Genomic DNA, 56,488 nt, shown 5'->3' with positions numbered 1-56,488 from the left:
TCGTGCAACGAACGTTTCATTTCATTTCCTTCTAGATATTGATCCACTTTTTGAGAAGAATTATCTTCAACAACCATAAATTTCAATCGATTTCCCTCTGGATCCATAATATAAAAATTAGTTGTATAACCATCGAATCCTGAACCTATAATCGTTTGTTCTTCCATAATAAAATGGTTCATCAATTCACCAATTTGAGAAGATTTTGCCAAACGAAAACCTATAGAATAGGTTGTTAAAAATGAATCAGCGTCCCCATTTCCTTGGACTAGTTTAAAAAGTGGGATACTCCCTCTTCCATGACCAATCAAAACTTCATTATCAAATTCCTGCAAAACAGAAAGACCCAATATTTGTGTATAAAATTTTTTCATTACGGTTAAATTTCGAACTGTAATCGAAATTAAAGAAATCGTCCACTCTTTTTTTGACTGTGGAACAACAAAATCTTTCATAAATTGTATCAAATTACGCATGATTTATTTCCTTTACAAAAAAATGGGGAGGAATAAAATTGTTCCTCACCCACTCAAAATTTTATCCTTCAAAAGCAACAGTTAATGGTGGTACTACTTGTTTTTTACGAGAAACAACTCCTGGTAATGTAAGTAATCCATCTGTATAGCTTGAGTTGAACGCTTGGGCAACTTTGTCTTTATAATCTCCTACAACTAAAACTGTTGAGACGCTTGTTAAGATATTTGTAATTACAAAAACAAAAGTATCATATCCATTTTCTGAATTTGCTGCTCTCATGCTTTCTTCTAAGGCTTCTCTACGAGCTAATAATTCTTCAGGATCAACAACGTTTACTTGAGCAATACGTAAATTTGCCCCACCCATTGGAAATGATTTAGCATCTAAGTCAATTAACTCCGCTTCAGATTTGTCACCAAGATTTGTTCCGGCTTTTAACATTTCTAGACCATAGACATTAACATCAATCTCAGCAATGTTGGCTAAATCGGTTGCTGCTTCAATATCTTGTTGTGTGCATGTTGGAGATTTGAATAATAAAGTATCCGAAACAATGGCAGATACCATTAATCCAGCAATATCTTTAGGAACTTCAACTCCATATTCCTTATACATTTTGTACAAAATGGTATTCGTACATCCAACAGGTTCTGCACGATAGAATAAAGGATTTGCTGTTTGGAAATTTGCAATACGGTGATGATCCACTACAAATTCAACTTCTACTTTTTCTACGCCAGTTGCGCTTTGTTGTACTTCGTTATGATCCACTAAAGCAACACGGTTTGTCTCTTGTGAAACATCCCCAATAACTCGAGGAGCTTCTTTCTTGAAATAATTTAATGCATATTGTGTTTCTTCATTAGGAGTCCCTAAGGCAACTGCTTCTGCATCCTCACCTAATTGACGTAATAAGAAAGCATATGAAATTGCTGATGTAATTGCATCAGTATCTGGATTTTGATGTCCGAAAACTAATAATTTACTCATTTTATGGCCTCTCTCTATTTAAATTTACATTGACAATTTTAACATAATTACCAATTAAAACCAACAAAAAATGCACTTATACATAAAAATTGAACATAAAAAAACTGTTATAGCTTTTACACTATAACAGTTATTTCGTTAGGCATTTAAAAATCCTTTATAATCATCAGTTCTTAAAATTCGTCGAGCGTTATCCACACGTTCTTGAGTTGGTGGTTCAATATGATCCAATTTATATGGAATCCCTAAATTTTTCCATTTATATACACCCAATTTATGATACGGTAAAATCTCAAACTTCAATACATTTTTCAGTTTACTTACAAATTCACTTAATCGGATGAGATATTCATCATAGTCTGAACGTTCTGGAACTAACACATGGCGAATCCATACGGGTTGCCCTTTGTCTGATAAATATTCTGCTAGTTGAAGAATATTTTTATTCGTCCATCCTGTTAATTTCTTATGTTGTTCATCATCAATATGTTTAATATCCAATAAAATAAGATCTGTATATTCTAATAACTCTTCGAATTTTGAAAAGAATGGTTCGTCATACGTAAATGGCATTCCACAACTATCTAATGTAGTGTGCACTCCAGCTTTCTTACAACGTTTAAAGAAATCGATTAAGAAATCAATTTGCAATAAAGGCTCTCCTCCGCTGACAGTTACGCCACCTTTACGTCCCCAGAATGCACGATATTGCAATGCTTGATCGAGTAATTCTTGAGAAGTAATCGGATGACCGCCCCCAATATTCCAAGTATCTGGGTTATGACAAAACTCACAACGCATACGACAACCTTGCATGAAGGTTACAAAACGGATACCTGGTCCGTCTACAGAACCAAAACTCTCTGTAGAATGAATATATCCAGTTACTGGTTCACTCATCATTATTCCTCCTATCTTTTCTCTTCTAGTATATCACAATTCGTGTCCTTTAGGGCATTTCGATTAAAAAACGGATGGACGATTTTGCCCATCCGTTTTCTTAATTTCAGCAATTTTGCGAGTCGACCTCACACCATTCGTAATCTAGTTCGGTCTCCTTAGTACAGTTGACCTCACACTTTGTGTAATTCGGTTCGGTCTCCTTGAAATACCTCCACTTCGAAAAATTCCGTCGGATGCTTTGCATCCTCTTGAATTTTCCTCCAGTGGTCTATTTCAGAACAGTCGACCTCACACCTTAAGATTACATGCTTTCGTGCATTGTACGGTTGATTACGTCTAATTGTTGTTCACGAGTTAATTTAATGAAGTTAACTGCGTAACCAGATACACGAATTGTTAATTGTGGGTATTCTTCTGGGTGTTCCATAGCATCTAATAATGTATCACGGTTGAATACGTTGATGTTTAAGTGGTGACCACCTTTTGAAGCGTAACCATCTAACATAGAAACTAAGTTTTCTTCTTGTACATCTAATTCACGTCCTAAAGCTTTAGGAATGATTGAGAATGTATTTGAGATACCATCTAATGCATATTTGTAAGGTACTTTAGCAACTGATGACAATGAAGCTAATGCTCCGTGTGTGTCACGACCATGCATTGGGTTAGCACCTGGTGCAAATGGTTCGCCGGCACGACGTCCATCAGGAGTGTTACCTGTCTTCTTACCATAAACTACGTTAGAAGTAATTGTAAGGATAGAAGTTGTATGTTTAGCATTACGGTAAGTTTTATGTTTTTTAACTTTAGTCATGAATTCTTTCAATAACCAAATTGCGATTTCGTCAGCGCGGTCATCGTTGTTACCATATTTAGGGAAGTCGCCTTCTACTTCATAGTCTACAACAACGCCATCTTCATCACGAATAGTTTTAACTTTCGCATATTTAATAGCTGATAATGAGTCAACTGCTACTGAGAATCCAGCGATACCAGTTGCCATTGTACGTAGAATTTCAGTGTCATGTAATGCCATTTCAAGTCTTTCGTAACTGTATTTATCATGCATATAGTGGATGATGTTTAATGTGTTTAAGTATAAACCACAAATCCATTCCATCATATCGTTGTATTTAGCCATTACTTCTTCGTAATCTAAGTATTCTGAAGTGATTGGTTGATATTTAGGACCAACTTGCGCTTTAGATTTTTCATCGATACCACCGTTGATTGCATATAATAATGTTTTCGCTAAGTTAGCACGAGCTCCGAAGAATTGCATTTGTTTACCGATACGCATAGCAGATACACAGCAAGCAATTCCATAGTCGTCACCCCACTCAGGACGCATTACATCATCGTTTTCATATTGGATTGCAGAAGTTTGAATAGAAGTTTTAGCTGCAAACAATTTGAAGTTTTCTGGTAAACGAGTTGACCAAAGAACTGTTAAGTTTGGTTCTGGAGCTGGTCCTAAGTTTACTAATGTGTGTAAGAAACGGAAACTGTTCTTAGTTACTAATGGACGTCCATCTTCACCAACACCGGCGATTGATTCAGTTACCCAAGTTGGGTCTCCTGAGAATAAAGCGTTGTATTCAGGTGTACGAGCGAATTTAACTAAACGTAATTTCATAACGAAGTGGTCAACAAGCTCTTGTGCTTGTTCTTCAGTTAATGTTCCGTTTTCTAAGTCACGTTGTACATAGATATCTAAGAATGTTGAAGTACGTCCAAGAGACATAGCCGCACCATTTTGTTCTTTAATAGCTGCTAAGTATCCTAAGTATAACCATTGGAAAGCTTCGCGAGCGTTTGAAGCTGGTTTAGAAATATCGAATCCGTAGATGTTACCTAATTCTTTTAATTCTAATAATGCACGGTATTGTTCTGAAACTTCTTCACGTAAACGAATAACATCGTCTGACATAGTGCCATCGCCAATATTAGCGAAGTCTTTTTGTTTTTCAGCGATTAAACGATCAACCCCGTATAAAGCTACACGACGGTAGTCACCGATGATACGTCCACGTCCATAAGCATCTGGTAAACCTGTGATAACACCTGATTTACGAGCTGCACGCATTTCTGGAGTGTAAGCATCGAATACACCTTGGTTGTGAGTTTTACGCCAGTCACGGAAGATACGAGAAATTTCTTCATCAATCTTGAATCCGTAAGCTTCAGCTGATTGCTCACTCATACGAATACCACCAAATGGTTGTAAGCTACGTTTGAATGGTTTTTCAGTTTGGAAACCAACAACTGTTTCTAAATCTTTGTTTAAGTAACCAGGACCATGTGAAGTGATTGTTGATACAACTTTAGTGTCCATATCTAAGACACCACCAGCTTCACGTTCTTGTTTGTTCAAGTCCATTACTTGTGCCCATAAAGCTTTAGTAGCTTCTGTAGGACCAGCTAAGAAACTGTCGTCTCCTTCATAAAGTGTGTAGTTTTCTTGGATAAAGTCACGGACATTAACTTCTTCTTTCCATACTTTACCTTTGAAACCGTTCCATTGTTCCATAAATTTTTCCTCCTTAGATAATTGGTTGTGAAACTTATAACAGCTATCTACACAAATATTATAACACAATTAAATCTAAGTGCAATACATAAGTGTAAAAAAATACAAAGATTTTGTTAAGTATTGTTATAATCGCTATTTTAAGGCAATGTAAGTTGTGAAAGATGTGTTATAACAGTTATATCTGCTGTACTAAAATTTTGAAACAGAATGAAATATTTCACAATATAACCTTAATTATTCACAATCTAACCTTTTTTTACCTTCATTTCACTAATTTAAAAACAAAAAAGAGCATTATCAAATTAAATTTGATAATGCTCTTTCAATTTAGCGTTTCAGGAGGGCGTTTTTTATATTTTCGCCCGTCTTCCTATGTTTGTATTTCACTTTATAAACAGCGTTTCTAACTGTCCGTGTTTTCCGTCGTTTGTACGTTTCACGGAACAGTTACGGAACGTTGTTTTTTATATAAAAATAAACCTACCCCGAAAGGTAGGTTAAAGAATTATTTTTCAAAGTGCATAGCACCGTTTTCGTCCACATATACAGCCGAACGCTCTAGCATTTCGCCGTTTTCATTAAAATAGTACCATTCGCCGTTAACGTTGCGAACCTCTTTAGAAACCATGTCGCCGTTATTTTCAGTACAATAGTAGTATTTACCGTAATAATGGATCCAACCGGTTTTCATTTCTCCTTTTTCGTTAAAGAAATACCATTTATTATTAATCTTATTCCAACCTAAGGCCATGTACCCGCCGTCTTTCAACCAATACCAAAAACCTTCCTCGTCTTGATACCATTGATTTTCTAAGATATACCCCTCTTTATTAAAGCGGAAATAGCTACCGTTTATTTTTTTCCACGTATTCATAGGATAGCTACCGTCAGCGTTACGATAATACCAACCCGTACTATCTTGTAACCAACCGTCTTTAACGGCCGGTGTTTCCGTTCCATAAGGGAAACGAATATAACCAACCATACCAGCGTATGAACGTGTCATATAGCGAGCAGGCCCGCCTACCTCGAGATAGTTCCAATTCCCGTCAACGTTTTGCTCGATTGTTTTCAATGTAATTCCGTCGCTATCTTCAATTACTAGGCCAGTATGTCCGTATGGTGAACCCGGAACGCTCATAACGAACACGTCGCCAGCCTTAGCAATAACCCCGGCGCCCTCGTAGATAACCTCTAAACCTTGCGCCTTTGCACTATCTAATAAATTAATAGCATTGCCCCATAATTGCTTACCGAAATAATGGTATGAAATATAAGCCGGAACGTCGGCGCATTGCGTACCATACATTCCGTCGTTATCAACGCCCGTACCGTTGTTTGCATGAAATTTAAAAAAGTCTACAACTTCTCTTGCTGTAACCATTAAATATCCTCCTTTATAAATAAAAAAGGAAACCCTAATTAAAGAGTTTCCTTTGTTGTTTAATTTTTTTCGTTCTATTGGTTGTTAGGTTGTTCGTATGTCATAGCGCGAGTGCTGTCGCTAATTCCGCTAGTTGTTGGATCATTAACAATTCCGACAATCATCAATACAGCAAAGAGCGCATTAATGAATACTAATAATTTGTCGATTGTTTCGCCTAGTTCTAATTTAACCCCGAATACAGCTAGAAACGTTTGTAATAAAAGCGCTAAAGCTGGTACTAGCGTTAACCAAAATGTTTTATTTAATACTCGTACTTTCCAATTAATCATAATAATTTTTACCTCTTTCTTTTAGTTGTTTTCCGGTCTTACCGGTAGTTTTTTATAAATTTCGTATAAGTCGTGAATTTCGCCATTTCCGCCTAGAACCTCGTAACTATGATACAGTTTACTAATTTCATTTGAACGGCTTAAAGTCGTTTGTTCCGCCTTAATATCTCGCGTCATTTCTTTGTAAAGACGGTATCGTTGAGTCTGTCTGATACCGTCCCTATTCTTACCGCCGATTTCCTTAACGTCCGATACGTCTTTTTTTAATTCTGAAATATCCGCGGAAACGTCTTTTTTAAATTCTGTAATATCCTTGTTTAAGTCTGATATTTTGTTAGCGATAATTTCCGCGTTTCTTTTTGATTGTGCTGTAATTTGTGCCGTAATAATGCTTACAATACCGCCTAAAAAAGCAATTACCACGGCGTCCGAGATAATAGGGCTCAACGCTCCATAACCTCGATAGCAATTTCTAACTTTCGTAAGTCCTCGCGTCGGTCGAAAATAACTTGCTCGGCGGTTGAAATATTTTCTTTTTTTACGTTTAAGTCCGCTTCTAATGAACCTCTCTCTTTTTTTAAGGCGTTTAAGTCCTCGATTTTTTTAGCTAATTCTTCCTCGAGTTGTTGCTTTTTTTGCTTTGCTTGCTCTAATTCCATTTTGTAGCCCTCTCTTTCTTAAATTTTAAACGAGATATTGTCAAAGTTTACCCATTCTTTTGTACATGCGGAACGTACTTTCACATTGCCTCTAGTATCAATTAACATTACAGCGTCTTTATAATTGTTGTTCAAACCGCGAACAAAGATATTAGCTGTAGGTGCGCAATCAGCGGGCAATGTAAACATGATGGTATCGTATGTTTCAGCACCGTTCCATGCGTTACCCCTTAAATATACAGTATTGTCATCTCTCGCAAAGAACACGTCGCCGTATCCCGAATGGTGTTCCCACTTGTTTGAAAGAGTAGGCTTTTTCCATTTTAAGGCGTTCCCGTATAGCGCCGTCCATTCTGTCCATGTATTTACTACTAATTCCCTATAGTACATTTTTCCGTTCGAGTGTAGCGTTTGAGTTGTTAGTTTGTCTGACCCATCCGTTACCGTGTTAACTTCGACTATTCCGGTTGATGTTATCCCTTTAGGACTGTTTAAAATCGTCCCGTAAATCAACGAATAAACGCCCGTTCTAACTACTTTGTTTAAATCGACGCTCGGCAACGTTAACGGGCTTCCGTCTTTATTAGTAAGTTGGTGTAATTGTAACTCGCGCCCCTTGTATACAACGTCGTTTGTAAAGTTAACTGAATTTTTGAACTTAGCCGGCATTGCGCAATTAAATAAGTCTTTGTCCGCGTCTTCCGGTATCTCCCCTAAAGAGAAACCGTTTTTCGAGAACACGGCTAAAGTTTTAGCCGTTCCAATTCCCCACTCGGAACGTACACTACTACCGAATTTATCCGTAACAGTTAACCTAAAATCGTAAGCATTCGCAAGTTCGTATAAGTTTCCTAGATCGATTGTTTTAACGTAATTTGTTTGAGTAGAACTCTCCCTAAAAGCTATAGTCCATTGCTTATTTGTACGGCTAGAGTCAATTAACGAATACTCAACTTTTAACGTATACTCATTTAATTCTCGTCCGTTTATCCGGACGTTATGAGTATTTACGCTTGTTTGTGCCCTTACGTTCTTATTTGTACGATTTCCGGCCCTTAAAGGTAGAAACACATTAATTCTAGGGCTTGAATAATCATGTATAGTTACTTGTTGAGATCGTCTAAATGTACGTCCTCTACTATCTGTAACTTCCGCTATAATTTCATGGTTTCCTGGTATTAAATAGTTGAATATCCCTTGTTTCCAATGCGAAACAGAACTATTAAACCTAACCGTATGTTTAGTTATGGTTGCGCCATATAACCCGGACGCGTTTACGATAGTTGCGCTAATTTTCGAGTTGTTAGTTAAAAAATTTAATTCCGGTAAAATTTTACTTACATTTTTGTTCATATCCTCAATTTCGATACGTTCAAACGTTGGAACTATATTTTCCGGAACTTTAATCTTATTTCCTAAACTATATACATCATTACCAATTTGCACGTCTTTATTATATGTTCGTACACATATATCAATTACACCCGTGTCGCTGTTTGGAATGTACGTTGCTAAGTCTATTGTTGGTACAAACATTTTTGCGTACGCTATTTTGTCGCCTAAATCGAACCAGCTTGAACCGTTGATACGATACCATGCTTGATGTCGAAAATCTGGTATTTTTCTATCTATTTGAATTTCAACGGGTTGGCCTAACTCGGTAGCAACTACTTTTTTAATTTGACTTTCGCGCTCAATGTCTGTTAACGATACAGTCCCGCTAAACCAATCAATGTCCGCTAAACCTCCGACGTCTGTTATCCGCGCTTGTACAGTGAAAGCTTTACGACCGTCCTCGTCATGCGCTATCTCTTTTTGACCTTTTCCGAACGTAACTGTAGAAACATTCCTAAGATCATAGAGTACGTTTTTATTTAAAATAACCTCGTCGTCAAATTTAACGCTCGCAACACTTGTTCCGTCTAGGTTGTATACATAGGTGGTTACACGTTCTAACCATAACTCCCACTCGACCGTACTTTTATTGTTTATTTTATCAATAGATACCTCGTTTACTTCTAATACAAGTTGGACGTACCCGTTGTATAATTTTTTAGAAATTCTCATTATTAACTGATACCTCCCGCGAATGACACTATTGTAAATTCGTCTCCGAATTTCTCGAAAACATGATTACCGATATTAACGCTTTGCCAGAAAGCACCGGAAACAATAAACATTTTTTGTCCCGTCATGTAAGCCGTCAATTTTCCGCCGTCTAAAAATTCTAAGCGATCATTTCGTAAAACCATTTTCATATTTGAGTTGTTTTTTCCAATAATAACCCCGTCGTCTGAAATGTCGAAATAACCGTTAAACGTTCGTATAATAGCGCTCGATTGCTCGAGAGTTAGTTCAAACGCTTTATACCTTTCACCTAAACCATCAATTTTTTTCTCGTTGTCTAGTATTTTTTGATACGCTTTTTCTAAATCTCCGAAACGTCCGGTAAGGTCGCGTGTATACTTTTCACTCTCTTTTACCGTTTCTAGTTCTTTAATAATGTTTGTCAGTTTGTCCGCGTATTCTCTATTATTTATTTCCCATTCTTGTTTTATTTTCTCTATATCTTGCGTATTGTCCGATATTGCGTTTATCCATTGCCCGTTTACATAGACTTTTAATACTTCTTTAGCTTTTGAGGTGTCAGTCCAAAAGTCGCCCGATTGTGGATTTTCCGGCGGTATTGCGCCTCTATATCTTCCTAACGTCAAGTCTTTAAGTACGATACTTTGTACAAGCTCTACAGCGCCGTTTTTTGAAAATTCACATATAAACTCCGCTTGTGTATTAATATCTTCTTTATTCAAGTCAATTCTTTGAGTTGTTAGATTTCTAGCGTTCCATTCGTCATCATTGTTAGGTGTTTTTGCGCTTTTTCGTTTCCATTTAAATGTATATTGTTCTGTAACATCAATATCAAAACGAGTTACTTTAGCAACTAATGTAGTATTAGCTTCACTACTAAACACCGTTCCTTTTTCAGAAAGGATATGCGCTACAGCCGGAACAGTTGAAAAATCAAACGATTTCTTATTTAAAAGATTTTCTAATACTTTAATTCTCTCATCTACATTAGGTTGTTTTCGTTCAATATTAGAAATAACAACGCTTCCGTCACCGTAAAATTGTTTCGATAATGATCCTTTAATTTCTTCTACACGTCCACGAATAATTAAAGCGGGTTTAAATGTATAATCTACAATTACTACCGTGTCGCCCTTTTCTACTTCTTCCGGCAATTCGTTAAATTCTACTTCATACTCTATCTCGGGATATGCTCTTTTCTTTAATTGCGCTAACGTTTCTTGGAATAGCGTTTCTTGCGTCTTGGCCTCGCTCTCGTAGGTGTCCACAATATACCCGCCGTCCTTTGCAACGTCAGCATGTCGCGACCACCGAGCGCCCTCTTTTAAATCGTGGATAGTATCCCCGCCGACCCAATAGCGACCGTCACTATATGAATATCCTTGTAACGTGATACCGTCCGCGCCGTGTCCGCGCAAGGCTGTAGCTAAGTTTTGAATACTTGAACGTCGTTTAATGTTTGAAACCTCTCGACCGTATTCTAACCTTACGTCCTTATCTCTCCCGATACGTTCTTTAAGGTTTATAATCTTTCTAAACGGTTTACCGTCTTTTTCTTCTATTTCGTATTCAAGTTCCATTCCGAAATGTTTAGCAACTTGTCTAATTCGTTTGCTAGCGGACTCGAACCCCTCAAACTTCAACTTTAAACTTCTTAACGTCTTCATTGAAAAGGTGCCTATAGTCCAACCACTATCCAATAGGAACATTTTTAAATAGTGTGTAATTAAATATCCTTGGTCGGCTTCATACGGCCATACGCTCTCACCGATTAAGTCAAGGCCGGCGTCGACGGCTGTAAAATCTATTCGTTCGTTGGTTTCTTCCATGTCTAAGACTTCAAACCACAATTTACGACCGTCAAAAGTAAGAACGCGAATATAGCAACCGAGTTCTATATTTGCTATTGTGTCGTCTGTTTTATCGATAGAGAACGTATAAGTAGCTATCCCGGTTTTAAGATCATCATGAAATTCATCATCATAAGCAATTAAGCCCTCGTTTCCGTCGAAACTAGCTTGCGCGAGTACTTCATATTTTCTACTATAGAATGTAATCATAAATACTCACTCCTCATATATCCATGGACAACTTGATTAACCGCGTCCGGTAAAATAAGCCCTATTTCAACCGTTTCACCGGGACGTACACTAAAACCACGGCCCTCGTTGATATAAATAATTTTTCCGTCTACATAAGCCCTTTTTGTTTTAGTATCGAATATGAACGTTTGACCGGTCAGCATTACCGGTCTTTCGTTATTCTCATAACCGAATTGCGCTATTTCGCCGTTAGCGTGTCTAAAACCAATCATTTTATATGCACGTTCCGCTGTAAATTTAAACAACGGGAAAGCTTCCGCCGTCCCGTCGTTCTTGAAAATTAACTTATTTGCCTCTCTTGTTGCTTCTTTTTGTTCTATGCTTAAAGCAAAAGGATAATGTGCAACTAGACTAATAACCCCGCTTGCGTATTTTCCGGTATGCTTTTCGAAAGTTGTTTCTCCCTCGGTAGTTGCTAAAAAATACCGGTCGGGATAATCACCAAAAACAATTTTAAACACATCATTTTTAGTTAAAATCTTCTTGATTAATTCCCATTTTTCGTCCACTTCTTCATAAATACTATACTCAATCGTAATAGGTCGTTGATTGTACTTTTTTCCTAAAAGACGTGAACCGCTAACTCTCCCGTAAGTTCTAACAGTATTTTCTACCGGTGCTAACCCTCCGCGGTCAACGTTCGTAATTTTAAGGAAATTTCCAATTTCCACATCATCAATTTTTATACTAAACATTAATTAACGTTCACCCCTTTTATACTTTTCTAATCTTTCTACTCGTTTATTTTCATTTCGAACAATAGGTGCTATCAATCGAGCAACCTCTCGATCTGTAATATTAACGGGAACCTCAACTGTAAACCCGCCGTGTGCCATTTCAAGGGCAAAAATGTTATTACTTGAAAATGCGTTTAATCCATAATCTAGGGCACGTTTACCGCCTCTTAATAGATTGTCCGCGCTAAAATCATAACCCGCGATACGTTCCTTAATACGTCGTAACGGGTTGTCTACTACTCCCGCGTTACGTTCCATACCGACGGCAATCCCTGCCGGGATCCAACGCCCCACGTCGTCTCTCATTACTCGGGACGGCGAATGAATGTCTAATGCGTTTTTAATTTTAGAACGAATGTTACTAGCTATTGTTTCCGCCATTGAATAAGCTTGTCCGGCCCCGTTTGAAAGCCCTACAGCTAGCCCGCTCATAGCGTATTCACCACTAGAAACCATTGAACCGCGTACAGCGTCAAACGCTCGAGGTAGCTCATTCGCTTTGCTTCTAACGTCATTTATAATGTTGTCCATTTTCTTCGTAATGATGTCGCCCACGGCTTGCATAATAGTATCGACGCTACTTTTTGATTGTTCGATACCTTGCACGATACCCTCGACGACGTATTTGCCTTTTTCCGCCATTACAGTAGACGGCGATTGTATTCCCATGGTATTACCGAAACCGTCGGAAATTTGAGTACCTACTTCTTTAATTGCTTCTACTGGTGCCGTTGCGTTTTCTTCTACACCTCGTTTAATGTCGTCGGTAACGTTCTTTCCTATTTCGTCAAAACCAGCGCCAGCGATAGCGTCCGTTAACGTCCCTTTACTTCCCATTACTAAATTGCGTAAAGGCTCGGTAAATTCGTCCGTAGGGATATTGTATGAACGTCTTAATGCTTCTACAGCTTCTAAACCGCCTTCCTCAAACGCTTTACTTAAAGCTTGTAATTCTGTATCACTAGAATTAACTAAGGATTGTACTTGTTCCGCTGACTTTGGCCCCGCTTGTCTTAAAATGTCAATAAAGCCCTCGTTTACGCCTCGTTGCATTAATTGTTCAATATTTTGACCGAACTGTTTAACCGTTTCCGTGTTTGCTTGGATATTAGCCGTCATTTCGCTAGTTGCTAGTACAGTATCTTGCTTAATTCTTTCAAACGCGTTCGTAGCACTCGCTTGTAACTCGTCGTACTTCTTCCTCATTTCGTCTATTACTTTTTGTTGGTTGGCGTTTAAGCTTTCGTAAGTAACTACTTGACGATTAGCCCCTTCCTCTACAGCACTTGCGACTTGAACCGCAGCTTCTTTTTGCGCTAGTGATAGGCTATTAATAGTAGTTTCAGTTTCTTTATGAGTAGCTTGTAATTGCTTATACTGTTCATCTAGCTGTTTAACTTTTTGTTTTTTCTCCCAATCCGTTATGCCGGACGCTTCCATTATTTTCTGTTTTTCAGCTTCGACGGCTTTCATTTGTTCGATAACTCTTGTTTGATCTTTATAAGCACTTGTTAACTCGTTTTCAATAGCAACTAATTTATTATTACCCTCTCCGGCTTTAATACGAGCCTCTATTTGTTGCCTATTCATAGACAATCTACCGGTGTTTTTATCGTATTTTAGGTTTAACCCGTCTATACTTTGGTTTAATTTTTCGATTTTTGTTCTTAGTAAGATTTTTTGTGCGCCCGAAAGCTTTTCAGCACTTGTTAAGCCCATAATTTCGTTTAATAAATCTTGGCTCGCTTTTCCGGACTCTTTAATATCTTTTAAATTGCTCCTATGCTGGTCGTTGTTATCTGATACGCTCTTAGTTAACTCGTCCGTAGCTGTTTTTAAGTTCTTAATATCCGCCTCGGCCTTTTTCAATTCGTCCGTTTTAAGATATTCAGTTAAACCAAAAAAGGCGGTACCTAAAGCTGTAACAGCTACCGCTACCCAACCAACCGGCCCCATTAAACCTAATACAGCCGTCTTCATTGCTACTAAAGCCGTTGTAATTGCAACAAACCCCGACGCTATACCCGCTAATATTGCTTGTAAAGCCGTCCAACCTAACATAGCAACAAAAGCCGTTATGATAGCGTCAAGCGCTATTTTTAAAGGTGGGCACGCTTCTAATAGTTTTGCAAAACCTTGTACAATAAATGCTATTGGAACAGACGCGCCACGTATTGCGCCATTCATAAAAGTAAAAGCACCGTTAACAGCGTGTTTTAATCTGTCAATATGCTGGTCGATATTTTTCCCGGTTACTTTCTTTGTAAAATCGTCAAAGGCTTGTATCATGTTCCCTAACCCTTTAACTGTAGTATTAGAAAGGTTATGTAATGATGTTCCTAGCCCTCGAGTACTTTCTTTTGCAAGTTCCGCAAAACCACCAGTACCTTTATTTAATTCGATAAGCTTCTTACCGAACTCATGGAATGTAATTTTACCCTCACGTAGTGCGTCGTAAAATTGGACTTTAGCACTCGCGCCAGTAAACCCGAAAGCTTCCGCGGTCTTAGCTAATGCGATTGGCATTGTTTCTTGTAAGGTCTTCCAACTTTGCATATCGACTTTTCCACTTGATAGCATTTGTTGATATTGAACCAATCCACGGCTTGCGTCCTCGGCGTTAGATCCACTCGCTAAGAAAGCATTATTAAGCGCTAGTGTTAGCTTAGTAGAATAGTCAATGTCTTTAGTTATCGTAGTTAACTGTTTGCTCGTCGAAACAACTTCATCAAGCGAGGTAGGTAAACCGTCGATACCTTCGGACAGTTGCTTGGTACTTCTTGCTACTTGTTGCGTGTTAAAGCCCATTAATTTAAGAACCCGAGGATAACTATTTAACGTGTCAAAACGTCTAATAGCACCGTCTAATGCGCCGGTTAACGTACTTAAAGCCTTTTCAGCGATACGTACAGCCCCAAACGCTAGAAAGAATTGCTTGATTTTTTCTTTCCCTTTGTCGGCCTCGTCCGCTGGTTTTTTAAATTTAGGTGGCAAACCGTCTAAACCGCCGTCGCCTACTGGTTTTTTAACTTCGTCCGTAAAGCCTTTTACTTTAGCTTTTGACTTGTCCGCCTCTTTCCCGGCGTTATTTAATTCCTCTTTAACCCCGTTTAATGCACCCGTCTTAGCTTCTTTACTGGCCTCGTCCTTGAACTCTTTTACCTTAGTCTTAGCTTTCTCGGCTTTCTTACCGGTTTCCTCTAGGCCTTTTTTAACGTCTTCTAAGCCGTCGCCTTTAGCTTGTTTAGTTGCCTCGGCTTTTAGTTCCTTGATTTTCTTTTTAACCTTGTCGACGTCCACGCCGTCAACGACTACCTTTATCTCTAGTTTTCCGTCTGCCATTACTCGTCCCCCTTTCCTCTTAATTTGTATTGTTCTTTAAGTTTTCTCATATTCTTTTTGTATTCCGCGCTGTCGCCTTTTTGCGGTTTCCACGCTCGAATATTTCGAACTTGATATAACAACGTGTCTTCCGGCACGCCTTCTAACAACGCTATGAACTCATACCAATGCAAGCGACCGTATTCGTTAAATAGGTTTATTCCGTACGTTTGACGAAAAGCGCTATATATTAAACTAGCGTCTTGAATAAAATCTATTGTCCGTTCGCTGTCGTCTTTGACTTTCTTCATAAGATTTCCTAGCAAGTCGTATTCTTGCTCGCTGTCGTCTTCCGGCGTGATAATGTTGTATAACACGTACTCTAACAACTCGGCTCTTACATCTTTCTCACATTCAATATTTAAGGCTTGTAACATCAAGTCTATTTTGTCGTCGTCTAGTAACACTTTGTCTTGGTGTATATCTTGCATATCTAACACGCGATCAAACGCTAGGTTTATTGAATATGTCTTGTTTTTAAACTTAAAATCATTTATGAGGCGTTCATTTAATTTCATACGCCACGCCTCATTTACTCTTTGTTAGCTAACTTTTGTCGGTATTCTTCGACTTTATCTTTACTAGCTTGTTCGCTTTCCTCTTTAAGTTGTTCTAACTTAACCTCGATATACGCTTGTACTTCAATCCATGCGTTGATTAAGGCTTGAACGTCCGGAAAATCTTTGTAAAGAATGTCAAAAGTACCCTCACCAAACGTTAAATCATAGTTTAGTTTGCAAGTTTCTTTTGTTAACTCAACGGCGCCGTCGATATTATCAATATTTACTTTAGTTCCGTTTAATACAGCTTTATCAATGATCTCTTTTTGAATTTCTTGTAAACGTTTATTAACTCGTTCTTCGATTTCCGCGTACTCTTTCACTTTTTCCGCTCTTAAATCGAACCAAAATTCATGTCCGCCGATACTGACCGCAAAACCGGAACGTTTTACTTGAATATCTACCATTTATTTACCCTCTTTCATGTTTTAGTTATAAAAAAAGAGGGGCTATATAAGCCCCTCATGCGTGTTAGCCTTTAACGTGAGGTGTTTCTTTAGCAATTTTGTTATATGTGATTGTACAACCAAATCCCTCGTCGTCCCCCGCGTCGCCTCCTCCGCTCTTAATGTCTGATAATGTCGCAACCTCGTTTACCTCGATTTTCTCTACTGGGTCCACGATTTTATGCCATACTTTACGGTCGTCGCCAGTTTTACGTTTTTTAGACGCGATAAGGTTTTGTGCAGGGTCGTCGTAATCTCGTAACCCCTCAACTTTCCACGCCTCCGAAATGCCGACTACTTTTTTTTCCTTTGTGCCGTCGCCGTCATAAAAGGCCTTGTCGTCCGTTTCCTCGTCTGTATCGTCTGTAATACTTGAAATATTTTTAGCTACACGTAAATACTCCGTCTTATCTGGTGCTTGCGTATGTTCTTTTTTCCAGTCCGCAATGTAATGCTTACGTAACGCGTTTTTCATTGTTGCCATTTATTAAATTTCCTCCTTTGGTGCTATATTCACGCTCACAATAAACGTGAACCTAAAATAAATGTTGTTGTCGTTTGTAACGTCCATTAAATACGGGTCGCTACTTACTTTAATTTTCTTAAATTTAAAGGAACCGTCCACGCTCTCTAGAGTTTCTAGTTCCTCTAAACCTTTACTAATCTTATTAAGGGCTTCTAACCCTTTGTTTCTGTCGTTTAAATTAACTTTGACTTGCAACTCATAGTTAAGCTCTTTATCCTTTGCCCCGTCCATGTACTCAACGACTGTACGGCCTCCCGCGATTGTGTAAATCGAAACGGAATTACCTTTGTCGTTAAATTCGTTAAATAACGGAATACCAGTGTTTAAACTTACGATAAAGTCGCCTAATCTTTCTTGTAGATCCATACTAAACCCCGATACCTTTCTTCAATACTCGTAACCAACTGTCCATATTTACAGCCTTTGCCCGATTGTCCCAACGTGCCCCGGTGCCCGGTGTGGTAAATTGTACGTTTTCCTCATAGAAACGACGGCGTGCATAAGGTGTATTCCAACTTAAAGACTTACCGTCATTGCTTACGTGTCCCGTACCTCTTAGCGTTCCTTTCCGGAACGGAACATGCGGGGTCATATCCATTAGCATTTGTCCCGCTAGCGCTCTATTAGCTTTATTCATGTTTGCCGTTGATAGTTTTTTGTCAAGCGTGCTTGTATTAACCTTTACATCAAGCCTCATTAATTAATTCAACCTCATAAGAAAATAGGGTATTAGTGAACGGCTCGTAATTATCAACAATTTTATATATTCTGTATGTTTTTCCGTTATGAATGACCCTCGATTTTTCTTTTAATGGTACAAAAGGCTTAGTAAGCCCGTTAAACATGAATAGAACAGCGCTTATACTCTCACTTTCTGTATTTGAGTTTTGAGTATATGTACGTTGAACATCAACGCGACAATGTTCAATACTTACGGCGTCTTTATAGCTTGCTGTATGGTTTCTATCTTGGTCGGTATATTCTTGGTATTCGACGGTGTGTATTAACGTTGGTTTGATTAATCTTAATAGCTGTTTAACATTTTTCATTAATCAACACCACGCCATAAACGCCCCGTAGCGCTTAGATTATCCATAAAACCTAAACACGCTACTGGTCGAGTGTTTCCGCTATTCCCCGAACCGCTATACTTAGACGAGTTACTAATTGTTGTACGTCCTATAGTTAGTGTTTGAGGTGCGTCGTTGATTTCCTCGAGCGTGCTTGTATTCGTGCTATGGAAATATCTTACTTGCTCACGGATAGCGTCTTTTATGCACTCTTTAATAAATTTGTTTTCAGTATCAAAGTCATTATGAAAATAAAAACGACGGGTATAAATGTTAACTAGCTTTTCCGCTTGCGCCACTAATCTCGAAACTTCCTCGAAATTAACGGGCAACTCGTTTGCTAGCTCTTGCATTTCATTATTTGTTAAATATTTCAAGCTTTCGCCTCCTTTAAATCAATAAAGGGGGTTACTCGCCCCCTTTAGAAATTATTCAACGTCCGTTACTTCTTCCGGTTGTTCTGTTTCTTCTTCCGTCGTTTCTTCCGCTGTTTCTTCTTGCGGTTGTTCTTGCGCTAATTCTTCTTCCGTTTTAAAGCCCTCGTTTCTTAGCGCTCTAATAAACGTTTCGTCTGTAACTGTATGAGTTACACCGTCTTTAACTAATTTAATTGGTTTAATTTCTTCCATTGTTTAGCCTCCTTAGATTACGCTTTTTTGTGTACGTAGATACCTTTTTTCTTGTTCTTCAATACGAAAGCGTCGAAACGAACGCGTCCCTCAACTAAGAAACCACTGATCCCCGGTGCGTCTTCATGCACTTTATAAGTTTCCAATTTAACCGGTGATGTTGTATTGCTTGCGTGAGTGATAAAGAACTCTACATTTTCCGGCATTTCAGAATCAGCAACCGGAATAACGGCTAAACCGTCAATGGTACCAACTTGGCCAGTAAGCAACATTTTTTGCCCTAAATCAGACGCTTTAATAAAGCTTTCGTCTTGTTTGATAGCTTTATAGAAATTGTTTGAAACGTATAATACACGTCCTACACGCGGTGCTTTTGCGTTGTTTAATTTTAGTTGTCCTTCTAATACAGAGTCATAAGCGTTTTTCTTTGTAATAGCTTCCGTAGCAACGTTACCAGCGTCCGCGCCGGCTACAATCTTAGCAAAACGGTATTTATCTACTTCCGGAATTACACGTTCACTAATTTGACGCGCGAGGGCTTTACCTACTTCCATTTGTCCGGCTGTATCGTCGATACTCTTACGATCAATAACGAAAGTGAAAGACTTATCTTGCGTTACAGTCATTTCTTGTACTTCATTTTCTAAGTCTGCAGGCGTTCCGTAACGTGATGTCCCTTGTGTTGTATAGTCGTTTAATGCTACTGTATTAACGCTCAATACTTTAACTGTTGATACACCAACAAACTCGTAGTCTTGGTTAACCGCCGGTGTTGATAACGCCTCATTGGTAAAGCGCTCGTCTACTTTTGTTGCGAATTTATCCGCGTAATTAATTGCCATATTTATATATCCTCTTTTCTTTGTTTAGATTTTTATTGATTGTCAAAGCCGTTAAATAATGCTTGTTCTAATTCCGATAACTTAGGCTCGTTGTTAGGGTTTCCTCCGGCGAAACGCGGTGAATTTGATTGCTCGGCCTCGCTAGCGTTAAATAAATAACCATCGCTCTCTTTCAACGCGTCTAACTGTTCCGTTAACCCTGTAAACTCTCCTTTGTCGTCGGCCTTAATACCGTCCATATTTAACAGCGCCTTAACCGCTTTTAAGTTGCGAACATTAGCACTTGTTAGACTTAAATCAATGTAGTTATTAAGCTTGTCGGCTTGTCGTTGATTGTTTAGATCTTCAATTTGTTTCTCGTAGTCCGTTAACTTAGCTTTCATATCTTCCGTGCTTACGTTGTTTTGCTTTAATTGCTCAATTAACGTATTGGCGTTTTTTAAGTCTTCTTCGTACTGTTTGTTCTTTTCTTTTGCCTTGCTTAGTCGCGTTCCGGCGTTTTCTTCATTAGTGATATATAGCTTGTGTTCCGCCATTCCATTAATGATTGTTTCCGCTGTCACCACGTCGAGACCTTTCGACTGTAAATATTCTTTAAAGTCCATGTTTTCTTATCTCCTTTACGCTTTTGTACGAGGTTGCCTCTCGTAAGTAGTTTTGTTGGTATTCTTTAACGTCTACCCCTCCCGAAAAGACGGTATTTTTATGGTTGAATTGGTGCACGCTCTAGGCTGTAGTCGCGTTTTAAGTCATGTTCTTTCACGTATTCCCTCATGCGTGCTTGTTGCTTCCGTAGCAATTTCTTGTAATGGTCGACGCTATCACTCTTTAACGTCTTGGCTAGCTCTAACTTCCCTTTAGTCTTTCGAATGCGCCTTGCTAGCGTGTTACGTTGTTGGTAAATAGCCTCATTCTTTTGTGCTTCTTCTGGTGTAAATTGAGGTTGGTTATTCTCGTTTATGTCCGGGTCAAACGGGAACCATTGATGACGGCAATTAATCCCCCGGTGTCCCGCTGGTGTTCCATATCCAAACTCATAAGCGCTTGGATAACCGCTTGTATTCTGTCCGATTGGCCGAATATCAATTACTTTTCCTTGGCAATACGAACAAGCCTCACGCGCTCGAGGGTGTGAGGATACTAGAACGGTAAATAATTCTTCTTCTTCCATTCGTGCCGTCCGGACTTTGTTATACGTGTTTTGCATTGCTGAACGGGTTACGGTTTCCGCGTATCGTTCAATATTCCAATTACGACCCGCTTTATCCCAAAAATTGGACGGCAAACCTTTTTCGTATACTTCCATTACCGCCTTTTCGATAGCTTGCTCTAGGGTCATATTCCCGTTAACTACCCCACGGCTAGCCCTTGTTAAAACGTCGTCGTAAGCCTTTCGTACAGCGTTGTTACTTATATTTCTGTCGAGTAGTGTTTTCTGTACGTTTTGATGAAAATCGTTGAACGCTGTTTCTTTCACACTCTCAACGCTCTTTAAAGCTAGTTCGTAATTTGGCGTACTAAAAAAGCGGGCGTTTTCGTTTTCCACGTCAACGCTCGCCTCATTTATTTCTTGTTCTAAATTCTTATTAGCTGTTACTATTTCATCTTTTAAATTTCGTCGTACTCGATCTACAAACGCGAATTTTTTTAATTCTGAATTAACGCGCCACTCGATATAATTTTCTTCATTCGTGTTTAATTCGTTTGCTATCTCTTTCATTACGCCGAGTGTTAAGTCGCCGTAAGCTTCCGATATAGCCTTGGTGCGCTTTTCTAATTTGTCGAGTGTAATCATTCAACCGCCCCGTATTCTTCCTCTAAGGCTTGTTTTTCGCGAAATTCAACGCTTGTATAATATTCTTCATCATTGATACGCTTTAACCATTCCTTAGCTTGCTCGTCCGTAAGGTTGAATAATCGTTTAATAGCGTCTTGTTTGCTGATAAACTTGTTTAACGACGCTTTACCTAAAAAGTTAAGTTCCGCGTTCTTGTCGCTAAATACGCCGTCGTCAAAATCAACACCAATCTGTTCGTATGTCGGAATGTTCCCGGTATATAGACCGCTTGCTTTTCCTAGCTCGAAAATTGAGATAATCAACTCTTTTAGAAATTCTTCAATTTCTGTAACGTGTGAGTTTCGCGTGCGGTAAGTATCAGACTTTTCACTTACAACCTCGGTCGCTGTCTTCATGCTCTTTCCGTCAAACGTAAACGTGCCACTTGCTAGCCCCGTTTGCATTTCTAACGTTGCTAAAAACTTATTAATAGCTTCGATATATTGGCCCGTTCTTAGGTCGCTTGTAATATCCTTTTTGCTCATATCGTCGATACCAGCCGGCAAACCAACGAATACGTCCGTTTCATCATCAAAGTAAGTACGAACGTTACCTAATGCGTCTTTCTCACCTCGTAAGAAATGATCACTGACAATAAAACGACGTTTCCCTTGTTTAATCTCCCAACGGAACGCGTCGTATGTTTCGTCTATTTGTTGTAATGTTGGTTTTGCATTATCAACTACCGACAACCCGAGCGGGCTTCTTGGATTGATGTTGTTAAAACCGTAAGGCTTAACGTATGCGAACAGCGGACGAGATAAACCTTTAAGCGTGATAACCTCTTGTAAGTCCGAGTAAGGCTCATAGTCAGTAAGCGCAATTCGTTTACCGATTACGTCTTTGCTGTCCGAGTAGTAAAGCTCATGCGTAATTGTGTAGTCGCCGTTTTTTTGCCACTCATGAAATTCTAGCAAGGTGTAATATAGAGTCTTCTTTCCACTAGCCTCGGTTGATACTGTCGATATAACACATTCGCTAATGTTATTTGTGTTTGACTGTAGCGGAATGAACGTGTCGGCTAAACACCAGCTAAACTCAATCTTGTTGCCGTCAACATAAGGCCGTACAGCTAAACCGCCAGTAGCAAACATAACCTCTAAATACTTAGAGAAATTCTTTTTAAACTTGTTATCATTCAATACTGTTTGAATAAACTTGTTGGCCTTACTGTCCGTTTGCTCTTTCTTGTCCCCGTTTAAGTCGTCTACATAAATTGAACATTGTTCATTAAACACCACTCCGGCAATATATCCCGCCACTACTTTCGCCATATTAAGCGAAATAAAAGGACGCTTCACACGGCGTCCGTTACTGTTCATGTATTCAATAGGTTTATGCTTTCCGGTGTATACTCGAAAATTGTCATTAATACGGTCAATCTCTCGCGGGTCGATAGCAACACGCGGGTGATCTGTAATTTTATTAATGCTTTGTCCTAAAATAATGTCCCTCAACTGTCCGCCCCCTTTCTTAAATAAATAAATTAATCTGTTTAACCAATGCACTCGCTCACCTCCTTTAATGCTCTAGCCCTAGGTCGCGTAGGTTATCCATAACGAAATATTGAAACGCGTCGCAAGTATGATCATTCTCTTTAATAACTTGCGGGTCATCATTCAATAGGCTTCTTTCGTCCCATGCGTATGTTTTATGCTCGTTGATAAAATACTCTAGATTGTTAGGTGTTTTGAGATAATAAAAACGCCCCTCCGCTAACAGCGATTGGACGTATTCAGTCATTACAACCTTTTTCTTTTTATTAACAGCGTGCCAGCGTATATTATAGTCTTCGAAATATTGATTACGAACGGCACCCTCGGCACTATCCATTGTTCTGTTACGTATTGATGTACGTTTAAGTTTGTTACTCATTAACGTTTCAAACTCATATAAATCTTTTGACAACTGACTAGGTGCCTTTTTGTGTACTTTCCCTTTAGGGCTGTAATAGTACGTATCTAATAAATATATTCTCGGCTTTTGTTCGCCGAGTTTATGCGTCAACAAGAAACATAATGATGTAGTCGCACTTTGTTGGTGCCCCGTATCGCTTGCGAAATATAAATATATTGGTCGCTCATCTTTCGGTACAGCGTCTACACCTTTCATTAAATCAATGTTATAAACGTTATTCCCTAAACCGACGGCATGACCTAGATATAAATATCTGTAATAGTCATAGTCGTTCCGTTTGATACGCTCTATCTCGTCTAACATTTGTTCCGTTACGAAACCGAGTGTATCGTCTAGGTAACTAGACTCATGTATTAAATAACTCTCGCTACCTCTTAGGCTTTCCGTCCAAGCGTTTATCCAACTATAGGGGTTACGAGGCGGGTTATAAGACCAAAAGAATTGTACTCGGTCATAATCCGGGTGCTTTTGCCTCATAAACGTTACGTTTGATTGGTCGAATTCTTCCGAGCTTTTAAACTCGCTCGCTTCCTCATACCATACGGCAATAATTCCGCCTACTTTGTTTGACTTTAGTTTTTCGTAATCGTCTTGTCCGTAAAAGTGAAACGTACTATTGGTTTCTTTGTGTATGATCTTGTACGGACTTTTACGAGGCTCGAACTTGTCAGCTAGTCCGAACTTATCTAAAGCCCATTTAATTTGTTGATAGACGCTGTCGTATAACGTGTTCGCTACTTTCCGGATAACAACTATTTCTACCCGTTGCCCTTTTTGTATTGCTTGCGCCATCTTAAACACTAATAACAATGCAATTACGGAAGACTTAAACGAGTTACGTCCGCCTTTTAACACAATGTACGGCTTTTGTGTGTGCCATACCTTGTAGTACGTCGGGTTTATATTTTTACTCGCTTGGAATGTCGTTGATAATGATAATTTCGCCATTTTCCAACCCCCCCGACTCTAGCGCTTGTTTGTTCTTCATCTTCATAGCTTTGATACGTTCTTTTTGTTCCGCTATGTCGTGTTTGTCTTTCTCGGTAGTCGCTAGCTTAATTACGTTTTCCGTTGCTCGCTGGTTTCCTTTCGAGGCTTGCTCAACTGTTGCGTAAGCAATTAAATTCTCGTATGTTAACTCTAAGCCTACCGACTCTAACTTTTTAATGTCTTTAGGGTTTGTAACGTCCATAGCTAGAATAGTTTTTATTGCTTTTTTTAAGTCCGCTTTTTTTCTTCTTGCTTTTCCGCTAGCTATTCCGCCTTTTCGTGCAAGTATCTTCCGTTCTTCCACGGTTAACGTATTAGTCGGTTTTAAGTTTTTCGTGCCTGCTCTTATACTTTTTTCTGTCAAGTCTTCACGTCCTTTTTGCCCCTTTCTAGGTTGTTTCGTTCTTGTGTTCTAATTCGTATAGTTTCGCCGTCTCTCTAGCTGTAGACCTAGCGAATGACTCTAATAATATTGTTGCTTTCCCTATTGGTAAGTCTGTTTTGTAACATTCAAACCCTTTTTTTAATTCGCCTTTATCATTAACGACTATTGCGCCAGCTTTTTTATTAACCAACCATAAAAAATCACTTTCATTTTTTACCTCGTTAAACAATTCTTCTGGCATTACAATATAATTTTTGTGCCCGTGGAATGATAAGCGGTTATCACTGTATAGGTCTTGTTTACTCGTTTTGATTTCATAGCAAGTTATTACGCCTTTTGAGTCTACCGTCATATAGTCCACATATTCCACGTGCGGTGTTATGTATTCTTTTGTGAAAGTCCCGCCGATTTTAACCTCTTTACAGCCGTAAGTCCCTAGTATGTTTGTATGTTTGAATAATAAATACTCTATATGCTTTGTTAGTTCTGTTTTCATTTCCTTTTACCTCTTTTCTATATAACAAAAAAGACGCCTTTTCAGACGTCTAAACAATATTTTTTAGCTATACTCTATTGCGACGTATAGCTCGTTCTATTACTACATAGGGAGTTGAACCCTAACAAGAATACTAGAGTCATTTAACTAGGTTTTAGGGCACTAGCTAGGCGCCTTTATTCAACCTTATCAAACAACCCGTAAACGTAACCTTGCCCCTCTCCGCCGGTGTAGTACGCTGTACAGTTTTGTTTCTCTAACCCCGAAAAAGTTGAAACGGCCTTATCTATCTTTTATATTCCGCGCTACCATTTCCGGATAGATAGCACGCCGAGGAAATATGTATACGTATCAGTCGTTCCGAAACTAGGCCTGTTAGCTAAAAGTCTTACAAACGCTCGGCAGAAATGGAACGACTGGGCACTAATAAATTAGCGCTGACTTTTTTGAGTTTAGTATCTAGCATAAAGATACCGCCTAGTGTGTTTAAAGACTTATTGTTTTCTTTATTAAAACCCTCCCGCGATAGGATAACGAGAGGGAAAATATGGAGTACCAACCATGAATAACAAAAATGTTGGGAGGTGCGCCGTTTAATACGGCTATCACTCGTAACGGGCTTGAACCGCTGTTTCTCGCTTGAAATAAATACAGTAGAAATACACAAACTAAAGGATTAAAATCATCAGGCTTTTTGATTAGCGAGCGTGTTACGTTACACTACCGAGTGTTACAGGGGTGTTACCCCCCTTTATAGAAAAAGAAATAAAGAAAATAGCTTTCCGCCAACTCTCTACAATACCAATATATATTAAAAGTTAGTGGAAAACTACAGTCTTTTTTCTAAAGTTATAGCGTGTTTGCTAGTCCTAATCTGTTTGCAAAAATTTCTAAAGTCTTATAGCGAATGTTATACGCTTGACTGGTAGACCAACCTACACGTTTTGCCACGTCTTCCCACGTTTCAATACCGCCGTTTTTGAAATACTTTTCAACGATCAACGTTTTAAATTGCGGGTTGATGATGTAGATCATGTCTAAAGTGTATTCAATAGCTTCTAACACTTTTTCGAGGAAAACAAGCCTATCGTCTGATAGATTTTTGATAACCATATTTTCGACTGTTTTCGCTCGTATGTTGCTCTTACCGCCTCCAACGTTTTCGTCGATTTCTTTTACTGTTAGTTCCGCTTTTCTTAATAGTATTTTCTTGTTGTACGTGTGATAGTCTTTAAATAACTTTTCAAAATATGCTAGTTCTGACTTGTCCATTTATTCCCCCCCCGCTTACGATAAACAAGATAGTTTTTCAACGTCTTTTATCATTTGTAAAATTTCGTCTTCCGTTTCTTTTACGTATAGTTCGCCGTTTTCAAACCCTTTTCCTTGTATCCATGTTTTAACCTTTCCATCTTCTGATACAATCGTTTCAATGCAAGCGATATTATCAATATTTACTGTATAACTGTTGCTTTTTCTCATTCCGTTTCTTAATTTAATAAATTTCATTGTTTTACCCCTTTTCGTTATAGGCGTCATATACTTTAATTATTTCCAATAACGCCCCTTACCTATAGCCTTTATGAAAAAATTTTCTTCTAGTCCTATGATATTGTCCGCTTGCTGTAACCCGCTCTCTACTTTATAAGTTTCCGCTATATCTATTTCTCGGCCGTTCTGGTCTATGGCCGTTACTTTCCCGCTTTTCGTAGCTGTTACTATTACATATTCTATATATTCTAGGTCTTCTCTGTATCTCGCGTCCTTTTTCTTATACACTATCTTGCTAATGTATCTATATACGCGGTTAGTGTAGTTTTCGTGGTCTTTTGATTGCTCGCGCTCTAGCTTCAACATTCTTTCTATCTGTCTCTTAGTCTCTAAGACTGTTACGCTACTAGTTAGGCCACTTATTGTTAAGCTAGTGTACTCTCCTTTAAGCCCGCCATATAGCTCTCTCATGGATAAGATACAGCTAGTATCGTATATTTCTAGTTTAGTGCCTTCTTCTGTGTTTAATTCAATCATTCTCTTTCACACTCCCGGTCTTTGTATCCGTGTAACGTGATTAGTAGTAGTGTTTTCGGTGTTAAAATTGGTGTATTCATTGTTTATTACGCCTTTCCATTTCATCTAACCTATCGTTCATTCTTTTTATAACTTTCTTCCAATGTTTCATATATAGATCCTCTGAAAATAATTTTTTGCCGTTTTGTGCTTTTCTTTCTTCTTCCGCTTGTTGTATGCAACGAATTTTACCGCGGGGGTCTTTTAAGTCCGTGTCCATGTTATAACTCCTTTCCTATATCTCCCGTTAGGTTTCAATTCGTATAACGTATGTTATGTGATCCTATTTGTATTTCGGTAGTATTTGCATAAGGGTTACGCTCAATACTAAATAGAAGCTTTTTCTTTTGTTTCTCGTAACGCTCGGCAATTTCTTTTACCTCGTCCGGCGTTCGTTTAATTAGCTCGATTGAACTTTTATTTTTCTCTAGCCGTCTAGCTATACAACTGTTGCCGTCGGGCTGTACTATCTCGATACTATCCTCCCACATAATTATGAAAGCGTCGCCCGATTTTAAATAAATTGTGTCTTTTGTCATTGTTAGTAACCCCCGTTGATAACTCTCTCTATTTCTCGGTCGTCCGTGTAGCATTGAAAGCTTCTCATTCTTTGCCCACTTTTCTCGAACTTTTTAATAACGTCTTCCACCGGCTCGAATACTGTTATATTTGTGTTTACGTAGCTCATTTTGCCCTCTTTATTCCACGTTACACCTCTATAACAAACGATTGTTTTTAGCCCGCCTGTTTCACCTTGTATACGGTCAATATTTGTCGCGTCTATCTTTACGTATCGTGTTCCGTACGCGTCCGTTTGTAATGTTAAGGTCATGTTTTCTACCACTCACATTCCTCACAATCCACGAATAGTTCTTTAATTTCGTCACCGAATAGATCAATGGCACGTTGGGCGTCTTCTTCGTTTTTGAAACAGCCGAATGTTGAAAAAGAATTCGACTCAAACGCCAATTCTGTTAAAAAACTATTTTCCATATAACGAATATTCCATTTTTTATCTTCATTATTCCAATCAGGCTTCCATCTATCATTACACTCATCTCTGAACGATCTGAATCGTGTTAGTAAGTTTCTTCTCTTTGCTTCCGTTTCAGCTTCTTTTTTAGTTCTGAAGATATGCCCTTGATTGAATGCACCATCAACCCATGCAAAATTACCCCACTTTCCACATTCAACGTTTCCGAAATGGTCAACAAACCAAATTTGGTCTCCTTCTTCAAACACGCGCTCCGCGTATTCTAATGTTTCAATCTTCTTATCTAATTCTGCTCTTTGTTTTTTAAGATTTTTTAACAATTCCATAACGTCTCCTCCTAGTCAATGTATAGCTTTTTAATTCTGTCGCCGAATTTCTCGATAGCTTTTTCACAATCTTTTTTATTTTTAAAATATCCAAACTCGGAAAAATTAGCTAACGACCAATTGGCACAGGCCTCAAAAACGCCCCTTTGAAACCCGATAAAACATTTAATTTGATTAAAGTTCGACCAATCCGGGAACCAGCCGTTGTTACACTCGTCGCGGAATTGGTTAACCTCATACAACAGCTCTCGTCTGTCGCGCTCTTTTTCCGCGTCTTTAACTGTCTTAAACGTATTGTTTTGATTAATAGCCTTTTGCCACGTTAAATTATTAACAGTTGGTACCAATTCGTGAATAATTCCGTCGCAACCTAAATAGTAACGGCCGTTTGTATCAATCGTTCTCAATGTTTTTAAAATATCTTTCTTGTAAGCTAGCTTGTCTTCAAGTCCCATAATTTCGAGTTCTAGCCCTCTTTGTGTTTGTACGTTACTCATTTTTCATCACTCCTTATTTGTTAAATAACCCGTTTAAAAACGTAATGTTAGGCGTTAGAAACGGTTTAAAAATATAAAACACGCCAGATACTAACGTTAAAGTGATTAGCAACGCTGTAATGAAATTTCTTGTTTTTTCTCTCGTTAAATCCTCTACATTGTCCCAAAATAAGAAAGCTAAAGCGTCAACGGCAATAATTGCTAAAACTGAATTATTGATAACGCTATTTAACACGGTTTCGTTAACCAATACAGGGTATAGCTCACTCGCTTTTTGCGTCGTAATTTGTAACAACTCGGCAATTTTGCTAATTAATTCGTTATTCATTTCTTTTCATTCTCCTTTTGTAGCTTGTATAGCTTTTCTAGTTCCTTTTTACGCCACTTACTAGATCGAGCGTCTTTTAAAAGCGGGTGTCTTGCGTCCATTTTTCTAAATAGCTCTATTGAACGTGTAAGGTCTTCTATTTCCGTTTCAATGTCTAATGCTCTAGCGTGAATATTAGTTTTTAAACAAAGCGAAAAATGTTTGTTACACACGTAACACTCTTTATACGTACATTCGTTTTTAAGGTCGTCTAAAGTTAAGAAACTTTCAATATTTAACCACTGTTTACAGTAAGGACAAGTTACCTTAGTCATTATTTCCATATACTCACCTCTAAAGTCGTTGTTTTCTTTGTTGGTACATCAAGTCTTTTCTATGGTGCATATACATTTTTAATTCTGTATGTCCGAGGTTTATCATGGTTTTAAGAGTATTAATAATTAGCTGATCCCAAACCTCGTCCGCTTGACCTTTCCATACCTTATCAAACGTATAGTTTGATACTCTCAACAATTCACGGGCTTTACGTTCGCCGTATTCGTCTATAATGTCTTGTAACGCGTCTTTAGCAACCTCGGCGCTTCTTAAATATTCAACGTCCGGCAATTTTTCCTCTTGTCTGAATTTGATAATTTCACAATCATATTTAAGCGAGTCGGCAACGGCTTGCGCTTCTTGCTTGTTAGGAAAAATCATTGCGTTAAAATCAAATTTATTTAAAACCACTAACTTTTTAGGGTGTTTCTTGTCTAAATAACCCGCTTGCGCTTCATAATTGTTAGTCCCGGAATAAAATAAATTCCCAACTTTTATTAAATAGTTACTCATTCTTTGTAATCCACTCTCCTATTAGCCGTAATGTACTTTCGTTGTTTCTTTCGACAATGTACGTGTTTTCTAGCTTTTTAACGATTTTAAAATGGCATTTCCCAACGGTTATTGTTGTTTTCAAGATTTCCTAACTCCTCATGTAATTTATAAACACTTTCAACATATTTCACGGCGTTTTCATAGAATTTTCCTGATGTTTGACTATCTTTATACGCTTTTTCAATCAGTTCCTCGCCCGTTCCTGTGAAGCAACCAACAGAGTACAGTTTATTTGAGTGTGTATATGTGAATGTTCTTCCGCTAGTCCAATTATTTTTCAAAGTCAAATAATCTATGTTGCTTTTAACAACAGCGTTTTTTGTGATTTTTGCATTTTCAATCTCAACACCGCCTGTTATAACAGCGTTATCATATACTTTGCTATTAATTACTCTCGCGCCATCAACAATAACGAAATCAGTACATGATGAATCTGAAATTGATGAGTCATTTTTAATTACAGCATTCCCGTAAATTTCTGAACGACCTCTGATACGTGAATCTCCTAACACTTTAGCATTACCACGAATAATTGAGTTGTCGCAAATATAAGCGTCCTCTGATATGTGAGCATTCCCCTTAACTGTAGCGCTATAACCAACTACCGCACAATCATCAATGATTGCATGTTCAAACACATTCGCCGTACTGTGTACCTCTGTATCTCCTCGAACAATTGCTTCTCCATACACTTTAGCTTCATCACGAATTGTTGCGTCCTCAGATACTACTGCATTTTGCCAAACACAAGCCTCATCATGAATCCAACAATCGCCACTTTGAGATAAATTCCATTGTCCTTGAATGTAGCCACCTTTATCGCCTTTTCTAACGCCATAAAAATCTTTTAACGCTTCAATTCTGTAAAGCGTATCGCCGTGTGGACTTCTTCTTGTTTCATCTTTCAACAACTTATATTTATTTTGCATTTCTTTTTTCTCCTTTTCCTGTTTAGCTTCTTTAAATCTGAAATTTGTTGTAAACAATAAATTGCCGTTTGGAAGTTCTTCCATCGTTGTCGGATAACTCTCTATGACAACGTTTATAGGCGTATATCCTAACTCTTCCGCAAGCTTCTTATAAGCGTTGTCTCGTTGTTGCGTTAGGGCTTCATGTACGCTTTTACTCAAAACGCTAAAATCGTTATTGATTTCAATTTGACCGCTTTTGAAATCAGGGACTTTTATCTTATCCCCAATATCCACATTGATTAAATTATCAAATCTCTTTTTATTGGTTTTAGAATGGTAAATCATCATCATTCACACTAAACACGTCGCCATTGCTCGTAAACGGGTCGGAATTTCCAAAATTCCCCATAGAATTTTGATTATTATTCACTCCTAGTCTATTTGTACCCCCGTCATTCAAAACGTCGTTATTCGCTGTTTTTGCACTTTCTAGGAATGTAAATCTTTCTGCTAGTACCTCGGTAACATAAACACGTTGTCCTTGTCCGTTATCGTAGTTACGTGTTTGAATACGTCCCTCAACCCCAATTAACGAACCTTTATTAGTGTAATTAGCTAGGTTTTCCGCCGATTTCCGCCACATTACACAATTAATAAAGTCGGTTTCTTTTTCGTTATTTTGATTTCTAAAAGGTCGGTCAACCGCTAACGTAAACGACGCGAAAGCCGTCCCGTTGCTTGTATAGCGCAAGTCTACAGCTCGCGTAAGTCTTCCGGTTACTACTACATTATTGATCATTGCTAAATACTCCCTTTCTTGTTAGCTCTACTTTTTTATAATCGTCGCTAGTCAACGCTTTTAATTTATTAATACGTTTCATAGCCTCGTGGTATTCCGCTTCTAGCGGTTTAATATATTCGTTTAATTCGTGTTTGTTACTTGCTAGGAAATAGCCTTTATGTCTTCCGCAACGTGTCGCAACGATTGGCACGCCTTTACGACACATATCACTAACCGTCTTCATAACACGTCGTCTATCAATTTTAAATTTGTGTGCTAGTAACTTACTTGTAACGGCGTTTTCCACGCCGTAGTTTAAATGTTCTAAGAAAATTCGCTCTAATACTGTTAAATTGCCCAAACTGTAACCTCCGTTCTTGCGCTCTCGCTATATTTCTTTCTTGCTGTTAGTTCGATTATTTGTTTATCGTCTACAAACAATAGTCCGTTTAACCCGTCTAAAACGGCTTTAACATAGTTGTCAATGTCCGGTTTAATGACCGGTAGCAATTATCCGTTTAACGCTTGCGCTTTCTTCTTCTTAGTCCAACTAGCCGGAATTGACTTGTATATTGTTATGTCGATTTTTAAAGCCGTTGTTATGCACGGGATATTATTTTCACGCGCTACACTCTTAATTAACCGCTCGTATTCTTTCGTTTTAGCTGGTGTGTATACGTGTCCGTATTGTGTAAACCGGGGGGCGGGCTTTTGCCACACATTCCCCGTGAATTGTGAAGTTGTATCTATCTTGCATTCTTACCTCTTTATCTATTGTTAGCTGTCCAATGAACCATAGGAACTTTAGTATTTGTATTTGTATTGTTACCAAACCTTAAACCGTTCGCTTTTAAATAGCTGTAATCGTCGTTCCAACGTTCTTGGTTAAACCATGTTCCGCCTTGTGCAACGTATTCCGGTTGAGTTTTGTTAACCTCTAAATAGTTTTTATACTCAATAATTCCTTTTTTTATAATTAAAGGATCAATACCCTTTTTTATTGCTTTCTTATATGCTTTTAGTGCGTCGTTTTTTCTTTCTTTTCTAGGGTACATTTTCCACAAAGCTTCAAATTGTTCATTTATTATTTTGTCTTTTTCAGAATTGGATATATTAATTAATTTACTTTCCTTTTCTTTACTATCCTTTTCTTTACTTTCCTTTTCTTTACTTTGTGTACCTTCGCTATCATTTACTACTGTTGAGTGAGATTTCTGTTTACAGAAACTCTCTTTATCTGTACTTTCCGTTTGCGGTAACTCGTTTGAACTGTCATTTAATAGGTTGTAAGTCGCGTTTAATGTCGTTTTAACTCGGCGCTCACACGCTTTTAAATAACGTTCTTGTATTCCGATAGACGTCAATATTTTGTTTTCTTCTTTTTGTTTTTTGTCTAAAAATTCAACCTCTATCATTTTTTCTATCACGTCCTTAACGTAGCTATCCTCTAATTTCAATTCGTCCGCTATGATAAAAATTAAGTCATCATCATAGGTTGCAAAATATCCATTATCACGGTAAACCGTAGTAAGTATGCTCATTACCACGGCTACTGCTTGCGCCCCGTAGGCTCTTATAATCTTCTTAATTTTGAGGTCTGATAAAAAATTAACGTCTAGCGGGAAATAGTCGAGCCCGTCTTTGCGTGGTCGTGCCATTTCCTCCCGTCCTTTCTAGTCTAATAATTCTTTTAAGAACTCAAACGGATTGTTTTGGTATTCTTCAACCAATTTCATACGATCGATTTCTTCCCCGTCTAAAGTAGTAACTTTAATATCACACTCGATCACTACCGGGATATATTTTTTACCTTCTCCCGTGAGCATTTCCGCGGTTTTGTTCGCACGTTCTAAAGCCTTTTCTGTAAATTCCGCGTCATTATCTCTAACCGCAACATGTTTAGCGCATTTTACAGCGTCGCAAGAATTGATTTTAATTCTTAATTCGTCTTTAAATTCAATGTCTTGTACTAAATAACCGTCCTTTTTATTCATAATTGCTAAAATGTATTCTTTACTCATTGTTTAATACTCCTTTTTGTATATAAATTGTTCTTCTAGTATTTCTTTACCAATTCCGAACTCTTTCACTTGTTGAGGTGTGAGTTTGATTGGAATTATTTTGTATTTCTCACAAAACGCCTCTAGGCCTATTGTGTGTTGTTCTATATGGTAGTCGCGCCGTAAACACATAAAGCGGTGTTTTGAATGGTCTATCTTGTTTCTATTACGTCCCATACCTACCGCCTCAAAGTGGGCCACGTCGCCACGGTCGCCACTTATAAAGCATTTACGGTATTTAAGATATAGAAACAACATTCGAGTGTGCTCGCTACCAACAAAATATTTTTGATGTCTAAACGGCACCTCATTTTTGAAACACCACTCTAAAATAAACTCTATAAATTCGCCCGCGTCGTATTGGCTTATAGCATTAAATGCAAGGCTTAAATTTTCGAGGTCGGGCCGTTTCTCGGTTGTAAATTCGCCTTTTAGAAAATCTTTTACGATTTCCGGCGGGTAGCCCGTATACTCGGATATGTCGTTAAACAAGCCGTATATATAGCCTCTTTGGTCTCTTGTAATTCCGCGAGGATCTAATATGGTTATATTTGCTTGATATAAGCCCGTGTCTGTGTTTTTGAGATAAGTTGGTAGTTTTATATCAATGTCCGCCTCGAACGTTAAAACGCCCGCTTTTTTGCTTTTTAGTGTTGCGTTAAAGTCCATTGACTACTCAACGCTTTCAATTTGAATATTGTTATCTGATAAGAATTGTTTTAATAACTCTTTTTCTCTCTCGCTTAACCATAATTTAAGCGTCCATAACTCTTGTCTTTCAGCTTCATTTGTCGTCCATGTTCCGGCGTCCATTGTAGGCGCTAGTTGTGGTACGATTTCATCAATAATAGTTTCGCGGGCCTCTTTATCTTGTTGCGCTTGTTCTTCTTGCTGTTTGCGTCGTTCTTCTTCCGCTTTCTCGCGTTCTTTCTGTTGCTCTTCCGCCTTGTCAACGGCTTTCAGTACGTCGTTTAATTCTTGATTACCAAGTAGAGGGATAAACGCCTCGTAAGGCTGTCCGGCTTTCTTGCAATATTTAATTAGCGTTTGTCGTTCTTCTTCCTCTTTCGCGTATGCTTCCTCTAGTCTGATAATTTCCTTTTCTACAGCCTCGAAAATGCTCTTTTTAGTTTGTTTACGAGCAAAAGCCTTAGGATCTAACATTTCATAGGTAACGTCAAAACTTGCTAGACGTTGATATTCAAAAATTGCCTCTTTAATCCATTCGACATAAACACTCTTAATTTTCGCGTCGATATTTTCCTCGGCTTTTTTAAACACGCGTTTAAAATCTAAACAGGCTTTTGTTACGGGCTCAATCTGTTTCATAAACGTTTCAAAAGCTAGCTCGATTGCTTCCGTCATTTCTTTAAATTCTTTCTTAGTTGCCTTTGCCCCGTTTACGCTGTTTTCGTCCGTTGTTACAATTAACACCTCGTCGATATTTTCCGCGTACGCTTGCAAGGTATCTAAAATTAGTTGATAATTAGTTACCTCGTATTCGCCTGCTAAATTTTGCGTGATCTCGAAATTATTTGTAATCTTTGCTAATTCTGTTACCATGTTTTCGTTTTTCCTCCTTTACTTTGCGTTTGCCCTTTTTTGCTTAAATAAATTGCTTTCAACTCTCCTACTAGAACGTTAGGTTTTAAGTCGAATAAATTACCGACGCTATGCTTATTACATACATAGTCAACTATTTGTGCCCTTTCTACTCCTAACGCCTCAATGTTTCGTACATATTTTTCAACGATCTCATGTAATTCTTTTTCCGTTGGTTCTTTTTGTTGTTGCTTTTGCGCTGGTTGTTTCTTAAGCGCGTTTTCTTGCTGTTGTTTGTGTTCGTCGGTGTCCGCGTCCTTGTTATCGTCGATAGCATACAAGCCGTTTAAAGCATATTTACGTGCGTATGATGATGTAGCCCCCGTAATTTGACTTTCGTCCATTCCTTTTTTGTTTTCCGGTTCTCTAGCGAACGCGCTAACTTTTAACTCGTCCGTCCCGTCTGATACTGTCGCGGTTGCTACCACGTAAATACGTCCGCCTACCTCTTTAATTTCGTCCGTGATTGTTAGTAGTAGTCCTTGTTCCGCGTTTAAAGGCTTAACCGCCTCTAAAATATCCTCGGCACTCCTATAATTAAAATTTCCGAAACTGTTATACTGTCCTTTAGGTGCTTTCAGTTTCGTTTGAATAGCTATTAATTTTTCGTGTAATTTCATTTCCTATCTTCCTCCCGCTGTAAATCTCGAGTAGTTTTCTCTTATGAACTCATCAACATCATCAACGAGCACTAAATTTCCGTCTATGTCGAAATATTCGTCCCCAAAATAAATATTGTTTCCGTTCCAATCTTCCCCGAAAATTTCGTCTTCTTCCGGCTCTAAATATTGGCCGTGTAGTTTCGTTTCATATTCATTCATGGTATAATCTCCTTAGGTATTTATTACTTAGTCAACGTGCCCGCGTTGGCTTTTTTATTGTGGATATACATATTTCCCGTCTTTCCATAACTCGACCTCATGAAACTGTTGTTCTTGCGCCCCTATAGCTAAATAACCGATTAGCAACGTTACGGCGGTTGCGAACGCCACTAAACCTAAAAGACTAAAAGATTTTTTTATTAGCACTTTTCTAACATTTCTTTTAATTGCTAGTAACTCGTCTTTACGTTGTTGCTCTAGCTCAACTCTCGTCATGCTGTCCTTTCTCCTTTCCTCAATTTATCTTCTTTCCATAAGCGAGCTACTACCTCTACCGCCTCGGGTTTGTAGATAATACTCTTATTTGTAACTCGATCTCTTAAAGCGACAACCTCGGGTAAGTTTCTTACGTTAGACTTATACCAACTATTTATATTGATTTTTGTCGCCTCACATAGTTCTTTAGTAGTTAGAGGTGTCGTTTGTATTTCTAACCATTTTTTCAATTTTTCCCTATCGTTTCGAAAAGCTTTAAAAAATAATTCCTTAAATTCTGTTTCTTCCATTGTTCCTCCTATTTGTATTTTCAATTAGTACGTAATGTACTATTCTTGATTAAAAAAATTTTCTCGGCCGGTTCTTTAAAAAGCAAGGCCATTTTGAAAATCTGTTTATCACTCGGAACGCGTCTACCCGTTTCCCAATGTCCTACAGTTGATTGAGCGGTGCCGAGTAGTGTCGCGAGTTGGTTTTGGCTATATCCTAAGGCTTTTCTTTGCTTTTGGATATATGCTTTAAAGGTCATATATTAACCTCCTTTCCTCTTGCTTGATTACATCATGCTACAATATGTACTACTTTGCAATACCTAAAGTATTATTTTTTAAAAAATAATTTATTTTCTTTATAATACTCTTTGTATTAGGTTATAATACAACTGAAATACAAACAAACTAAAGGAGGCGAAAGTATGAATACGGGTTATATTTTGTCTGAATTACGATTAAAAAAGAATTTATCTCAAGCGGAATTAGCTAAAATTCTCGGCACTACTCAATCGTCTGTAGGTCATTGGGAAAGTGGAAGACGTAACCTTTCTCCCGAAATGCTGTTAAAGATTGCTGAATACTTTAACGTTTCTACAGACTATTTACTCGGTCGAGGTGTTCCCGATTGGGCTACTGATGAAGACGTTATTAAATTTGATAAAGCTTTGAAACGTAATGATATTGTTATGAGTTACGACGGTGTGGAATTAACCGACGAAGAAAAATTACAACTTGACGGAATGATACGCGGTATGCTTTGGCAAAGAATTAAAGATAGTAAGGAGTGATTAGTTGAATATTAAACAGTTAGTTAGTAACTATTGTACGGCTAACCCGTTTGAGATAGCGGATAAAAAAGGTATTGAATATGAATTTAAGGGGTTGCCGGGGAACGTTAAAGGTTTGTTGTTATCCACGCCAGAGGATACGCCTTTAGTATGGATCAACAATAAATTAAGAGATAGTAACTTAAAACATCTTGTATGCGCTCATGAGTTATACCACGCTATGCAACATTACGGGTTAAACGGCTGTTACTCGGCCCATTATGGTGGTAAAGGTAAGTTAGAGACGGAAGCGGATATATTCGCTACTAAATTAATGGTAGAATTATATAAAGAACACTATTCAGAGTATGCGGAAACTTTCGATAAGTTAAAGACGGTTTACGGCATTAAAGAGGAAATGAGGGAATATTTAATATGAAAAAGTATGTTTTGTTACTTGCAACTACTCTAGTTTTAGTTGGTTGCTCTCAAAAGGCGTCTGATACTAAGGTTTCTAGCGAAACTACCGTACCCGTAACAACCGTTTTAGAAACTACAGTATCTACTACAGAAATAAAAACAAACGCTAAATTGAAAGACGAAAACCTCGAGGAAATTAAAGAGGAACTATTTAAAAACACAAACATCATATATCAATTTGCTATAGACGTTAAAGAAAACAAATTAGATACTAGCATAAAGAACTTTAGCAACTTTAGCGCCCGTATAAATGACGATATGAAAAATTTAAAAACGGACGTTATCAATAAAAAGGTATTCCCGGATAAGGATATTCAACCTATTTTGAAACTATATAACGCTCTATCAGAATTTTACAAAGTCGGTATTACCGGGAATAAAGAAAAAATAAACAGAGCTTTAAAGATTGTTGATGATCATGTTAAAAAAGCTAGTAAGCTTTTCGATAACCAACTACCCGAAAAATATCAAGAATATCATAATAAATAGCCTTAAAATAGGCTATTTATTTTAACAAAATAAGAACATATGTTCTGAAAGGAGTTAACTTTGGCTAGCATTTATAAAAGAGGTAAAACGTGGACGTATAAGGTCTACTATTACGAGGACGGAAAACAAAAAGCCGTTTCTAAAGGTGGTTTTAAGACTAAAGGCGAGGCTAAAGACGCTTCAATATTACGTGAAAACGAAATGTTGCAAGGTAAGAATTTCAGTAAAGAAAAAATGTTACTAGCGGACTACATGGAAAATTGGGCTAAACTATATAAAGATGGAACTATTGCATATAAGAGTATGCGACGTTTAGAAACTATTACGGATTACGTCCGGGAATATTACAACGTGCCGTTAAAAGATATTACGATTGATAGTTATCAGCAATTTCTTAATACGCTAGCTCTCACTCGCTCTAAACCGACCGTAAAGAAATATCACGATTACGTTAAGGCTTGTATAAAGCACGCTATACAATCGAAAATATTGGTTTATGATCCTACCGTTGCGGTTGTTATCAAAGGTAACGACGAGCGTACAAAGGATGAGGATATAAAGCATTTAAGTTATACAGAATTTAATGCCTTACACGAAGCTATTATGGACGGGATACAACCGGAATATACAGCCCGTTACGTTATTTTGCTCGGTATGTATACAGGGGCACGGTTTGGTGAGTGTTTAGGTTTAACATGGGACTGTATCGACTTTGAGAATTGTACTATACGTATCGAGAAAGGTTTCGACTACCACTATACTAATGATTTCACGGACGGTAAAACTAAGAATAGCAAGCGAACAATAGAGGTTAACAGTGAGTTGTTAGACGTATTACAGCAACTACCACGGAATAATGAACGCGTCTTTACTAGAATGTCTAATAACGCCGTCAACAAAACACTAGAACACGCTTTAAAACGTGCCGGAATAGAAAAAATCGTAACATTTCATGCGTTGCGTCATACACACGCTAGTATACTATTGTCGCAAGGTGTCCAACTACTAACCGTAAGCCGTCGTCTAGGCCATGCGGACGCTAATATAACCCTAAAAACATACGCTCATATTTTGGACGATATGAGGGTAACAGAAGCTCAAAAAATCAAAGAAATTTTAACCCGCGGAACATTCGCGGAACAAAAAAATAGAAACGCCGTTATTACAGCGTTTCTTCCTAAGTTAGACGTTTCAGGAGGGATTCGAACCCCCGACCGTTCGCTTAGAAGGCGAATGCTCTATCCTGCTGAGCTACTGAAACAGTACTAAATTATTATACCTAAAGACGAATATTCTGTCAATCGATTTTACAGCTTCATTACGACTCTTCGGTTTCTTTTTCTCTATCATCTAATTTATGCTTTTTTGAAAATAACATGATGGTATAGATGACCAACATTACTATCGCCATGATTAGTACTCTCGCAGCTAAGGCAAAATCATATAAAGCTGCAATGGCACTTAAAGCAAAGAAAATAATTGTCATAGTTTTAACAGTATCAAGAATGGGACGTTTTCTTCCCATTGGATTTGGTCTATTATCCATTTATTACTCCTTCGTTTCTTTCGTTTTATACATTAATAAAGCTGAAGCAATTGAAACGTTCAATGATTCCGCTTTTCCAAACATCGGAATTGTCACTACGACATCCGCTAAATCAATCACGTCCTCAGAGACTCCCTGGCCTTCATTACCAACGACAATAACTACATCTGTTGCTCCTTGTAAGACTGAATAATCCTTTGAATCTCGATGCAATGCTGTAACAGCCACTTGAACACCCTTCTCTTTGAGTATTGGCAAGTATTCTTGTAAGTTCGCTTGGAAAACGGGAATGTGAAAATGACTTCCTTGCATGGAGCGAAGAACTTTGTCGTTATATAAATCAACCGTCCCCGTCCCTAAAACAACCGCATCAAAACCAGCAGCATCAGCCGTTCTTACAATCGTTCCTAAATTACCAGGATCTTGAACAGCGTCTAACACAATGAAACGACCTTTATGAGGTAATATCTCCTGCTTAACAATTTCAACAACTGCTAAAATCCCTCGAGTCGTCTCCGTCATTGATAACTTATGGAAGACGTCTTGTGATACAACTAGCACCTGTACATCTGTTTGGGCTAACAGATTTTTATAGTCTTCAAGACGATTACTGGTAACCACTATCAACTTAATCTGAGCTCTTTCTTTAATCGCTTCTTCAACAAGGTGTTCCCCTTCAAGAAGATACATCCCTGCTTTCTTACGACCTTTTGCAGTCTGAAGTTTAACAAGCTCCTTAATTTTTTCGTTCTTAGGTGAACTTATACTTTCCATACAACTACCCTTTTAATCCTTCTATTGTATTAATGAATTTCTTTACTTCTGTTTTTTGATTTTGATGAAATCTGCATTTCATCGGTACAACGAAAGTCTCCTCTTTATCTAAATATTGCAATATTAGTTTCGGATTTCCTAAGAGCCTCTTTTCAAAAGAAACTTTTTGAATACGATTTGAAGGAATAACGATGGGTCTATTTGCTCTCCAAACACCTTCTTTAGAAGTTTCAAACAGAACGAAACCATCTTTAGCCCAAAAGAGTACAAAGTTCTGTTCTCCTTTATCTAAAGCTATTAAGCTATCGGTATCTGTCATTTCAAATCCGAAGAAACTAATTTGACTTTTTAAATCCTCGATGATTTCCATTCTTATTCCCCTTCTTTCGTTTCTGAATTGGTTTCTTAGAACTTCCTTCTTTCTTCTTCAATTGCTCAACTGGTTTTAATTGTCCTGCATATAATTCGAATGGAACTAGTTTATGTTTTCCAGCAACTTTCTTCAAGTCTCTTAGTTCACGGTCGTTCACTAGACTCAGAACTAAACCATCTTTCCCCATTCGTCCTGTGCGACCAGATCGATGTGTATATTGATCTGTTGAGTCTGCAATATCATAATGAATAACAAGTGGTAAATCTTCAATATCCAGTCCCCGCTGTGCTACATCAGTACTAAGTAAGAACGGAATCTGGCCTTTTTTAAATAAATCAATAGCTTTCTTACGTTCCGTTTGATGAGCATCACTTGATAAAAGTGCAACTGGGACTTGATGAAACGATAACTTTTCTCCGAGTAATGCAGCGTTTGCAATCGAATTAACGAAAACTAATGCTTGGTTTGCATTTTCTGAGAAAGCGAGCTTTCTTAATACCTCATCCCGTTTTCTAGTTGGACATTCAATATATCCATGAATTACATTCGCATGCGCAGCGTTTCCCTCTGAAACTTCAACAAAAGTCGGTTGCATATTAATCCATTTATTCACTTCTTCTAAATTTTTATTCTTTGTCGCTGAAAAACAAAGTACTTGTCTTTCAGAAGGAAGTTTTTTTACAAGTTCTCTCGTATTATTCAATTGCTCCGGGTCTAGTAAATAATCTGCCTCGTCTAATACGAGTAGTTCTACTTGATGAAGCTTTAATTTACGAAGTTTAGAAAGTTCTAATAGTCGACCAGGTGTTCCGACAACAATTTCTGGTTTTTCTTTTAACTTCTCTACTTGTCGTTTAACGTTTGCTCCTCCTGCTAAAACTTGCACACGGATTTCTGGAGATTTCCATTCTCTAATTACTGTTCCAATTTGTTGGGCTAATTCTTGTGAAGGCGCTACAATAAGAGCTTGCAATGTCCTATCTGCTTTTACTCTTTCCAAAATAGGAACGACATACGCTAATGATTTCCCAGTCCCTGTTGGTGAGATGGCTACGATATCTGTCCCCTCTTTAATCAGTTCTTGTGTCTTTTCTTGTATCGGTGTTAATGTGTGGAAGCCGTGTTGCTCCCAAATAGTTTTTGTATTCATAAGTGTCCTTTCCGATAACCAATGTTCTTTAGAGTCCTATTCATTTTAACGAAGAAACTCTTATACTTCAAATAGTTTCAACGTTTCTATAAAAAAGAGAACTGCTGTTACACAGTTCTCTGTACTATTTTCTATTAAAGTGCCATTTTCTTTTCTAAATATCGTTGCCCTTGTTCGAAAAGCAAACAGATAATCCAGTAAATAATTGCTACTAAAATATAAACCGTCATATAGTTTTGTTCGCGACCACCTACAATTTTCGCATTTTGGAAAATATCAGGTAGTGAAATCATCGCAACAAGTGATGATCCTTTAATCATATCCAGTAACACATTACTTAATGGTGGGATTGCAATTCGAAACGCTTGAGGTACGATTACTTTTTGTAAAGTTTGACGATAACTCATCCCAAGAGACATCGCTGCTTCCCATTGGCCATTATCCACTGCATCCATTGCCGAACGCAATACTTCAGAAATATACGCGCTACTTGCAATACTAAAGCAAAGGAGAGCACAGACTAAAGCGGGTAACGTTATTTTTAAGAATGGTAAACCAAAATATAGTAAAAATAAAAACACTAGCGTTGGTGTTCCACGCATAAAGGACACATGAAACGTTGCAACCCAACGTAGAAAACGAAATCTGGAGCGTCTCATTAATACGAGAATAAATCCTAAAATCGTTCCGAATACGAAGCTTGTTAATGCGACTCCTAATGTATATCCTAATCCACTAAGAATAAACCAAAAATTGTTAATCGCAATACTGATATCGAAGATTTTATTTAACATATTAGTCTACATCTGAAATATCGATTTTTTCTGTTTTGAATTCTTTAGGTTCTGTTACGTCTTGACCAGCGAAGAATTTTTCAGAGATTTTTTTCAATGTTCCATCTTTCTTCATTGCATCCATCGCTTCATTGAACTTATCACGTAATACAGTGTTATTTAATGAAATTGAGAAGCTTGAACTATAAGGGTTTGCGTAAACACCTTCGTTAATCTTAATGTCATATTTATCTTTAGCAAAAGCGACCGCGATTGATTGTAAGTAGTAATCGTTGATAATTACATCTGTACGTCCGTTTACTAAATCAGACATATATACATCATTTGTTACGTTGTCATAAACAACTAATTCAGCACCAAGTTTTTTAGCAATCTTCATGTAGTTTGTACTTGCTGCACCAGCTGCTTTTTTACCTTTTACATCAGCCCAAGAATGGATTCCTGAATTATCGCTTCCACGAACAACCATTGATGTAAATGAGTATTTATGAGGTGTAGTGTGTAAATAGTCATCGAAGTTTTTCGCACCTTCTTCAATTGAATAGTTGGCGATGTCCGTCATACCACTATCTAATGCTGTTAACATTCCGTCGACACCCATTTCCGTAAATTCAACTTTAAGGTTTAAACGCTTCGCAACTTCCTTCATGATTTCCACATCGTAACCAGTTAGTTCATTATTATCATTATGGAATGATTGTGGATATAAAGTACCTGCAGTTGATACTTTAATGACACCAGATTCAACAATTTTATCCCAGTTTGCTTGCGCATCTGAAACTGATACAGTTGTTTCTTGTGTTTTTGTTGTGTTTGCTCCGCATGCTGCTAATAATGTAGCCACAGCAACGAAACCAGCTTTCATCCATTTTTTCATTGGTTTAACCACCTTTTATTTATTTTTCAACAATCAAAAAGATAGCACATCCATCCAAAAAAAACAAAGATTAAGTCTTGAAAAGCAAACTAAAAAATGAAACAGATAATTTACCTGTTTCATTTTTTAGTTTTACTCTTAATAATTTATTCATTCTGAAACGTTGTTATTATATTGCTTGCAACTTTTTCAGAGATTCCAATCTTCCGTAACTCCTCAACACTAGCATTTTTTATTGCGGTAGTAGTCTTAAAATGACTTAAAAGTTTCTTTCTAGTTTTTGGTCCTACTCCATCTATTAACTCCAATTTTGAAGAGAAAGTATTCTTGCCTCTAACTTGTCTGTGAAAAGTTATAGCAAATCGGTGAACCTCTTCTTGGACTCTTTGAATCAATTGAAAGGCTTGTCCTTTTCGATCTAATTCAATAGGAGTAAATTTTTCTCCATAAATTAAAGAAGCTGTTTTATGTTTATCATTTTTTACCATCCCACAAACCGGAATAGATAAGCCTAGTTCATCTTCAAGAACTTCCATAGCAGCCTTCATTTGGATTTTTCCACCATCCATTAAAACTAAGTCAGGAAGGTCTGCTTTTTCTCTTAGCAATCTTGAATAACGTCTTCTTATCACTTCTTGAGTCGTCGCAAACTCATGGCTTCCAAGGACCGTCTTCACCTTAAATTTTCGATAATGTTTCCGATCGGGTTTTCCATCTCGAAAAACAACCATAGCAGAAACAGGATTCGTACCTTGAATATTTGAATGGTCAAAAGACTCAATCACCGACAACTTTTCAAGTCCAAGAGCTTGTGATAACTCATCTAAAGCACCTAATGTTTTTAACTGACTCTGCTCTTCCCTTCTAAACTTCTCTAATAAAGAAATCTCACTATTTTGAGTCGCTAAGTCTAGCATTCTTTTTTTAGATCCTCTTTTTGGTGATACAGCTTTTACACCCAGTGTCTCGGATAGTAAATCAATATCTAAAGCATCCGGAACTAATATTTCTTTAGGTAAAATATGGTTTTGATCTTCATAAAACTGGATAATAAAGGATAGAACTTCATCTTCAATTTGATCATAAATAGGAAACATCGCTGCTTCCCTTTTAATAATCGTTGATTGTCTTAATAAAAATACTTGAATTGAAATCCATCCTCGATCAACAAAGTACGCAAATACATCTCGATTCGTGAAATCAGAACTCATTATGTTTTGCTTCTCAACCGTTGCTTCAATGTAATGAATTTGATCACGATAATCCATAGCTTTTTCGAATTCCAATCGCTCAGAGGCCTCTAACATTCTCTGATTCAAATCATTTTTAATGGTTTTAACATCTCCATTTAAAAAGCGTTGAATTTTTTTTATTTGTGTTTTGTACTCTTCCTCAGAAATTTCATGGTCGCAACAACCGATGCACTGTCCTAAATGATAATAAAAACAAGCTCTGGTTTCATTCTTCCCACATTTTCTTAATGGATAAATTTTTTGAATGAGTTGTTGGGTAGATGTAGCAGCAGTTACATTAGGATAAGGTCCAAAATAGATTCCTCCATCTTTTTCAACTTTGTGAGAAATCACTAATTGCGGATCCCTCTCTGAAGTGATTTTTAAATAAGGATACATCGTCCCTTGTTTCAACTTAATATTGTAGTACGGTTGATATTTTTTTATCAGGTTAATTTCGAGTAAAAGAGATTCTTTATTTGTCTTTGTCACAATATACTCAAAATGGTGGATTTCACTAACTAGTTTTTCAGTTTTAGTATCATGCGCACCTCTGAAATAAGAACGAACACGATTTTTTAAATTTTTGGCCTTCCCAATATAGATAATCTCATCGTTACTATTTCTCATAATATAGCAACCCGGTAAATCAGGAAGATTCTTAAGTTTGCTTTCAATCAATTCACTAGCCATTTAATCTTCCTTTCATTCAAGACTAATAAAAAGTACATTCTATTTACAAAGCAGTTTTATATACCTCATAAGCAACTTCTGGAGTCACATCTCCATGTTCGGATAAAGCAACCTTCTTATGACGTTTTAGTCCTTCTACTAATGCTGGGATTACTTCTTCGCCTAAACCTACATCACTAAATCGAGTAGGAGCACCTAGAGATGAGAAAAATTTTTCTGTATTTATAATAGCTTGTTCCACAACCTCATTCTCTTCTCCATCTAGTCCCCAGACGCGTTTTCCATATTGAACTAACTTATCCCATTTTTGGTTTTTTCTAACTTTCATCATCGCTGGCAATACAATTGATAATGTTCTCCCATGGTCTATTCCATGATTTAAAGTGATTTCATGACCTAATGCGTGAGAAGACCAATCCGTCGGAACGCCTAAATTAATTGTCCCATTTAACGCATTAGTGGCACACCACATAAAAGTAGCTCTATCGTTATAATCAATATGATGAATATCAATAATACGAGGAGCAATCTCAATCAACGTTTGAAGGATGCTTTCTGCATAACGATCCTGAAGAATCCCTCCTACTGGATAGGTTAAGTAATTCTCCATTACATGGATGAATGAGTCTAAGAGTCCGTTTACTAATTGACGTTCAGGTAATGTATAGGTTAGTTCGGGCTCTAATACTGAAAATACTGGAAACGTCTTTGGCCCTCTAAAACTTACTTTTGCATTTTTTTCAATAAAACTAATCACTGCTCCAGAATTCATTTCAGAACCAGTTGCTGGTAAGGTTAAAATCGTTCCAAATGGTACAACCTCTTGAACGGGTAGTCCTTTTCCAATTCCCCAACCAAATAAATCTATAGGGTCTCCTTCAAACAGGCTGGCTGCAGAGACGAATTTAGTTCCATCAATTACAGAACCACCTCCGATTGCAAGTAAGTAGGTAAAACCTCCTTCTCTGACTTTATGGACAGCCTTCATTAATGTTTCGAATGTAGGATTTGCCTCTATTCCCGAAAACTCATCCCAATCGCGTCCTCCAAGAGCTAAAACTGCTCTCTCAAAGGCTCCATTTTTTTTGACTGATCCTCCACCATATAAGATGAGGACTTTTGCATCTTTAGGTATTTCATTATCAATTTCCTCTATACGTTTTTTTCCAAATAAAATTTTTGTTGGATTTTGAAAAGTAAAATTTTGAATACTCTTTTCCATTTCTCTTCACCTCACGCTTTATCAAATGATGTTTGCTAAAAATAATTAACTCTTAGACTTCTAACAAAATAAACTGGACAATGCCCAGCTTACTTTTCTATTATCAATCAATCTTTGCTAAGATATATTTATTTAATCTTTCCGCTGAAATCTCTTTTTCCAATTTTGAAACTTCAATAGGACTTAGAGGGATTTCGCAAGTCTTATTTCCATTATCATCATAAGAAACAACTACTTGTCCCACCTCTTCTCGATACTCGCGAACTACTTTTGAAAACAATAATGCTAGTTCCTTTTCAACTTCTAGTGCACAATGCTCTCTTAAAAGCTGAAATTGTTCCGCTATAACAGAAGGAATATAGTAACAATCTACTAGTGTCATTTCTTCTTCTTTAGATTTTTTATTAGATCTTTTACTTTTTTTCATAAACACCCTCGATTCTTTCTTCTTTTTTAGTATACAAAAATTCAAACAATAAGGCAAAAACATTAATTTTTCTAAATTTTGTTGATGCTGTTTTCCAAATGCTTTAATTCATGGTAAAATGGGTTGGAAATATACTATTAAGGAGTCAATATGCTTACAATAAATATGCTAACTCGTGCAGACAGTGTCAAAGGACAAGGAGTGATGTCTGCAACAGAGGAACAAATTAATTTAGTGACTGAAGGTCTTAAAGGATACAAAGTAGTTGTAAACCAATTAAAGATTGCTGATATTAATCATATTCATACCATTAATCCAGACTTTCTGTTTAAGTCATTCTTAAACAATAAGAAACAACCAACGATAGCATCAGTACATTTCTTACCTGAAACACTCGAAAAGAGTATTTCTCTTCCAAAACCAATAAAAGAATTGTTCTATAAATATGTCTTATCTTTTTACAAACAAGCGGATTATTTAGTAACTGTTAATCCCCGTTTTATTGATGACTTAGAACAATATGGAGTCGATCGTTCAAAAGTTACTTATATTCCAAACTTTGTATCTCGTGAAACCTTTTATAAAATCACTGATCAATCTAAAGGGGAATTAAGAAAGAAATTTGGATTAAATCCTGATCAATTCACAGTCGTATCTGCTGGACAATTGCAAATGAGAAAAGGTGTTCTAGAATTTATCGATTTAGCTGAAAAAATACCTGAAATTCAGTTTGTTTGGGCTGGAGACTTTGCTTTTAAAGGAATTTCTGAGGGACGAAAAGAAATTATGGAACATATGGATGATCTTCCTGATAATGTTCATTTTCTAGGATTGGTTGAAAGAAACCAAATGAATGAATTTTTTAATATGGCTGATGTCATGTTACAACTTTCTTTTGAAGAATTATTCCCTATGACTATTTTAGAATCCATGAATGCTAATATTCCTCTTCTATTACGTGACTTACCTGAGTACAAGCCAATATTATTTGACTACTATTTAAAAGGGACAAGTCAACAAACGTTTAAAGAACAATTAACTAAACTTAAAGAAGATCCTGAGTACTATGCTATGGCATGTGAAGGCTCAAAACGTGGCGAACAATTTTACTCAAAAGAGAGTATTCTTCTCCAATGGCAACAATTTTACGATAAAGTTGCAACAGAAAGAAATTTAAAATCATAAAGGAGCAACAATGACAACCAACGAAATTAAACAAGGAAAACCACTCTCACCTACCGCTCAGAAAGTAATGAATATTGCTTCCATTTTAGGAGCAATCGCAACAGTCGTATTTATTGTTTGGGCTTGGCAAAAGGGCTTATTCACTTCTGAAGAGACTTTATCTGCGTATATGTTACAGGCGGGAATTTGGGGACCTCCAATTTTTGTCTTTCTCCAAATCTTACAAACGGTTGTTCCAATTATACCAGGTGCTCTAACAAGTATTGCTGGAGTTTATATTTACGGAAATATTATCGGGAATGTCTACAATTACATCGGTATTATTATCGGTTCAATTATCGCATTCTACCTTGCACGTCAATACGGTCAACAATTCGTAAAATCAATGGTAAGTGAAAATACGTATAATCGTTATATCAATTGGCTGGATAAAGGAAAATGGTTTGACTACTTTTTTGCTTTCATGATGTTCTTCCCAGTTTCTCCGGATGACTTTTTATGTATGTTAGCTGGTTTAACAAAGATGACTTACAAAAAGTTTATTATTATTATTCTAGTCTTTAAGCCATTCACATTAGCTGCTTATACTATCGGATTAAGATTCATCATTGATTGGTTCTGGGCATTCTTTAAATAAACAAGAAACCCCTGAGAAGAAATTCTCAGGGGTTTCTTGTTTTAATAATCTTTTTTGAATACTTGAACAGTTGCAATCACAATCCCACTAATAAATACACTTAAAGCTAATAAAATGCCAGCAAGTAATAATGGGTTTTTACTTAAGCTTCGTAACCATCCAACAAAAGTGCTTGTATCCTCATCATTAAAGGACAATACACCTTCATTCTTAGCTTCAGACGTAGTTGCAGCTTCTTCAGTTGTTGTTTCTTCTACTACCTTAGTAACTTTATGTACATTACTTTTAATTGCTTTTGTTAAAGTTGGAAAAGTATTTTCAACGATAATTTCATCGCCAACTAATTTATAAGTTGGTTTTGAATCGCCTTTGGTAATAGCTTTAATATCTTTATCTACTTTAATTTTTTGACCATCAATTTCATGAACACCAGCTTTTAAAACTGTTTCTTCATGATATTCCGTAAATGCCTTTTCTAAAATAGCATTCCCAAATTGAGCTCTGTAGTACACGCTAGTATTATAATCACTCCAACTACCTACCCCCATTAGCACTTCGATTACTCGTCTACCTTTTTCTTTTGCTGTAATAACATGGTTCAAAGCTGCATTAGGAGAAGATCCAGTTTTAAAACCATCAACATGGAAATAACCTTGATTCATTCCGCTTGCTAATTGGTTTAATGTATAGAATGTTTCTTCTACTACCGTTCCTTCCATTGTTGTCACTGCTGGCTCTCTAGTGATTTCAAGAAATTCTGGGAAATTTTTTAAGAAATAATAAGATAAAGTTGCTAAATCTCTAGCAGTCGTTTGATTATATTCATCCGGAACACCTTCCACGGTATATAATCCACGGAACGCCGATACCACTGCTCCACTTGGATTATAGAATTTAGAATTCGTCATACCAAGTTCTTTTGCTTTATCGTTCATCATTTTAATATATTCTTCATTTGAATGACTGATAGCGTGCGAAAGCATCACAGTAGCTACATTTGAAGAAGGATACATCATTAAATATAATAAATCTCTAACTGGATATTCAATGCCTGCTCTAATCTGATTATTACTAATATCATCAATCGTAGAAATAGCTCTGTCTAATTCAGTCGCAGTAATTTTCGTATCTAATGTAATTTTTCCAGCTTTAATTGCTTCATATACTAAATAAGCTGTCATTAGTTTAGTAGTACTAGCAGGATCCCAAGGCTTATCAATATGGTCACCATATAAAATTTGTCCAGTTTCAGCATCGACTAAAATGGCACTTTCTGGTCGATAATACTCACTAACATCATAACCATATCTTTGAGTGATTTCGAAAATCTCATCTTCAATAGAAAGTTCTGTTGATTTTTGCTGAGTCGTTTCTTCTTTCTTCTCCGGAGCGACCGTTGTTGGTGCTTCTTCTGTTTCTTCCACAACAGTTGTTTGCGAAACAGATTCTTCTGTCGTTTCCTCCGCTGAAATGGGTGCTAAACTAGTTAATACAAAAGAACAACTCAGTACTCCAAGTAGAAACTTTAAATTTCGTTTATTCATCACTATCCTCCTTACAATCTATTTTATTTTACTAAGATTTTCTTAAGTTTTCAAATAGAAAGAAGCAAAAACGTAACCATTTTGTAATCGTTACGAAATTTGCTTCCAACTTTTCTCTATTGTATTCACTAATTTATTGAATTTTCCCATCCTTTTTTCCATCATTGAAAAAAGTAAAACATTCTCATCATCCAATTCGAAAGTTCCAATAATTATCTCAAGCTTCTGGAGTTCCATTGAAATGCACTCTAGAAATTCCGCTAAAGATTGATAGTTACAATGGCTTAAACGTTCATCAAGAGAAATCTCTTTTAGCTGTTTTAACTGTTTGAGATTTTTCATGACAGTTTCTACATTATCTCTCCAGTATATCCTTTTAGCATATGATTCTTTTTCTAAAGTAAGAAGTAGAATCAACCAATAATCGTCCAATAACTCTTCTTGAAAAACGCTAGAATCCTCATTCCATTCATAGCAATCTTCTTGGAACTCTTCCAATAAAAGTCTAGGATCCTCAAAATAATTTTCTAATAATTCTTTTACGGTCTGATTATGGTCTGTGATAATTTCCGAAATTTGGAGATAACAATCTTCATCGGAATCACTGTCTACTTCGACAGTTTCACTATCAAGCGTCTCTTCCAATTCAAATTCATCTTTCCTTCGACTTTTTCGATTAAATAGCCACATAGTTTTTTCCTCCTTTTATGGAGTTCTTTAGATTAGTATAACAAACAATTTTCGAAGAATAAATATCAAATTAAAAAAGCAGAAAGATTTCTCTTTCTGCTTAACAATCTGTTTAAATAGAATCCCCATTAAAAATAGAGTTTTTTACAATCACATAATCTACTTTACGAATGGCTTCGATATCTTTTCCGCCTGCATAAGAAATTGATGATTGCAAATCTTGTTGCATTTCAATTAAAGTATCTTGAAGCAATCCCTTATATGGAACGACAATTTTCTTACCTTCCACATTTTTACGTTCCCCTTTTTGGTACTCAGAAGCACTTCCAAAATATTCTTTATAAAGTTGTCCATCCACTTCTACAGTTTTACCGGGTGACTCTTCATGTCCTGCAAAAAGTGAACCAATCATAACCATTGTGGCACCAAAACGAATAGATTTAGCAATGTCACCATGCGTACGAATTCCACCATCTGCAATGAGAGGCTTACGAGCAGCTTTAGAGCACCAACGTAGAGCCGCTAATTGCCATCCACCAGTACCAAATCCTGTTTTAATTTTTGTAATACATACTTTTCCAGGTCCAATCCCTACTTTTGTTGCATCTGCCCCAGCATTCTCAAGTTCACGAACGGCTTCTGGCGTTCCTACATTTCCAGCAATTACAAAAGTTTCTGGTAAATGTTTTTTTATATGACCAATCATATCAATCACAGAATTTGAATGACCATGCGCGATATCTATTGTGATATAGTCAGGAACTAAATTTTTTTCTTTTAATTCTAGAATGAAATCATACTCTTGCGGTTTTACACCCACACTAATAGATGAAATTAAACCATTCTCTTTCATTCGTTTTACAAATGGCAAACGACTTTGCTCATCAAAACGATGCATAATATAAAAATACCCATTCTTTGCTAAAAACTCTGCTACAGATTCATCAATGACAGTTTGCATATTAGCTGGAACTACAGGAAGTTTAAAAGTGAACTTCCCTAATTTTACTGTAGTATCACACTCCGAACGACTATTTACAATACATTTATTTGGGACTAATTGAATATCCTCATAATCGAATGCATTTAACTCAAACATAAATTTCCTCCTATATCGTTAATGCGTACGTAGGTAGTATACATGATTTTCTACTATAATGCATGTAATTATTTCTTTCCTAATAAAAATATTTTTACAAAAAAATAAGCCTGGGATAAACCCAGACCTATTTCAACGAATTAATCTTTTCCACTTCCGAATAAACGAAGGATATCTAAGAAGATATTGATAAAGTCAAGATATAATTCTAAAGCACCTAGAATGGCAATTCCTTCAAGTGCTGATTGTCCTTCGAAGTAATCATACATTCTTTTTAGTTTTTGTGTATCATAAATTGTTAATATGATAAAGATGATTAAAGAAATACCTGACATAATCCACTCTACCATAGAACTACGGAAGAAGAATAAGTTAAGAAGACTTGCAAGAATTAGACCTAATAAAGCGCCCAATGCTTGTTGTCCCCATCCCGTTAAATCTTTCTTAGTTGTAAAACCTACAACTGATAGACCAACGAACAAAGCACAAGTTGAAGCAAACGCTTGAACAATACTACCTAAGTCATAAACGAAAGTTAATGTAAAGAATGTTAACCCTGTTAGTGCTGCATACAAGCAATACATGACCATATAGCGAATAGGATTTCCTAGGTTCTCGTAATTAGGTCGCATTAAAAATACAAGAACTAATTGCAATAAGAAAATTCCCCACATACCATATCCATGTGTTGTTACCATGAAATTATAAAATAGACTGAATAATGCCGGAGTCGTGCTAAATAAATAAGCAACAACAGCAGAAATTGCAATTCCTCCAAACATCCATCCGTAGACTTTCATGAAAAACTGATTTCTTCCTTCAATACTAGATTGAACACTATAATGATTATTCTCCATTATATCGCCTCATTTCAATTTAATATAAACGTATTATAGCATATCTTTTACTAATCCGTAAATAAATTGTTCTGGTTCAAATGGTTGCAAGTCATCCATCTGTTCACCTAAACCAATGAATTTAACAGGAATATTTAATTCATGACGAATAGAAAGGATCACTCCACCTTTTGCAGTTCCGTCTAATTTCGTTAAGATTAGTCCTGTAATGTTGATTGTCTCTCCGAATTGTTTTGCTTGCACAAGAGCGTTTTGTCCAGTTGTCGCATCTAAAACTAATAAAGTCTCATCTGCTCCCGTTTCAATTTCACGGGAGATGATACGATTCATCTTTTCTAACTCTTTCATTAAATTCACTTTATTTTGAAGACGACCTGCTGTATCGATTAATAAATAATCAAAGTTTTCTTCTTTTGCTTTCTTAATGGCATCAAAGACCACTGAAGAAGGATCGCCACCTTCTTTACCAGCAACGACAGGAACTCCGACACGTTCTCCCCAGACTTCTAACTGTTGAATAGCTCCTGCTCGGAATGTATCTCCTGCAGCTAGCAACACTTTATTGCCTTCTTGTTTTAATCTCCAAGCGATTTTACCGATAGTTGTTGTTTTACCAACCCCATTCACGCCGACAAACATTAACACAGTTGGACGACCTTCTGCTTTCTTCAATGCAGATAAGTTATCTTCCCCTTTTTCGTAAATGTCGACCATCTTCTCAATGATGACTTCTTTGACTTGGCCTGAAGTTGTTGCGTTTTGAAGACGTACTTCATCACGTAAGGCATCTGTAATCGCTAGAGTCATCTCGAACCCAACGTCTGAAGAAATAAAAGTTTCTTCTAAATCCTCAAAGAAGTCTTCGTCAATTTCTCTGAAGTCAGCAAGGAATTCGTTTAAACGATCAGAGAAACTACGACGTGTTTTCTCCATCCCCTTGTCATATTTTTCTATAACAATTGATTCTTTCTTTTCCTCATGTTTAATGACTTCATCTTCACCGGTAAAGGCACGTTTAATTCGATCAAATAATCCCATATTTTCCCCTCACTTTACGCTTGTTTATTCATTTCTATAATATGATAAATAGCCTTAGCAACACCTGAATCCTCATTCGTTGCTGTTACATATTTTGCTACATCTTTGACTTCTTTTGAGCCATTGCCCATGGCTACTGGATAACCGACAACTGTTAACATTGGTAAGTCATTTTCCTCATCACCACATGCTGCCATTTCATCCAGCGAAATTCCTAGAATTTCTCCTAACATCTTTAAGCCATTTCCTTTTGAAACATGTTTTGGAACAACTTCTAATAAAAATGTTCTTGATTTCATACAGTTAAAGCGTTCGAAGAATTCTTTTGGTAATTTTGCAATGCCTTCATCCAAGATGTCTTGAGCGATACAAAGAACGGCTTTATTAAAGATATGATCCTCTTCGAAATCTTCTGGATTCTTTTGTTCAAAGGTAATTGGATGCGGTAATGTATTATAAATTGACGGACGTCCTTTGGGAGGCGTTGGCTCGTAAGCTCTTACCGTATCAATCATAACTAATGGAAGCCCTACTTTGGTTACTTCTTCATGACAATACTTCATATCTTCAACAGTATGTCCCGTTTCATAGATAATTTCTCCATGTTTTGTTTTTTGAATCAAACCACCATTGAAGTTAATCGCGTAGTCATCGTCCCCCATCAGGTCTAATTCTTCAAGTAAGTGAACAATACTTACAATTGGGCGACCTGTACAGAGAACCACTTTAATTCCATTTTCTTTAGCCAATTTAATGGCTTTTTTATTTTCTTCTGTTATTTTCTTTTCACCAGTTAATAATGTTCCATCTAAATCTAGTGCAATGACTTTTATCATACATTTTCTCCTTTTTTACTCTAGGGGGGTGCAAACAATGTTTAGGGGTGCATTTCCTAGAGATCGTCATTCCTTTGATTTCATTCTTGAATTATACCAAATTTTTAGGTTTGTGACTATTCCTATAGAAAAAGCCATATCACAGGTGATATGTACCCCCTTTACTGGACAAACCAGTAAAGGGGGTATTTATTATGCGTTACTCATTTGAATTCAAAATGAAATGTGTAGAATTATATCGACAAGGAATATGGGCCGAAACGCCTGAAAAAGTTATGAAAAGGAGTTTCCAAAGAAAAATACTGGATTGGGATAAAATTGAAAAAATTCACGGACCTAAAGGATTAGAGCGCGTTAAAAGGCAAAGAAAATGGACAGCAGAAGAAAAATTGACATTTATTCTACAGGTTTTAAACGGGAAGACTCTTTCAGAGGTTTCTTTTCCAGCAGGAATTAGTCGCGGATTATTAAGTTCTTGGGTTCACAAGTACCTAACTTATGGATATAATGGTCTAAAGAATGAGAAACGTAGACAAGCATTATCTAAGGAGCTTATTATGAATAAAAAAGCTGTGACTGGTAACCTTTCAGAATCCGAACGAGAAGAATTAGTTCGATTACGTGAGCGAAATGCATATTTAGAAGCTGAAATTGCTGTTATAAAAAAACTGAGAGCCTTGAGAAAAGAA

The 56,488-nt window shown here is 37.1% G+C and carries 69 protein-coding genes, 1 tRNA gene and 2 pseudogenes (1 of these 72 cut by a window edge); 7 read left to right on the top strand and 65 right to left on the bottom strand.

Going from position 1 to position 56,488, the window contains the following annotated elements:
* From ADH99_RS05925 to ADH99_RS05675, 49 genes and pseudogenes are all read right to left on the bottom strand, one after another.
* Window positions 1-476, bottom strand: partial view of a VOC family protein gene (locus tag ADH99_RS05925; protein ID WP_049555562.1) — the 5' portion only. 403 nt of this gene lie to the left of the window's left edge; the window shows 476 of its 879 coding nt (coding positions 1-476); it begins with the start codon at window positions 474-476; its stop codon lies beyond the left edge, outside the window.
* A gap of 61 nt (window positions 477-537) precedes the next feature.
* The gene (locus tag ADH99_RS05920) at window positions 538-1,467 is read right to left on the bottom strand and encodes a manganese-dependent inorganic pyrophosphatase (protein WP_049555563.1); all 930 of its coding nucleotides are present in this window, start codon (window positions 1,465-1,467) and stop codon (window positions 538-540) included.
* Between the two features lie 138 nt (window positions 1,468-1,605).
* Complete coding sequence (pflA, locus tag ADH99_RS05915) at window positions 1,606-2,367, bottom strand: pyruvate formate-lyase-activating protein (protein WP_039848759.1); 762 nt, start codon at window positions 2,365-2,367, stop codon at window positions 1,606-1,608.
* 304 nt (window positions 2,368-2,671) lie between these two features.
* Window positions 2,672-4,900 carry a formate C-acetyltransferase gene (gene pflB, locus ADH99_RS05910; RefSeq protein ID WP_005605338.1) on the bottom strand — a complete coding sequence of 743 codons (2,229 nt, stop codon included), beginning with the start codon at window positions 4,898-4,900 and terminating at the stop codon, window positions 2,672-2,674.
* 508 nt (window positions 4,901-5,408) lie between these two features.
* Window positions 5,409-6,287 (bottom strand): CHAP domain-containing protein, encoded by an 879-nt coding sequence (locus ADH99_RS10135; protein WP_053091361.1) that lies wholly within the window; start codon window positions 6,285-6,287, stop codon window positions 5,409-5,411.
* 74 nt (window positions 6,288-6,361) lie between these two features.
* Window positions 6,362-6,619 (bottom strand): phage holin, encoded by a 258-nt coding sequence (locus ADH99_RS05900; RefSeq protein ID WP_049555564.1) that lies wholly within the window; start codon window positions 6,617-6,619, stop codon window positions 6,362-6,364.
* A 21-nt stretch (window positions 6,620-6,640) separates the two neighbouring features.
* Entirely contained in the window at window positions 6,641-7,066 is a 426-nt protein-coding gene (locus ADH99_RS05895; RefSeq protein WP_049555565.1) for a hypothetical protein, read from the bottom strand.
* A complete protein-coding gene (locus ADH99_RS05890; RefSeq protein ID WP_049555566.1) occupies window positions 7,063-7,278 on the bottom strand; it encodes a hypothetical protein in 216 nt (71 codons plus the stop codon). The genes ADH99_RS05895 and ADH99_RS05890 overlap by 4 nt, the downstream gene beginning before the upstream one ends.
* An 18-nt stretch (window positions 7,279-7,296) precedes the next feature.
* Window positions 7,297-9,345, bottom strand: coding sequence for a DUF859 family phage minor structural protein (locus ADH99_RS05885; RefSeq protein WP_049555567.1), 2,049 nt, complete (start codon window positions 9,343-9,345; stop codon window positions 7,297-7,299).
* A 2-nt stretch (window positions 9,346-9,347) separates the two neighbouring features.
* Complete coding sequence (locus tag ADH99_RS05880; RefSeq protein ID WP_049555568.1) at window positions 9,348-11,426, bottom strand: phage tail spike protein; 2,079 nt, start codon at window positions 11,424-11,426, stop codon at window positions 9,348-9,350.
* Window positions 11,423-12,163: a distal tail protein Dit gene (locus tag ADH99_RS05875; RefSeq protein WP_049555569.1), complete on the bottom strand. Its 741-nt coding sequence runs from the start codon at window positions 12,161-12,163 to the stop codon at window positions 11,423-11,425. Before ADH99_RS05875 ends, ADH99_RS05880 begins: the two co-directional genes overlap by 4 nt.
* 3 nt (window positions 12,164-12,166) lie before the next feature.
* Window positions 12,167-15,547, bottom strand: coding sequence for a tape measure protein (locus ADH99_RS05870; protein WP_049555570.1), 3,381 nt, complete (start codon window positions 15,545-15,547; stop codon window positions 12,167-12,169).
* On the bottom strand, window positions 15,547-16,104 hold the full coding sequence (locus ADH99_RS05865) for a Gp15 family bacteriophage protein (RefSeq protein WP_049555571.1): 558 nt from the start codon (window positions 16,102-16,104) through the stop codon (window positions 15,547-15,549). Before ADH99_RS05865 ends, ADH99_RS05870 begins: the two co-directional genes overlap by 1 nt.
* 14 nt (window positions 16,105-16,118) lie before the next feature.
* Window positions 16,119-16,553: a hypothetical protein gene (locus tag ADH99_RS05860; protein WP_049555572.1), complete on the bottom strand. Its 435-nt coding sequence runs from the start codon at window positions 16,551-16,553 to the stop codon at window positions 16,119-16,121.
* Window positions 16,554-16,617: 64 nt separating this feature from the next.
* Window positions 16,618-17,076 (bottom strand): phage tail tube protein, encoded by a 459-nt coding sequence (locus ADH99_RS05855; protein WP_049555573.1) that lies wholly within the window; start codon window positions 17,074-17,076, stop codon window positions 16,618-16,620.
* Between the two features lie 3 nt (window positions 17,077-17,079).
* Entirely contained in the window at window positions 17,080-17,484 is a 405-nt protein-coding gene (locus ADH99_RS05850) for a hypothetical protein (RefSeq protein WP_049555574.1), read from the bottom strand.
* A 1-nt stretch (window position 17,485) separates the two neighbouring features.
* The gene (locus ADH99_RS05845) at window positions 17,486-17,815 is read right to left on the bottom strand and encodes a minor capsid protein (protein ID WP_053091362.1); all 330 of its coding nucleotides are present in this window, start codon (window positions 17,813-17,815) and stop codon (window positions 17,486-17,488) included.
* Window positions 17,805-18,167: a putative minor capsid protein gene (locus ADH99_RS05840; RefSeq protein ID WP_049555575.1), complete on the bottom strand. Its 363-nt coding sequence runs from the start codon at window positions 18,165-18,167 to the stop codon at window positions 17,805-17,807. The genes ADH99_RS05845 and ADH99_RS05840 overlap by 11 nt, the downstream gene beginning before the upstream one ends.
* A complete protein-coding gene (locus tag ADH99_RS05835) occupies window positions 18,167-18,565 on the bottom strand; it encodes a hypothetical protein (RefSeq protein ID WP_049555576.1) in 399 nt (132 codons plus the stop codon). Before ADH99_RS05835 ends, ADH99_RS05840 begins: the two co-directional genes overlap by 1 nt.
* Window positions 18,566-18,616: 51 nt before the next feature.
* Window positions 18,617-18,817: a hypothetical protein gene (locus ADH99_RS05830; RefSeq protein WP_049555577.1), complete on the bottom strand. Its 201-nt coding sequence runs from the start codon at window positions 18,815-18,817 to the stop codon at window positions 18,617-18,619.
* Window positions 18,818-18,834: 17 nt separating this feature from the next.
* Complete coding sequence (locus tag ADH99_RS05825) at window positions 18,835-19,659, bottom strand: hypothetical protein (protein ID WP_049555578.1); 825 nt, start codon at window positions 19,657-19,659, stop codon at window positions 18,835-18,837.
* A gap of 32 nt (window positions 19,660-19,691) precedes the next feature.
* On the bottom strand, window positions 19,692-20,264 hold the full coding sequence (locus tag ADH99_RS05820) for a phage scaffolding protein (protein WP_049555579.1): 573 nt from the start codon (window positions 20,262-20,264) through the stop codon (window positions 19,692-19,694).
* Window positions 20,265-20,362: 98 nt separating this feature from the next.
* On the bottom strand, window positions 20,363-21,454 hold the full coding sequence (locus ADH99_RS05815) for a phage minor capsid protein (RefSeq protein ID WP_049555580.1): 1,092 nt from the start codon (window positions 21,452-21,454) through the stop codon (window positions 20,363-20,365).
* Entirely contained in the window at window positions 21,451-23,004 is a 1,554-nt protein-coding gene (locus tag ADH99_RS05810) for a phage portal protein (RefSeq protein ID WP_049555581.1), read from the bottom strand. The genes ADH99_RS05815 and ADH99_RS05810 overlap by 4 nt, the downstream gene beginning before the upstream one ends.
* A gap of 13 nt (window positions 23,005-23,017) precedes the next feature.
* Complete coding sequence (locus ADH99_RS05805; protein WP_049555582.1) at window positions 23,018-24,361, bottom strand: PBSX family phage terminase large subunit; 1,344 nt, start codon at window positions 24,359-24,361, stop codon at window positions 23,018-23,020.
* On the bottom strand, window positions 24,321-24,767 hold the full coding sequence (locus ADH99_RS05800) for a stress-induced protein (RefSeq protein ID WP_244266390.1): 447 nt from the start codon (window positions 24,765-24,767) through the stop codon (window positions 24,321-24,323). Before ADH99_RS05800 ends, ADH99_RS05805 begins: the two co-directional genes overlap by 41 nt.
* A 25-nt stretch (window positions 24,768-24,792) precedes the next feature.
* On the bottom strand, window positions 24,793-25,284 hold the full coding sequence (locus tag ADH99_RS05795; RefSeq protein ID WP_049555583.1) for a hypothetical protein: 492 nt from the start codon (window positions 25,282-25,284) through the stop codon (window positions 24,793-24,795).
* 849 nt (window positions 25,285-26,133) lie between these two features.
* A complete protein-coding gene (locus ADH99_RS05790; protein WP_049555584.1) occupies window positions 26,134-26,556 on the bottom strand; it encodes a hypothetical protein in 423 nt (140 codons plus the stop codon).
* A gap of 15 nt (window positions 26,557-26,571) precedes the next feature.
* A complete protein-coding gene (locus tag ADH99_RS05785; RefSeq protein ID WP_049555585.1) occupies window positions 26,572-26,793 on the bottom strand; it encodes a hypothetical protein in 222 nt (73 codons plus the stop codon).
* A gap of 39 nt (window positions 26,794-26,832) precedes the next feature.
* Entirely contained in the window at window positions 26,833-27,312 is a 480-nt protein-coding gene (locus tag ADH99_RS05780; protein WP_049555586.1) for a hypothetical protein, read from the bottom strand.
* A 76-nt stretch (window positions 27,313-27,388) separates the two neighbouring features.
* Window positions 27,389-27,571: a hypothetical protein gene (locus tag ADH99_RS05775; RefSeq protein ID WP_049555587.1), complete on the bottom strand. Its 183-nt coding sequence runs from the start codon at window positions 27,569-27,571 to the stop codon at window positions 27,389-27,391.
* Between the two features lie 617 nt (window positions 27,572-28,188).
* A complete protein-coding gene (locus tag ADH99_RS05760) occupies window positions 28,189-28,671 on the bottom strand; it encodes a hypothetical protein (protein ID WP_049555590.1) in 483 nt (160 codons plus the stop codon).
* A gap of 11 nt (window positions 28,672-28,682) precedes the next feature.
* On the bottom strand, window positions 28,683-29,168 hold the full coding sequence (locus ADH99_RS05755; RefSeq protein WP_049555591.1) for a hypothetical protein: 486 nt from the start codon (window positions 29,166-29,168) through the stop codon (window positions 28,683-28,685).
* 13 nt (window positions 29,169-29,181) lie between these two features.
* Window positions 29,182-29,496, bottom strand: coding sequence for a hypothetical protein (locus tag ADH99_RS05750; RefSeq protein ID WP_049555592.1), 315 nt, complete (start codon window positions 29,494-29,496; stop codon window positions 29,182-29,184).
* A complete protein-coding gene (locus tag ADH99_RS05745) occupies window positions 29,493-29,819 on the bottom strand; it encodes a hypothetical protein (RefSeq protein ID WP_049555593.1) in 327 nt (108 codons plus the stop codon). Before ADH99_RS05745 ends, ADH99_RS05750 begins: the two co-directional genes overlap by 4 nt.
* Window positions 29,820-29,829: 10 nt before the next feature.
* A complete protein-coding gene (locus ADH99_RS05740; RefSeq protein ID WP_049555594.1) occupies window positions 29,830-30,324 on the bottom strand; it encodes a hypothetical protein in 495 nt (164 codons plus the stop codon).
* Window positions 30,325-30,410: 86 nt separating this feature from the next.
* Complete coding sequence (locus ADH99_RS05735; protein WP_152903700.1) at window positions 30,411-31,628, bottom strand: hypothetical protein; 1,218 nt, start codon at window positions 31,626-31,628, stop codon at window positions 30,411-30,413.
* Window positions 31,606-32,076 carry a single-stranded DNA-binding protein gene (ssb, locus tag ADH99_RS05730; RefSeq protein WP_049555596.1) on the bottom strand — a complete coding sequence of 157 codons (471 nt, stop codon included), beginning with the start codon at window positions 32,074-32,076 and terminating at the stop codon, window positions 31,606-31,608. The genes ADH99_RS05735 and ssb overlap by 23 nt, the downstream gene beginning before the upstream one ends.
* Window positions 32,066-32,419 carry a hypothetical protein gene (locus ADH99_RS05725; protein WP_049555597.1) on the bottom strand — a complete coding sequence of 118 codons (354 nt, stop codon included), beginning with the start codon at window positions 32,417-32,419 and terminating at the stop codon, window positions 32,066-32,068. The genes ssb and ADH99_RS05725 overlap by 11 nt, the downstream gene beginning before the upstream one ends.
* Window positions 32,407-32,778, bottom strand: a pseudogene (locus tag ADH99_RS10725) (RusA family crossover junction endodeoxyribonuclease). The gene ADH99_RS05725 and the pseudogene ADH99_RS10725 overlap by 13 nt, the downstream one beginning before the upstream one ends.
* 47 nt (window positions 32,779-32,825) lie before the next feature.
* A complete protein-coding gene (locus tag ADH99_RS05715) occupies window positions 32,826-33,716 on the bottom strand; it encodes a DUF4373 domain-containing protein (protein WP_049555598.1) in 891 nt (296 codons plus the stop codon).
* A 15-nt stretch (window positions 33,717-33,731) separates the two neighbouring features.
* Window positions 33,732-34,079 (bottom strand): hypothetical protein, encoded by a 348-nt coding sequence (locus ADH99_RS05710; protein WP_049555599.1) that lies wholly within the window; start codon window positions 34,077-34,079, stop codon window positions 33,732-33,734.
* A gap of 3 nt (window positions 34,080-34,082) precedes the next feature.
* Complete coding sequence (locus ADH99_RS05705) at window positions 34,083-34,787, bottom strand: putative HNHc nuclease (RefSeq protein WP_049555600.1); 705 nt, start codon at window positions 34,785-34,787, stop codon at window positions 34,083-34,085.
* 3 nt (window positions 34,788-34,790) lie between these two features.
* Window positions 34,791-35,681 carry a hypothetical protein gene (locus tag ADH99_RS05700; RefSeq protein ID WP_049555601.1) on the bottom strand — a complete coding sequence of 297 codons (891 nt, stop codon included), beginning with the start codon at window positions 35,679-35,681 and terminating at the stop codon, window positions 34,791-34,793.
* The gene (locus tag ADH99_RS05695; RefSeq protein ID WP_053091363.1) at window positions 35,675-36,340 is read right to left on the bottom strand and encodes an ERF family protein; all 666 of its coding nucleotides are present in this window, start codon (window positions 36,338-36,340) and stop codon (window positions 35,675-35,677) included. Before ADH99_RS05695 ends, ADH99_RS05700 begins: the two co-directional genes overlap by 7 nt.
* Before the next feature lie 3 nt (window positions 36,341-36,343).
* The gene (locus tag ADH99_RS05690; RefSeq protein ID WP_049555602.1) at window positions 36,344-36,541 is read right to left on the bottom strand and encodes a hypothetical protein; all 198 of its coding nucleotides are present in this window, start codon (window positions 36,539-36,541) and stop codon (window positions 36,344-36,346) included.
* Between the two features lie 54 nt (window positions 36,542-36,595).
* A complete protein-coding gene (locus ADH99_RS05685; protein WP_049555603.1) occupies window positions 36,596-36,817 on the bottom strand; it encodes a hypothetical protein in 222 nt (73 codons plus the stop codon).
* Entirely contained in the window at window positions 36,814-37,107 is a 294-nt protein-coding gene (locus ADH99_RS05680) for a hypothetical protein (RefSeq protein ID WP_049555604.1), read from the bottom strand. The genes ADH99_RS05685 and ADH99_RS05680 overlap by 4 nt, the downstream gene beginning before the upstream one ends.
* A 20-nt stretch (window positions 37,108-37,127) precedes the next feature.
* Complete coding sequence (locus ADH99_RS05675; protein WP_049555605.1) at window positions 37,128-37,346, bottom strand: helix-turn-helix transcriptional regulator; 219 nt, start codon at window positions 37,344-37,346, stop codon at window positions 37,128-37,130.
* Between the two features lie 165 nt (window positions 37,347-37,511).
* Between ADH99_RS05675 and ADH99_RS05670 the strand changes: the two genes are divergently transcribed.
* From ADH99_RS05670 to ADH99_RS10720, 4 genes and pseudogenes are all read left to right on the top strand, one after another.
* Window positions 37,512-37,877 (top strand): helix-turn-helix domain-containing protein, encoded by a 366-nt coding sequence (locus tag ADH99_RS05670; RefSeq protein ID WP_049555606.1) that lies wholly within the window; start codon window positions 37,512-37,514, stop codon window positions 37,875-37,877.
* Window positions 37,878-37,881: 4 nt separating this feature from the next.
* On the top strand, window positions 37,882-38,295 hold the full coding sequence (locus tag ADH99_RS05665; RefSeq protein WP_049555607.1) for an ImmA/IrrE family metallo-endopeptidase: 414 nt from the start codon (window positions 37,882-37,884) through the stop codon (window positions 38,293-38,295).
* Complete coding sequence (locus ADH99_RS05660; protein WP_049555608.1) at window positions 38,292-38,825, top strand: hypothetical protein; 534 nt, start codon at window positions 38,292-38,294, stop codon at window positions 38,823-38,825. Before ADH99_RS05665 ends, ADH99_RS05660 begins: the two co-directional genes overlap by 4 nt.
* Before the next feature lie 60 nt (window positions 38,826-38,885).
* Window positions 38,886-39,887, top strand: a pseudogene (locus ADH99_RS10720) (tyrosine-type recombinase/integrase); the annotation flags it as partial.
* 125 nt (window positions 39,888-40,012) lie between these two features.
* On the opposite strand, the gene ADH99_RS05655 reads toward ADH99_RS10720, so the two are convergent.
* From ADH99_RS05655 to ADH99_RS05610, 10 genes are all read right to left on the bottom strand, one after another.
* Window positions 40,013-40,086: transfer RNA gene (locus ADH99_RS05655), tRNA-Arg, on the bottom strand.
* 57 nt (window positions 40,087-40,143) lie between these two features.
* Window positions 40,144-40,371 (bottom strand): hypothetical protein, encoded by a 228-nt coding sequence (locus tag ADH99_RS05650; protein ID WP_049555609.1) that lies wholly within the window; start codon window positions 40,369-40,371, stop codon window positions 40,144-40,146.
* Between the two features lie 3 nt (window positions 40,372-40,374).
* Complete coding sequence (locus ADH99_RS05645; RefSeq protein WP_049555610.1) at window positions 40,375-41,145, bottom strand: TrmH family RNA methyltransferase; 771 nt, start codon at window positions 41,143-41,145, stop codon at window positions 40,375-40,377.
* A gap of 4 nt (window positions 41,146-41,149) precedes the next feature.
* Window positions 41,150-41,515, bottom strand: coding sequence for a hypothetical protein (locus tag ADH99_RS05640; protein ID WP_005605332.1), 366 nt, complete (start codon window positions 41,513-41,515; stop codon window positions 41,150-41,152).
* Window positions 41,481-42,668 carry a DEAD/DEAH box helicase gene (locus ADH99_RS05635; RefSeq protein WP_049555611.1) on the bottom strand — a complete coding sequence of 396 codons (1,188 nt, stop codon included), beginning with the start codon at window positions 42,666-42,668 and terminating at the stop codon, window positions 41,481-41,483. Before ADH99_RS05635 ends, ADH99_RS05640 begins: the two co-directional genes overlap by 35 nt.
* Before the next feature lie 134 nt (window positions 42,669-42,802).
* Window positions 42,803-43,450, bottom strand: coding sequence for an amino acid ABC transporter permease (locus ADH99_RS05630; protein WP_065427327.1), 648 nt, complete (start codon window positions 43,448-43,450; stop codon window positions 42,803-42,805).
* Window positions 43,451-43,463: 13 nt separating this feature from the next.
* A complete protein-coding gene (locus ADH99_RS05625) occupies window positions 43,464-44,339 on the bottom strand; it encodes a transporter substrate-binding domain-containing protein (protein ID WP_039848758.1) in 876 nt (291 codons plus the stop codon).
* A gap of 146 nt (window positions 44,340-44,485) precedes the next feature.
* Complete coding sequence (gene uvrC / locus ADH99_RS05620; RefSeq protein ID WP_049555613.1) at window positions 44,486-46,264, bottom strand: excinuclease ABC subunit UvrC; 1,779 nt, start codon at window positions 46,262-46,264, stop codon at window positions 44,486-44,488.
* 43 nt (window positions 46,265-46,307) lie between these two features.
* Window positions 46,308-47,486, bottom strand: coding sequence for an iron-containing alcohol dehydrogenase (locus tag ADH99_RS05615; protein WP_049555614.1), 1,179 nt, complete (start codon window positions 47,484-47,486; stop codon window positions 46,308-46,310).
* A gap of 103 nt (window positions 47,487-47,589) precedes the next feature.
* Complete coding sequence (locus tag ADH99_RS05610) at window positions 47,590-47,913, bottom strand: hypothetical protein (protein ID WP_244266391.1); 324 nt, start codon at window positions 47,911-47,913, stop codon at window positions 47,590-47,592.
* A 150-nt stretch (window positions 47,914-48,063) separates the two neighbouring features.
* Here ADH99_RS05610 and ADH99_RS05605 point away from each other — a divergent pair, with 150 nt between their 5' ends.
* Window positions 48,064-49,098 (top strand): glycosyltransferase family 4 protein, encoded by a 1,035-nt coding sequence (locus ADH99_RS05605; protein ID WP_049555616.1) that lies wholly within the window; start codon window positions 48,064-48,066, stop codon window positions 49,096-49,098.
* Window positions 49,099-49,108: 10 nt separating this feature from the next.
* Window positions 49,109-49,735, top strand: coding sequence for a TVP38/TMEM64 family protein (locus tag ADH99_RS05600; protein ID WP_049555617.1), 627 nt, complete (start codon window positions 49,109-49,111; stop codon window positions 49,733-49,735).
* Window positions 49,736-49,776: 41 nt separating this feature from the next.
* Here ADH99_RS05600 and ADH99_RS10130 read toward each other — a convergent pair whose 3' ends face one another.
* The 6 genes from ADH99_RS10130 to ADH99_RS05570 form a co-directional block, all read right to left on the bottom strand.
* On the bottom strand, window positions 49,777-51,279 hold the full coding sequence (locus ADH99_RS10130; RefSeq protein ID WP_053091364.1) for a serine hydrolase: 1,503 nt from the start codon (window positions 51,277-51,279) through the stop codon (window positions 49,777-49,779).
* A 90-nt stretch (window positions 51,280-51,369) separates the two neighbouring features.
* Window positions 51,370-51,969 (bottom strand): DUF6630 family protein, encoded by a 600-nt coding sequence (locus tag ADH99_RS05590; RefSeq protein ID WP_049555618.1) that lies wholly within the window; start codon window positions 51,967-51,969, stop codon window positions 51,370-51,372.
* Window positions 51,970-52,081: 112 nt separating this feature from the next.
* A complete protein-coding gene (gene guaC, locus ADH99_RS05585; RefSeq protein ID WP_005605317.1) occupies window positions 52,082-53,068 on the bottom strand; it encodes a GMP reductase in 987 nt (328 codons plus the stop codon).
* A 140-nt stretch (window positions 53,069-53,208) separates the two neighbouring features.
* Entirely contained in the window at window positions 53,209-53,925 is a 717-nt protein-coding gene (locus tag ADH99_RS05580) for a Bax inhibitor-1/YccA family protein (protein ID WP_049555619.1), read from the bottom strand.
* A gap of 33 nt (window positions 53,926-53,958) precedes the next feature.
* A complete protein-coding gene (gene ftsY / locus ADH99_RS05575; RefSeq protein ID WP_049555620.1) occupies window positions 53,959-54,963 on the bottom strand; it encodes a signal recognition particle-docking protein FtsY in 1,005 nt (334 codons plus the stop codon).
* A 14-nt stretch (window positions 54,964-54,977) separates the two neighbouring features.
* Window positions 54,978-55,799 carry a Cof-type HAD-IIB family hydrolase gene (locus tag ADH99_RS05570; RefSeq protein ID WP_049555621.1) on the bottom strand — a complete coding sequence of 274 codons (822 nt, stop codon included), beginning with the start codon at window positions 55,797-55,799 and terminating at the stop codon, window positions 54,978-54,980.
* Between the two features lie 194 nt (window positions 55,800-55,993).
* On the opposite strand from ADH99_RS05570, the gene ADH99_RS05565 reads away from it, so the two are divergent.
* Window positions 55,994-56,488: transposase (locus ADH99_RS05565; RefSeq protein WP_049555925.1), on the top strand; the 495-nt coding region annotated here is incomplete at its 3' end.

This window comes from Granulicatella sp. 572.rep1_STHE (assembly GCF_001073445.1).
In the GTDB taxonomy this organism is placed as follows: domain Bacteria; phylum Bacillota; class Bacilli; order Lactobacillales; family Aerococcaceae; genus Granulicatella; species Granulicatella adiacens.
This window is presented reverse-complemented; position numbering and strand designations above follow the sequence as displayed.

Coding starts and splice junctions, on each gene's coding strand:
- ADH99_RS05880 (WP_049555568.1), bottom strand. CDS start 11,426: ATGATTACATTCTATAGTAGAAAATATGAAGTACTCGCGCAAGCTAGT.
- ADH99_RS05700 (WP_049555601.1), bottom strand. CDS start 35,681: ATGGTAACAGAATTAGCAAAGATTACAAATAATTTCGAGATCACGCAA.
- ADH99_RS05670 (WP_049555606.1), top strand. CDS start 37,512: ATGAATACGGGTTATATTTTGTCTGAATTACGATTAAAAAAGAATTTA.
- ADH99_RS05850 (WP_049555574.1), bottom strand. CDS start 17,484: ATGGATCTACAAGAAAGATTAGGCGACTTTATCGTAAGTTTAAACACT.
- uvrC (WP_049555613.1), bottom strand. CDS start 46,264: ATGGCTAGTGAATTGATTGAAAGCAAACTTAAGAATCTTCCTGATTTA.
- ADH99_RS05650 (WP_049555609.1), bottom strand. CDS start 40,371: ATGGATAATAGACCAAATCCAATGGGAAGAAAACGTCCCATTCTTGAT.
- ADH99_RS05820 (WP_049555579.1), bottom strand. CDS start 20,264: ATGGACTTTAAAGAATATTTACAGTCGAAAGGTCTCGACGTGGTGACA.
- ADH99_RS05900 (WP_049555564.1), bottom strand. CDS start 6,619: ATGATTAATTGGAAAGTACGAGTATTAAATAAAACATTTTGGTTAACG.
- ADH99_RS05590 (WP_049555618.1), bottom strand. CDS start 51,969: ATGTGGCTATTTAATCGAAAAAGTCGAAGGAAAGATGAATTTGAATTG.
- ADH99_RS05755 (WP_049555591.1), bottom strand. CDS start 29,168: ATGAGTAACGTACAAACACAAAGAGGGCTAGAACTCGAAATTATGGGA.
- ADH99_RS05855 (WP_049555573.1), bottom strand. CDS start 17,076: ATGGCAACAATGAAAAACGCGTTACGTAAGCATTACATTGCGGACTGG.
- ADH99_RS05570 (WP_049555621.1), bottom strand. CDS start 55,799: ATGATAAAAGTCATTGCACTAGATTTAGATGGAACATTATTAACTGGT.
- ADH99_RS05830 (WP_049555577.1), bottom strand. CDS start 18,817: ATGGAAGAAATTAAACCAATTAAATTAGTTAAAGACGGTGTAACTCAT.
- ADH99_RS05745 (WP_049555593.1), bottom strand. CDS start 29,819: ATGGAAATAATGACTAAGGTAACTTGTCCTTACTGTAAACAGTGGTTA.
- ADH99_RS05865 (WP_049555571.1), bottom strand. CDS start 16,104: ATGAAATTAAATGAACGCCTCATAAATGATTTTAAGTTTAAAAACAAG.
- ADH99_RS05785 (WP_049555585.1), bottom strand. CDS start 26,793: ATGAAATTTATTAAATTAAGAAACGGAATGAGAAAAAGCAACAGTTAT.
- ADH99_RS10135 (WP_053091361.1), bottom strand. CDS start 6,287: ATGGTTACAGCAAGAGAAGTTGTAGACTTTTTTAAATTTCATGCAAAC.
- ssb (WP_049555596.1), bottom strand. CDS start 32,076: ATGATCAATAATGTAGTAGTAACCGGAAGACTTACGCGAGCTGTAGAC.
- ADH99_RS05605 (WP_049555616.1), top strand. CDS start 48,064: ATGCTTACAATAAATATGCTAACTCGTGCAGACAGTGTCAAAGGACAA.
- ADH99_RS05775 (WP_049555587.1), bottom strand. CDS start 27,571: ATGGACACGGACTTAAAAGACCCCCGCGGTAAAATTCGTTGCATACAA.
- ADH99_RS05660 (WP_049555608.1), top strand. CDS start 38,292: ATGAAAAAGTATGTTTTGTTACTTGCAACTACTCTAGTTTTAGTTGGT.
- ADH99_RS05735 (WP_152903700.1), bottom strand. CDS start 31,628: ATGATGATGATTTACCATTCTAAAACCAATAAAAAGAGATTTGATAAT.
- pflA (WP_039848759.1), bottom strand. CDS start 2,367: ATGAGTGAACCAGTAACTGGATATATTCATTCTACAGAGAGTTTTGGT.
- ADH99_RS05825 (WP_049555578.1), bottom strand. CDS start 19,659: ATGGCAATTAATTACGCGGATAAATTCGCAACAAAAGTAGACGAGCGC.
- ADH99_RS05645 (WP_049555610.1), bottom strand. CDS start 41,145: ATGGAAAGTATAAGTTCACCTAAGAACGAAAAAATTAAGGAGCTTGTT.
- ADH99_RS05640 (WP_005605332.1), bottom strand. CDS start 41,515: ATGGAAATCATCGAGGATTTAAAAAGTCAAATTAGTTTCTTCGGATTT.
- ADH99_RS05920 (WP_049555563.1), bottom strand. CDS start 1,467: ATGAGTAAATTATTAGTTTTCGGACATCAAAATCCAGATACTGATGCA.
- ftsY (WP_049555620.1), bottom strand. CDS start 54,963: ATGGGATTATTTGATCGAATTAAACGTGCCTTTACCGGTGAAGATGAA.
- ADH99_RS05685 (WP_049555603.1), bottom strand. CDS start 36,817: ATGACGAGAGTTGAGCTAGAGCAACAACGTAAAGACGAGTTACTAGCA.
- ADH99_RS10130 (WP_053091364.1), bottom strand. CDS start 51,279: ATGAATAAACGAAATTTAAAGTTTCTACTTGGAGTACTGAGTTGTTCT.
- ADH99_RS05710 (WP_049555599.1), bottom strand. CDS start 34,079: ATGAGTAAAGAATACATTTTAGCAATTATGAATAAAAAGGACGGTTAT.
- ADH99_RS05675 (WP_049555605.1), bottom strand. CDS start 37,346: ATGACCTTTAAAGCATATATCCAAAAGCAAAGAAAAGCCTTAGGATAT.
- ADH99_RS05580 (WP_049555619.1), bottom strand. CDS start 53,925: ATGGAGAATAATCATTATAGTGTTCAATCTAGTATTGAAGGAAGAAAT.
- ADH99_RS05840 (WP_049555575.1), bottom strand. CDS start 18,167: ATGAAAAATGTTAAACAGCTATTAAGATTAATCAAACCAACGTTAATA.
- ADH99_RS05860 (WP_049555572.1), bottom strand. CDS start 16,553: ATGGTAGATATTCAAGTAAAACGTTCCGGTTTTGCGGTCAGTATCGGC.
- guaC (WP_005605317.1), bottom strand. CDS start 53,068: ATGTTTGAGTTAAATGCATTCGATTATGAGGATATTCAATTAGTCCCA.
- ADH99_RS05795 (WP_049555583.1), bottom strand. CDS start 25,284: ATGAAAACAGAACTAACAAAGCATATAGAGTATTTATTATTCAAACAT.
- ADH99_RS05695 (WP_053091363.1), bottom strand. CDS start 36,340: ATGAAATTACACGAAAAATTAATAGCTATTCAAACGAAACTGAAAGCA.
- pflB (WP_005605338.1), bottom strand. CDS start 4,900: ATGGAACAATGGAACGGTTTCAAAGGTAAAGTATGGAAAGAAGAAGTT.
- ADH99_RS05750 (WP_049555592.1), bottom strand. CDS start 29,496: ATGAATAACGAATTAATTAGCAAAATTGCCGAGTTGTTACAAATTACG.
- ADH99_RS05845 (WP_053091362.1), bottom strand. CDS start 17,815: ATGAGGCTTGATGTAAAGGTTAATACAAGCACGCTTGACAAAAAACTA.
- ADH99_RS05625 (WP_039848758.1), bottom strand. CDS start 44,339: ATGAAAAAATGGATGAAAGCTGGTTTCGTTGCTGTGGCTACATTATTA.
- ADH99_RS05680 (WP_049555604.1), bottom strand. CDS start 37,107: ATGGAAGAAACAGAATTTAAGGAATTATTTTTTAAAGCTTTTCGAAAC.
- ADH99_RS05760 (WP_049555590.1), bottom strand. CDS start 28,671: ATGGAATTGTTAAAAAATCTTAAAAAACAAAGAGCAGAATTAGATAAG.
- ADH99_RS05715 (WP_049555598.1), bottom strand. CDS start 33,716: ATGGCACGACCACGCAAAGACGGGCTCGACTATTTCCCGCTAGACGTT.
- ADH99_RS05790 (WP_049555584.1), bottom strand. CDS start 26,556: ATGGACAAGTCAGAACTAGCATATTTTGAAAAGTTATTTAAAGACTAT.
- ADH99_RS05780 (WP_049555586.1), bottom strand. CDS start 27,312: ATGATTGAATTAAACACAGAAGAAGGCACTAAACTAGAAATATACGAT.
- ADH99_RS05610 (WP_244266391.1), bottom strand. CDS start 47,913: ATGAAAAAAAGTAAAAGATCTAATAAAAAATCTAAAGAAGAAGAAATG.
- ADH99_RS05875 (WP_049555569.1), bottom strand. CDS start 12,163: ATGTTTAGTATAAAAATTGATGATGTGGAAATTGGAAATTTCCTTAAA.
- ADH99_RS05815 (WP_049555580.1), bottom strand. CDS start 21,454: ATGATTACACTCGACAAATTAGAAAAGCGCACCAAGGCTATATCGGAA.
- ADH99_RS05890 (WP_049555566.1), bottom strand. CDS start 7,278: ATGGAATTAGAGCAAGCAAAGCAAAAAAAGCAACAACTCGAGGAAGAA.
- ADH99_RS05615 (WP_049555614.1), bottom strand. CDS start 47,486: ATGGAAAAGAGTATTCAAAATTTTACTTTTCAAAATCCAACAAAAATT.
- ADH99_RS05600 (WP_049555617.1), top strand. CDS start 49,109: ATGACAACCAACGAAATTAAACAAGGAAAACCACTCTCACCTACCGCT.
- ADH99_RS05705 (WP_049555600.1), bottom strand. CDS start 34,787: ATGGACTTTAACGCAACACTAAAAAGCAAAAAAGCGGGCGTTTTAACG.
- ADH99_RS05740 (WP_049555594.1), bottom strand. CDS start 30,324: ATGAGTAACTATTTAATAAAAGTTGGGAATTTATTTTATTCCGGGACT.
- ADH99_RS05635 (WP_049555611.1), bottom strand. CDS start 42,668: ATGAATACAAAAACTATTTGGGAGCAACACGGCTTCCACACATTAACA.
- ADH99_RS05870 (WP_049555570.1), bottom strand. CDS start 15,547: ATGGCAGACGGAAAACTAGAGATAAAGGTAGTCGTTGACGGCGTGGAC.
- ADH99_RS05805 (WP_049555582.1), bottom strand. CDS start 24,361: ATGGCGAAATTATCATTATCAACGACATTCCAAGCGAGTAAAAATATA.
- ADH99_RS05885 (WP_049555567.1), bottom strand. CDS start 9,345: ATGAGAATTTCTAAAAAATTATACAACGGGTACGTCCAACTTGTATTA.
- ADH99_RS05690 (WP_049555602.1), bottom strand. CDS start 36,541: ATGAATGAATATGAAACGAAACTACACGGCCAATATTTAGAGCCGGAA.